The sequence below is a fragment of the Amycolatopsis roodepoortensis genome (assembly GCF_024628825.1).
Taxonomy (GTDB): Bacteria; Actinomycetota; Actinomycetes; order Mycobacteriales; family Pseudonocardiaceae; genus Amycolatopsis; species Amycolatopsis roodepoortensis.
This window is the reverse complement of record NZ_CP102415.1, coordinates 7,068,723-7,124,620: the sequence shown is the minus strand read 5'-3', so window position 1 is coordinate 7,124,620 and position 55,898 is coordinate 7,068,723. Positions and strand designations below refer to the sequence as shown.

Here is a 55,898-nt window from a genome sequence, read left to right as displayed (position 1 = left end):
CAGCACGCCCGTCGCCGCGGCGCGGCCGGCGGCCGCGAGCACGACCTCGCGGCCGGTCCGGTGCCGGATCCGGCCCCAGCCCGCGCCGGTGACCGCGCGGTACTCGGCCAGCAATCGCTCGTCGGTGAAGACGCAGAGCCAGTCGCCGTGCGCGCCGAGCCGGGCCGGGACCGGGGCGCCCGCCTCGTCCGCCGGACCCCACACCGTGCCGTCGAGGAACATCCGCATGACCGAGGGGACGGGCTCGCGCGGGCTTCGTTCCCGCTCGGGGCGGACGTTCTCGGCGATCCACCGCGAAGCGAGCCTGAAGTCTTCGCCGGTGAGGTCCTCCTGGAAACCGTCGAGGCTGTTCTTGACGCTGCCGAGGAAGTCGTAGAACCGCCGGGTGCAGGTGCGCTCGGAGACCGGCACCCGGCCGCGGCCGACCATGGTCCTGATCCGGCCGACCATGCCCGCCCCGCCGTGCACCGGATCCACGCCGAGGTTGTAGGCGGTCCAGACGATCTCGGGCATGAGCGGGTCGGCGAACCGATCGAGAACGCGGTTCAGCCGCAGAAGGACGATTTCCCGCGTCCGGCCGGGATCGGCGTCCTCGGCGATCCCCCAAATGCCCCGCAATTCCGGCCCCAGCGCGTGGCGCAGCCCGTCCTGCCGGATCCCGGCGCGGGCGTGGACATGGTGCAGCCGGTCCTTGGCTCTGCGCGAGGTTTTCGTTTCCTTAGCCGAAGCCACCATTCCTCCGCCATTCGGGAAGGGCCCGGCAAAGTGTATTTCACCAGGCCGTTCCGCATTGTCCGGCGTAAATCGAAGATCAGAGGTTTCCTCTGTTCGCCACCGGCTTGACAAGCGGGGGCATGGACCAGAATCGCCACATGGCGTCACTCAGTCCCTGCGCCCGCCGGTCGAATTCGACCGGATCGGCCAGCAGGAGAGCGGGCACCAGTTCAGTCTGGTCCGGGCCGGTGTCGGGCGTCGGTGAAATCGGCCCAGCGGTAGGCGCGGGCCGGGATTCCTGGACCACGCGCCGGTCGACCTCACCGAGCACCGTCTTCAACGCGGCGAGGTCCCTGCCCACTTCGGTGAGCGTGGCCGCGGCCCGTGCCGCCGCCTCGGTCCGCTGGGCGATCAACCCTCGGATGAGCGCGGGATCCGCGGTGTCCCGCGCGGCCCGGGTCAACTGCTCCAGGACCGCCACGTAATCGTCCAGCGCCCGCGCGGCGCGGGCGTGCTCCTCCGCGACCATCCGGCACCGGGCGGCCAACTCGGTCCGACGGCCCGAATACGCGTCATGTCCAGGGCCGGACCAGCCATGAGGATCGATCTGGCGCACCTCGACGGCTTGGTCCTCCAGCGTCCGGGAAACCGCCCGCAAGCGCTCCGCCTCGCTTCGGAGCACGCTGACCGTCCCGGCCGTCCAGGGCGCGCTCGCCCCGTCCGGGTCTTCCGGCTTCATCGTCCGTCCTGTTCGCTCAGCCGAGAACGGCCCGGATGGTGCCGTCGTCCGAGTCGCCGGTCCGCCGGGCAAGGCTTTCGGCGGCCCCGATCGCAGTGACCTTCTCGATCGCCGCTTCTTCGCCGTTCCGGTAGGCGCGCGCAGCCTCGCCCAGCCGGTCCCCGAGGCGCCGCACATCCTCGGCGAGCACGGCGACGCTGTGCGCGGAAGCCTCCTGGAAGCTCTCCAGCGCCGCGACGAGCACGGGGTCCCCCGCTTCGCTCGCCGTGGCCTTGAACTTCAGCGCCGGTTGCCTGGTGATCATCTCGGTGATGTCGTGGAGCCGGTCGCCCGCCCGGCCGAGCTCGCCGGGAACGGCCTCGAAATCGAACATGTCCGGTGTCCTCGTCTCGGGTCAGCACTCACGGGCGAGCCGGTCGATCTCCGCCGGAGGAAGGGGGAGCGTGGCGTCGGCCCCCGCGCCCAGCACCGGACTCGGATCGATCAGGATCCCGGTCGGGAAGATGCGGCCCGCCGCCGTCCGCACGACCTCACGACCGGTCCACCGGCCGATCCGGGCCCAGCCCGCACCGGTGGACTCGCGATAGGCGGCCAGCAGGCGCTCTCCGGTGAAGACGCACAGCCACTCGCCCCGGGTATCGAGCTTCGCCGCGAGGGGTACACCGTCTCGGTCCGCGGGGCCGTGGACAGGGCCGTCGAGGAACATCTTCAGCACCGGGTCCATGGGGGTCCGCAACCCTCGGATCGCGGCGGACAGTCCGTCGGCGACCACGGCGGGTTCCGGAGGCTCGGGCCGGATGTTCCCGGCCAGCCAGCGCGAAGCCCGGGCGAGGTCCTCGTCGGTGATCGCGCTTTGTTCCGCGCTCAGGCTGTCCACGACGGCAGGCAGGAAAGTGTCGTTGAACCGGCGGGTGCAGGTCCGGACGCTGTACCCGATGCCGTCCTGTTCGACCAGTTTTTCGAGCCGCCGGACGACGCCGCTCTCCTCGTCGGGCGAAGCGGCGCCGAGGTTGTACGCGGTCCAGACGATCAGATGCATTTCGGTTTTCGGGAACTGCCTCAGGACACGGCTCAACCGCAGGAGCGCGATCTCCCGCACGCGCGACGCCTCGGCGTCTTCCGCGATCCCCCAGCGTTCGAGCAGCTCCGGGCCCATCACCCTGGCGAGCCCGTCCTGCCAGATGCCATTGCGCTTGTGGATGCCGAGCACACTGTCCTCGGGCTTTTTTCTTTTCCTCGTCGAAGTCACTATTCCTCCCCTGCGCGACCTCAAGGACGAAGAGCCTAGGCGATCACAATATGCCGCACGAATCGCCCCCACGCGCCCGATAAAGCGCCTTTCACCTGCACTTTTGCCATTTTTTGGACACCATCAGGGCTCGAACCCCCTTTTGTTCGCCACCGAATTGACAACGAACGCCGGTGACCAATCCGTGGCATATGAAAACCGTACGTACGTCTCATGACCACTTACTGGCCAAGGCCCGGCAGAGGGTGCGCGAAGACGATCAATCCGCTTAGCGTCGGAGCGACCGCCGCTGATCGAGCGGCCAGGAATCAGGAGTACGGAATGGAACTCGTCGTGATCGTCGGGCTGGCGATGCTGCTCGGGGCCGCGGCCGGCTGGCTCGTTTCGGCACGGTGGCATCAGCGCCGCCGGGCGGAACTCGTTCAGTTCGCCCAGGCATGGGAATACGCGCGGTACGCCGGATACGTCTCGGCGCACCGGTACCCGCATGGGACCGGTGCGCCTTTCTTGAGGTGATTCAGGCGTGGACGACCCGCGCCAATTCCGCCGGTGTCGCCAGCAGACGGTGTTTCGGCAGCACGCGGACGGTGTAACCGATGGAGCCCGGATGCGGCAGTTTCAGCCGCGCCGCGAACGCGCCGATCCCGTCGCCCGACATGGGGACGGTGACGGGGTCGCTCAGTTCGTCCCCGTCGCCCACCTTCCCGACGACGGCCTGAACGTCCACTTCGGACGGTTCGAGACCGGCGAGGTCGATCCGCGCCCGGATGGTCACCTCGGTCCCGGTGACCATCGGCGCGGAACCCTCGACGAGCAGTTCGGTGTCGAAGATCCGCACCCGCGGCCAGGCGACGTCCAATTTGGTCCGGTAGTCGGCCAGCGACAGCGCGCCGCGGTATCCGTCACCCGTGGCTTCGGCGACCATGCGCGAGGCGGGCAGATAACCCGATTCGACGTACTCCCGCACCATCCGCGCGGCCTGCACGCGCGGCCCGAGGGTCTCCAGCGTGTGCCACACCATCGACATCCAGCCGCCGGGAACGCCGTCGGCGCCGCGGTCGTAGAACAACGGCGCGATCTGGTGACCCAGCAGGTCGTAGAGCGCCGCGGCCTCCAGTTCGTCACGGCGCAGCGGGTCGGTGACGCCGTCCGCGGTCGGGATCGCCCAGCCGTTGCTGCCGTCGTAGCACTCGTCCCACCAGCCGTCGCGGATGGACAGGTTGAGACCGCCGTTGAGCGCGGACTTCATCCCCGAGGTGCCGCACGCCTCCAGCTGCCGCACCGGCGTGTTCAGCCAGACGTCGCAGCCGCGGTAGAGGTAGCGCGCCATGGACATGTCGTAGTCCGGCAGGAAGACGATCCGGCGCCGGACCTCGGGATCGTCGACGAACCGGACGATCTGCTGGATCAGCTGCTTGCCGCCCTCGTCGGCCGGATGCGATTTGCCCGCGACGACGAGCTGGATCGGACGCCGCTCGTCCAGCAGCAGCGCGCGAAGGCGCTCCGGGTCGCGCAGCATCAGCGTGAGCCGCTTGTAGGTCGGCACGCGGCGCGCGAAGCCGACGGTCAGCACGTCCGGGTCGAAGACCGTGTCGGTCCACCCGAGTTCGAGCGCGGACGCGCCGCGCTGCATCCACGCGGCCCGCACCCGGCGCCGCACCTCGGCGACCAGCTTCTCGCGCAGTTCCCGCCGCAGCGCCCACAACTGCTCGTCGCTGACGCCGTCCCGCAGCGGCTTGCCCCGCGCGCCGTCGAGACCCAGCTCCTCGTGATCGCGCCCGAGCAGCGCGCTCAGCTCGCGCGCCACCCAGGTCGGCCCGTGGACGCCGTTGGTGACCGACGAGACGGGCACCTCGTCGAAGTCGAATCCCGGCCACAGCCGCGAGAACATCCGCCGCGACACGCGGCCGTGCAGCGCGGAGACGCCGTTCGCGCGCTGGGCGAGCCGCAGTCCCATATGCGCCATGTTGAACAGGCCGGGGTTGTCCTCCGCGCCGAGCGCGAGCACGCGGCGCGGGTCGACGTCCGGGACCAGCCTGCCGTCGGTGAAGTACCGCTGGACCAGATCGACGGGGAACCGGTCGATCCCGGCGCTGACCGGGGTGTGCGTGGTGAACACGGTGCCGGCGCGGACGGCGGGCAGCGCCTCGTCGAACGCCAGCCCGTCGGCCTGGATGATCTCGCGGGCGCGTTCCAGCCCGAGGAATCCGGCGTGGCCTTCGTTGGTGTGGAACACCTTCGGCTGCGGATGCCCGGTCAGCTCGCAGTAGCGCCGCACCGCGCGGAAGCCGCCGATCCCGGCCAGGATCTCCTGCCGGATGCGATGGTCGGCGTCGCCGCCGTACAGCCGGTCGGTGACCGCGCGCAGGTCTTCGTCGTTGGCCTCGGTGTCGGTGTCCAGGAGCAGCAGCGGGATCCGGCCGACGCGGGCCTTCCAGATCTGGGCGTGCAGCGTGCGCCCGGCGGGCATCGCGACGTCGACCAGCACCGGCTTGCCGCCGTCGGTCACGAGTTCCAGCGGGAAGGCGTTCGGGTCGATCACCGGGTAGTGCTCGACCTGCCAGCCGTCGAGCGACAGCGCCTGCCGGAAGTACCCGGCGCGGTACAGCAGCCCGACACCGACCATCGGCACGCCGAGGTCCGACGCCGCCTTGAGGTGATCCCCGGCGAGCACGCCGAGGCCGCCCGAGTAGTTCGGCAGCGCCTCGGTGACCCCGAACTCCATCGAGAAGTACGCGACGGCGGGCGGGAGGTCGGCGTCGTCCTGCTTCTGGTACCAGCGCGGCTCGGCGAGATAGCGCTCCAGATCGGCGACCGCCTCGCGCGCGTGGGCGAGGAAGGCGTCGTCGACGGCGAGTTCGTCGAGCCGGGCCGGTGGCAGGGCGGTGAGCATCCGCAGCGGGTCGCGGACGCGGTTGAACAGCTCCGCGTCCATCGACGCGAACAGGTCGCGCGTGGGCGGGTGCCAGGTCCAGCGCAGATTCGTGGCGAGGTCACCGAGGCCGGAGAGCGACTCCGGCAGGCTCGCGCGGACGGTGAACCGGCGGACTGCTCTCATGAAGAGCGACCATATCGGCACGGCCCCCGCCCCGCTCAAGACCCACTTCGGGGATTACCTGCACGCGGGCCATAAGCGCTGGGTAGGGTCCCTGCTTGCCGGAGTACGCGGCCCGGTCGGGGCCCTGACGACAAGCGAGTGAACATGATCCAAGGGGGAGCGCGGGGCATACGCCGCCCGGCTCTGATCGCGGTCGTGACGGTGCTGGCCCTCGGGCTGAGCGCTTGCAGCGACAAGGGAAGCTCGACCGGCCAGCAGGGCAGCCAGCCGGGCGCCGGTGACATCGCCGGGCTGCCGGTCACGCATTTCGAGAGCGGGCTGAAGCCGAACGCGCCCAAGCCGGATCTGCAGGTCCGCAACGAGGACGGCTCCGAAGACGACCAGCTCGCCATCGCCGCCATCGCCGACGCGCAGGCCTACTGGACCGAGGTCATGCCGCGCGACTTCGGGCAGCCGTACGAGCCGCTGAAGTCGCTGCTGTCCTACAGCGCGAAGACCGACGACGAAGAGACCGAATGCGGCAGCGTCAAGAAGCTCGTCAACGCGTTCTACTGCCCGCCGGGTGACCTGGTGGCGTGGGACCGCGGCGTGCTGCTGCCGATGCTGCGCGAGCGGTTCGGGAAGATGGCGGGCGCCGTCGTCCTCGCCCACGAACTCGGGCACGCCGTGCAGTACCGGCTCGGCGAGAAGGCCAGCATCAAGAAGAACACCCCGTCGATCGTCAAGGAGCAGCAGGCCGACTGCTTCGCCGGCGGCTACTTCCGCTGGGTCGCCGAGGACAAGAGCAAGTTCTACCGCGTCTCCACGTCCGAGGGCCTCAACCAGGTCATGGCGTCGCTGTTCCTGATCCGCGACCAGGCGGGCACCAGCGCGACCAAACAGGGCGCGCACGGCACGGCGTTCGACCGCACGTACGCGTTCCAGGTCGGGTTCGAGAAGGGCCCGAAGGAATGCGCGGCGATGAACGAGGACAACATCAAGGCGCGGATCACCGAGCGCCCGTTCGACAAGGGTGACAAGGGCAAGGGCGACGCGAAGCTCGACCTGAAGATCATCGGGATCCTGAAGGAGAGCCTGGACAAGGCCTTCGTGGGCGCCGGCGTCCCTGGCCCGGAGATCACCGAGGACGGCAACGGCAGCTGCCCCGGCGGCCCGAGCACCCCGCCCGCGTCGTACTGCCCGTCGAACAACACCGTCAGCATCGACCTGGCCAAGCTGCGCGAGCTCGCCCAGCCGGTCGACCAGCAGGAGGAATGGGAAAGCGGGCACAGCGAGGGCAAGGGCGACTTCGCCGCGTTCTCGGAAATCGCGTCCCGGTACGCGATGGGCATCCAGAAGGGTGTCGGCGCGTCGATCGACAACGCGAACGCGGGTCTGCGCACCGCCTGCCTGGTCGGCGCCTGGGCGAAGGCCAGCACCGTGCCCGGCGCGACGTTGCGGCTCTCTTCCGGTGACCTCGACGAGGCCATCTCGGACCTGCTGAGCCCGGAGAGCCTGGTCTCGGCCGACGTCAACGGCAAGCGCGTGGACAACGGTTTCGAGCGGATCGAGGCGCTGCGGAAGGGCTACCTGGAGAGCTCGGCGGTCTGCTCGACCCAGTACGGCTGATCGGTCCCGCCCAAGTACATGAAGGCCCCCTTCCTTGCGCCTGGCGCAAGGAAGGGGGCCTTCATGTACCGCGAGAAACCTCAGTACAGAGCGCTCGCCAGATCCCGCCGCGCCTTCATGACGCGCTCGTCCGCCGAGTCGAACAGGTCGAACAGCGCCACCAGGTGCTCCCGCACGCGGTTGCGCTCGTCGCCCGCGGTACGCCGCACGACGGCGATCAGCCGCGCGAAGCCCGCCTCGGGCTGCTGCCCCGCGACTTCGAGGTCCGCGGCGGCGAGCTGGGCGTCGAGGTCGGCCGGGTTCGCGTCGGCCTTCGCGATCGCGTCCGGGCCGGCGGCCTCGGCGCGAGCGGTGAACTTGACCTGCGCCAGCGCGGTCTTGGCCTCCTCGTTCGCGGGTTCGACGTCGAGGATGCGCTCGTAGGCCGCCTGCGCCGCCGCGAAGTCGCCGCGCTCGAAGGCCTCCTCGGCCTCGGTGAACCGCGGGTCCTCCGGCACCTCGACACCGCCGCCGTTCTGCTCGGCGGCCTTGATACCGGGCAGCCGGTCGCGCAGCGCGTCGAGCAGCGAACCGAGCCACTTGCGGATCTCGGGTTCGGGCAGCGCGCCGGAGAACGCGTCGACCGGCTGACCGCCGCCGATGGCGATGACCGTCGGGATCGACTGCGCGCCGAACAGCTGCGCGATGCGCGGGTTGGCGTCGACGTCCACCTTCGCGAGCACCCAGGCACCGCCGGACTCGGCGGCGAGGCGCTCCAGCACCGGGCTGAGCTGTTTGCACGGGCCGCACCATTCGGCCCACAGGTCGACGACCACCAGCTGCTGCAAAGAGCGCTCGACGACCTCGGCCTGGAACGTCGCCTCGGTGACGTCGATCACGGCGCCGGCCGTGGCGGGAGCGGCACCGTCCGCCGGACGAGGTGGGGCAGGAGGCTGTTTCTGGGGCGCCTCGGCACGCGCCTTGAGCGCGGAAAGGTCGACCGCGCCGGAAAGCGCGGCGGAGAGGGCCGCCGTCTTCGATGCTGATCCGCGTGGGTGTGTCACGGTTCCATCCTGGCACGCATCCCCGAGCGTTTCACCGCATGCCCCCGGCTGCCCGCTTGGCAGGACGTCGGTGTTCCGGCAGGCTCGCCACGAGGGGGTGATCGACATTCCGACACGCAGGACGGCCACCGTGGCCGTCGCGATCGCCATCGCCGTCACGTGGGTGAGCGTCATCACGGTCCTGATCGCCCATCAACCCGATCCCGGTGTCGCCACTCCCGGGCAACTCCGGGAGGGCCTCACCGCCGCGCTCAACGAACACGACGTCGAGGCCCTCTCCGAACTCATCGACTACCCGCCCGCGTCGGCAGGCGACTTCGCGAAGTCCTATATCGACGCGCTGACCGAACGCGGCGCCCACGACGTGACGGTGAAGTTCGCCCCGGACGAGCTCGCGCCGACGTCGGCGACCGTCAGCGGGAAACTGGGCGACGGCAGTTCCTTCGGCTACCCGGTGGCCATCGCGGTCAAGGACAAGCTGTGGCTGGTCTCGTTCACCCCGCCGCTCCCCTGACTCATTCGCTCAGGTGCTTCTCGACGCGCTCCACCTTCGCGGTCAGCTGCCCCTCGTAACCCGGCCGGATGTCGGCCTTGAGCACCAGCCCGACCCGCGACGAGCCCTCACCCGCGGCCTCGACGGCCCGCTTCACGACGTCCATCACTTCGTCCCACGAACCCTCGATGTTCGTGAACATGGCGTTGGTCGAGTTCGGCAGGCCCGACTCACGGACCACTTTCACCGCGCGGGCGACCGCCTCGCTGACACCGCCGTCCTCCCCGGCCGCGGACGGGCTGACACTGAAGGCCACGATCATCTTCTGCTCCTCGTTCAGACGCTTTTCCCACGCATAACACCCGGTGGTGCGGCATGGCACGGGTACCCGCTGGTAACTTCGAGCGCCATGAGCCGTCCGTTGCCGTTCGACCCGATCGCCCGCGCGGCGCAGCTGTGGGAGGCCCGTATCGGGCCCTCCGAAACCATGGCCGCGGTGACCGGGATCATGCGCGTGCAACAGATCATCCAGTCCGCGGTGGACGGTGCGCTCAAACCGCACGGGCTGACCTTCGCCCGGTACGAGGCGCTGGTGCTGCTGACCTTCGCCCGCGCGTCCCATCTGCCGATGCGCGTGATGGGCGAGCGGCTGCAGCTGCACCCGACGAGCGTCACCAACATCGTCGACCGGCTGGAGAAGGACGGCCTGGTCAAACGCGTGCCGCATCCGACCGATCGCCGGACCACGCTGGTCGAGATCACCGACGAAGGCCGCGTACGCCGCGAAGAGGCCACGAAGGCGGTCACCGAGATCGACTTCGGGCTGACCGGGCTCACCGGCAAGCAGACCGAGCAGCTCACCGAGCTGCTCACCAAGGTCCGCAAGGCCACCGGCGACTTCACCGAATAGCGCGTGAAGGCCCCCTTCCCTCGGCTCAGCCGAGGGAAGGGGGCCTTCACGCGCTTAAAAGAAGATCAGGCGGCAGCGGTTTCCGGGGTCTTGGCGAAGAGGCCGACCCCACCGTGCGACAGCCGCTGCGGGCCGTCCAGCTTGCCGTTGCGCAGCGCCCAGGACTCGAACAGCCACGTGAACAGCGGCGGGATGCTGGAGAGCAGCGCGAGGATCAGGGTCTTCGGGCGCCAGCCGAGCGGCTTCGCCACGGACAGGGAGACCAGCACGTAGAGGACGAAGACGACGCCGTGCACCATGCCGAGGACGGGAACGCCGCCCTCGCCGAGCTTGACGGCGTACTTGAGGAACATCCCGACCAGCAGCCCGGCCCACGAGAGGGCTTCGGCTACCGCGGCCACGCGGAATACTAGAGCGGCCTTGCTGGACACTTTCTCCTCCTGTGGGGTCTCACCACTATGCGTACACACATGACTACGTCCGACGAGCACTGTCCAAGGCGGACTCGCCAAGAACGTCAACAGCGCTGTCGGACGTGGTAATACCAGTGTGAGGCGTGACGACGCTCACCGGAACACCGGGGGCCGTGATGCTCCTCACGACCCCCGGTACGAACCGGTCTAAACCACTCGGATCACCCGGCGCAGGGCGATTTCGGCGCCCCTTCGGGACCGGTCGCCCACGTCGCCTTCGACGGGTCGTCCGTGAGCCTGAAGTCCAAAGTGGTCCCCCGCGTCAACTGTTCCAACCCGACATACGCCCGCTGCGAGCCGGTTCCCAGCCCTTGGACGTACTGGAGCTTCGACCCGTCGGCGCCGTCGGCCTTGATCGTGATGTCACGGCCGTTCTCCAGATGCACCACGGACTTCTCGAACCGCGGCGCGTTGAGCACGAACTGCCCGGTGCCCGGCACCGCCGGGTACAGCCCCAGCGCGCTGAAGACGTACCACGCGGACATGGTCCCGAGGTCGTCGTTCCCGGTGACACCGTTCGGCGCGTTGGTGAACAACGTGTGCGCGGCGCGCACCACGGCCGAGGTCTTCCACGGCTGCCCGGTCAGCGTGTACATCCAGGGCGAGTGCAGATCCGGCTCGTTGTTCGGGTTGTAGCGGAACTGGTTGTAGTAGTTGTACGGGCCGACGACCCATTCCTCGCGCACGGTCTTCGCCGGGTCCTTGACCAGATCCCCGTAGGCGAAGAAGTCGTCGAGCCGCTTGCCGACGTTCTCCTCACCGCCCATCCGCTCGACGAGCCCGGGGACGTCCTGCTGGGTCAGCCACTGGTACTGCCACGACGTGCCCTCGTGGAACCCGTCCTGGCTCTGCGGGGTGTACGGCTTGCCCGCCGGGCTGAACCATTCGCCGCCTTCGACCTTGGGCCGGTAGAACCCGGTGAAGCCGCGGTCGGTCACCGACGAGTCCCACAGCGTGCGGTAGCTGCGTCCCTTCTCCGCCAAGGCCTTCGCGTCGACCTCCTTGCCGAGCCCGGCGGCCATGATGGACAGCGAGCAGTCCGCGAGCGCGTATTCCAGCGTGGCCGAAGCGCCGTGGTTCGGGTCGGTGTCCTGCCCCTTCTTCGGGAAGTCCTTGTCGTACTGGACGAACCCGTCCTTCTGGTAGCTCGCGTTCCCCGAGCGGCCCTGGAACGGCGAGGACGCGGGCGGGATCTCGCGCGAGTTCTGCAACAGTGCCTGGTACGCCTTGAACTCCTGACCCGACAGCGCGCCGAACCGCCACAGGTCGACCAGGAACGGGGTGACCGGATCGCCGGTCATCGTGTTCGTCTCCTGGTTCGCGTACGCCCAGCGCGGCAGCCAGCCACCCTGGTCGTGGATGGCGAGCACGGACTTCGCGACGTCCTTCGCGCGAGCCGGCCGCAAGAGCGCGAGCAACTGGTTCTGCGTGCGATAGGTGTCCCACAACGAGAAGAACTCGTAGTAGGTCCAGCCCAGCGCGCGGTGGATCTTGTCGTCGAACCCGCGGTAGCGGCCGTCGGCGTCGTTGCCGGTCAGCGGCTGCAGCAGCGCGTGGTACAGCGAGGTGTAGAAGACCGTGCGGTCGTCCTTCGTCCCGCCCTTGATGTCCACTGAGGACAGTTCCTTGCGCCAGGCGCGCTGGGCACCGTCGCGGACCGCGTCGAACGAGCGCCCCTTCTCGGCCGCCAGGTTCAGCCGGGCACCGAAAGCGTCCACATGGGAGATCGCCGTCGTCGCGGTGACCTGCCCGCCGCCGAAGGTCAGCCAGGCGCCACGCAGGCCTTCACCGCCCGCCGACTCCTTCGAACCCGGCGTGCCGCCCGTGGGCGACCAGGTGCCGAAGGATTTGAACGGCTTGTCGAACGTCGTGGTGAACCAGGTCTTGTACGGCTTCCCACCGCAGAACGCCTGCGACTCCACCATCCCTTCGACCGTCCGGTCGCCGACGACGCGGACCTGGCTCGCCGTCACCGGTTCCTTGTCGTTGGCCTGGCCGACGTTGACGAAAACGTTTGCGTCGCCCGATTTCGCGAAGGTGTACCGCTCGACGCCGGTCCGCGTGGTCGCGGTGGTCTCCGCGTCGACGCCGCCGTAACCGGTGAGCCGGACCTTGTAGTAGCCGGGCTTGCCGACCTCGCCCTCGTGCGTGTACGGCGAGGCGTACTTCTTGTGGTCGAACGTCTCGGGTTTCGTGGTGTCGAACGCCGCGCCGGGCCCGACCGCGCCGGTGGTGGGCAGGGACGACACGAGGCCGCCCTGCTCCCAGCAGCCCGCGCCGGACAGGAAGAAATGCCCGAAGCCGCGGATCGCGGTGTCGTCGTAGCGATAGCCGGCGTAATGCGAGGAAATCGGGCTGACCTGCGTCATCCCGAACGGCGCCGAGGCGCCGGGGAAGGTGTTGCCGTCGTCCTTGGTGCCGATGAAGGTGTTGACCGCGTCCACGGGGTCGCCACCGGGCGCCGCCGCCGCGACGGGCGTGACCAGCCCGGCGGGGACGACGAGCGCGGTGAGCAACCCGGCGACGCGGATCGAGGTGCGTGCAGGCATGGGAAAGGCCGCCTCCTGACAACGTTGTCGCTGCCCGCTCACCTTCGACAAGAACGGACCACCTGGTCAAGAGGTTCGTCGAACCCTGTCCGATTCGGGACAGCGACCCGGAGGGCCGTAACGGTTCGAACTCGGAAAACGCGCCAAGGACGAATCGGGCATTGACATCGCCGCGCCGCTGGCGTTCAATTCCGGCCACTATGACAACGTTGTCTTCCAGCGGACCGGACAACGGCCACCGCACCACCGGCCGACGGGCCACGATGAGTGACGTGGCCCGGCTCGCGGGCGTGAGCATCAAGACCGTCTCGCGAGTGGTGAACGACGAGCCCGCCGTCCATCCGGACACCGCGGAGCGCGTCATGGCGGCGATCGAGCAGCTCGGGTTCCGGCGCAACCTCGGCGCGCGGAACCTGCGGCGCGGCTCGACGACCGGGACGATCGGCCTGATCGTCGAGGACGTCGGAAACCCCTTCTACTCTGAGCTCAACCGGGCCGTCGAACGCATCGCGACCTCGTTCGGCCGCCAGGTGCTGACCGGTTCGTCGGAGGAGAACTCCGACCGCGAACGCGAACTGGTCCTGGAGTTCTGCTCCCGCCGTGTCGACGGCATCCTCGTCGTCCCGGCCGGGATGCAGCACGGCTACCTGGTCCCCGAGATGCGTGCGGGCACGCCCGTGGTGTTCCTCGACCGCCCCGCCGGCGACATCGTGGCCGACACGGTGCTGGTCGACAACATCGGCGGCACCGTCGAAGCGGTCGCCCAGCTGGCGAAACACGGCCACCGCCGGATCGCGTTCCTCGCCGACAGCCCGGACATCTTCACCGCGGGCGAACGGCTGCGCGGCTTCCGCGAAGGCTGTGTCCGCAACGGGATCCCCTACGACGAGCACCTCGTCGTGATGCGGACGCCGACCGCCGAGAGCGTCGGCGACGCGGTGAAGCGGCTGCTCACCGGGCCGAATCCGGCCACCGCCGTGATCGCGGGCAACAACCGGGTCGCCGTCCACCTGCTGCGCGCGCTGGCGCACGCGGAGCGGCGTCCCGCGATGATCAGTTTCGACGACTTCGAGCTGGCGGATCTGCTGGATCCGCCGGTCTCCGTGATCGCGCACGACGTGAGCGCACTGGGCCGGGCGGCCGCGGAACTGCTGTTCGCCCGGGTCCAGGGAGATCAATCCGCACCGAGAAAGGTAGTTCTGCCCGTGCATCTCGTAGCCCGCGGTTCCGGGGAGGTCGCCCCTTCATGAGCGGCCACCTCGAACCGATCCGCCTGCCGGCGAACCAGCCGCCGCAGTTCTACCGCGGCGGCGACGCCATCGCCGCGTTGCGGGGCGCTTCCTCCGAGTCCAAGTACGGCCCGGAGGACTGGGTCGGCTCGGCCACCACGATGTTCGGCCAGGAGACCAACGGCCTGACCAAGCTGCCCAGCGGGGTCTGGCTGCGCGACGCCGTCCGCGAGAACCCGTCCGCCTGGCTCGGCGCCAAACACGTCGAGGCGCTCGGCGATTCGACCGGCCTGCTGGTGAAGCTGCTCGACGCGGGCCAGCGCCTGCCGGTGCACTTCCACCCGTCGGACTCGTTCGCGAAGCGGCACTTCGACTCGCACTTCGGCAAGACCGAGGCCTGGATCGTGGTCGGCACCTACGGCGACGATCCGCGCGTCTACCCGGGATTCAAGGAGACCGTCGACAAAGCGACGGTCAACGAATGGGCCCGCACCCAGGACGCGCCCGCGATGCTCGGAGCGCTGAACAGCGTCGCGGTCACCCCCGGCGACACGGTCTACATCCCGGCGGGCCTGCCGCACGCGATCGGCGAAGGCGTCTTCGTCGTCGAGCTCCAGCAGCCGACGGACTTCTCGCTGACCCTGGAATGGCGGGACTTCCTGGCGAACCCGGAGAAGGCGCACCTCGGCATCGGCTTCGATACGGCCATCGAAACCCTGGACACCACCGGCTGGGACGAAGAACGGCTCGGCTCGATCGTCAAGCGCACCGCGGGCGACGAAGCGTCCACTGTGGACCTTCTCGCCGACGGCAGCGACGCGTTCTTCCGTGCCGACCGGCTGCGCCCCGGCCTTTCCGGTAGGTCGACAACGTTGTCACTCGATCCGTCGTTCGCGGTGCTGGTCGTCATGGACGGTTCGGGGACACTCCGCACCGAACACGGTGGCGAGTACGCGCTGCGCAAGGGCGAGACGTACGTGGTACCGCACGACGCCGGTCAGTCCACTTTGGATGGCGACGTCACCGTCATCCGCTGCCGGCCGCCCGCACCCGAGAAGAGGGAGCGATCGTGAGCGAACTCCTGCTCGACGCACAGAACCTGGTCAAGCGCTACGGCTCGGTGGAGGCGCTGCGAGGCGCGTCCTTCCAGGCGCGGGCCGGTGAGGTCACCGCGCTGATCGGTGACAACGGCGCCGGGAAGTCCACTTTGGTCAAATGCCTCTCCGGCGCGGAACAGCCGACGTCGGGGAAGATCCTGCTCGACGGCTCCGAGGTGGTGCTGGACTCCCCCACCACCGCACGGCGCATGGGGATCGAGACGGTGTACCAGGATCTCGCGGTCGCACCGGAACTCGACCCGGCCGCGAACCTGTTCCTGGGCAGGGAGATCCACCGCAAGGGGATCCTCGGCAAACTCGGGATGCTGGACAAGAAGGAGATGAAACGCCAGGCCGTGGAGGAGTTCCAGCGGCTCGGCGTGACCCTGCAGAGCACCGACGTCCCGATCGGCTCGCTTTCGGGCGGGCAGCGGCAAAGCGTCGCCGTCGCGCGGTCGGTCGTCTGGGCGTCGAAGGTCGTGTTCATGGACGAGCCGACGGCCGCGCTCGGCGTCGTGCAGCGCGAACGGGTGCTCGACGTGATCAAGAAGGTGCGGGACAAGGGCATCGCCGTCGTGCTGATCAGCCACAACATGCCCGAGGTGCTGTCGGTGGCCGACCGCGTCGAGGTGCTGCGGCTCGGCAAACGCGTCGCCCGGTTCACCGGCGCGGACACGAAACTGGAAGACCTGGTCGCCGCGATGACGGGCGCCCTCGTACAAGAGGAGGCGGCGTGACCGTGTCCACTCCGACGAAGAACGGCCCCGAGATCCAGACCACAGTGGACGGTGGCTTCGGCAAGCGGTCGATCGGGCAGCGGATGATCGGGGCGAACACGTTCTGGATCGCGCTGGTGCTGCTGGCGTTGATCATCGTGTTCACCGCGATCGCGCCCGCCGAGTTCGCGACGCTGTTCACCTTCCAGACCCTGCTCATCGAGACTTCGGTGCTGCTGGTGCTCTCGGTCGGCATGACGTTCGTGATCATCACCTCCGGTATCGACCTCTCGGTCGGTTCCGTGCTGATCTTCGCGGGCATGGTGGCCGGCAAGACGATGGAGGCTCTCAGCCCGGACGGCGACGCGACGAAGGCAGGCTGGGGCGTCATCACCGCCGGGCTCGTGGCGGCGGTCGTCGCGGGCACGATCTGGGGGCTGATCAACGGTTTCCTGATCGCGGTGGCGAACATCCCGCCGCTGATCGTCACGCTCGGCACGATGGGTGCCGCGCTCGGCGCCGCGTACCTGCTGAACAACGGGTCCGACGTGCGCAGCGTCCCGACCGAGCTCAACAAGACGCTCGGCTACGGGACGTCGTTCGGCGGCGTGCCGAACCTGGTGCTGGTGGCCGTGGTGATCACGCTGATCGGCGCGTGGCTGTTGCACACCACCAAATTCGGCCGCTACACCTACGCCGTCGGCTCCAACGCCGAGGGCGCGCGCCGGGCGGGCATCGGGGTGACCGCGCATCTGCTGAAGGTGTACACGCTCACCGGTTTCCTCGCCGGTGTCGCCGGTTTCCTCTCACTGGCGTACTACGCGTCGACCACCATTTCGGCGCACACCACCGACAACCTCAACGCCATCGCCGCCACGGTGATGGGCGGCACGAGTCTCTTCGGCGGGGTCGGTTCGGTGCTGGGCACGGTGATCGGCGTGTTCATCCCGGCCGTGCTGAAGAAGGGCTTCAACATCACGCAGGTCCAGGACTTCTGGCAGATGATCGCGGTCGGCGCGGTGCTGATCGCCGCGGTCTGGTTCGACCAGCGGCGCCGTCGTCGCCGCAACTCTCGCTGATCCCTACGCACAAAGAGGTGCTATCCCCATGAAGAAGACCCTGCTCGCCGCCGGTGCCGCCGTTTCCGCGGCCCTCCTGCTCACCGCGTGCGGCGGTGGCACCGTCGGCCAGGCGCCGTCGGGCGACTCCGGCGCCAAGACCAACAACAAGAAGCTGTCGCTCATCCCGGGCGTGCAGGCCGAGCCGTTCTACATCTCGATGCAGTGCGGCGCCGAGGCCGAGGCCAAGAAGGCAGGCTACGAGCTCACCACGCAGGCGCCGCAGAAGTTCGACGCGGCCATGCAGACCCAGCTCGTCAACGCGCTGGGCTCCAACCCGCCCGCCGCGCTGCTCATCGCGCCGACCGACGCGCAGGCGATGCTCGCGCCGATCCAGCAGGTCAAGAACCGCGGCTCGAAGATCATCGAGGTCGACACCGCGCTGAAGGACACCAGCGTGGCCGAGTCGTCGATCTCCTCGGACAACGCCGAGGGCGGCAAGCTCGCCGCCAAGACCATGGCGGAGCTGGCCGCGGGCAAGACCGGCTCGGTGCTGGTGCTCGACACCATCGCGGGCACCTCGACCACGAACACCCGCGCGAAGGGCTTCGAGGACGAGCTGAAGAACTACCCGAACCTGAAGTCGGCGGGCGTGCAGTTCACCCAGAACGAGCCCGACCAGGCCGCGTCCAAGGTGACCGCCGCGCTGGCGTCGACCCCGGACCTGATCGGCATCTTCGCGACCAACCTCAACACCGGTGAGGGCGCCGCGACCGGCCTGCGGAACGCGGGCAAGATCGGCGCGGTCAACCTGATCGGTTTCGACGCTTCGCCGTCGGAGATCGAGGGGCTGAAGAAGGGCGAGTACCAGGGCCTCATCGCGCAGGACCCGGCCGCCATCGGGCAGCAGGGTGTCCAGCAGGCCATCGCGGCGCTGGAGGGCAAGCCGGTGACCCGGAACCTGACCGCTTCGCTGCACTCGATCACCAAGGCGAACATGGACGCGAACGCGCAGTACTTCTACAAGCAGAGCTGCTGACTCACCTCGTGTCGTGAGTGGCGATTCGGGTTAGAACCCGAATCGCCACTCACGACCCACGGGACCCACTCACTCCCGCAACTCGACCACCCCAGCGGGAGCCAGCCGCTCCAACGCTCCGTACAGCCGGGCGCCACCGCCCAGGTGACCCAGCGCGTACCTGTACTCACCGTCCTCGAGCAGCACTTCGGGCCCCGAGCCGGTCCAGTCGAGCCGGTAGTGCCACCAGTGCATCCACCGCCCCACGCGCCGCTTCTCCCGGTACACCCGCAACCGCGTGACCTCGGTCCACCGGACCTCGAACACCCCCGGTACCGCGATCCCCGCGGCGGAGATCACCAGCGAGCCCGCCGACTTCCGGAGCGCGAGCAGGATCAGCCCCGCGAAGGCCACGCTGAGCAAGCTGAACACCACCCCGGAAACCGAGCCGGAGAACGACGACAGCACGACGGCCACCAGGCCGCCCCCGCCGAACATCACGAACCCCACCCACGCGACCCGGCGCATCACGACGTCCAGCCGGAGCACCACGGCATCCCCAGTGACCATGCCCGGAGCGTAACCGGCGAAACCACTCAGCGACGTTAGGATCTAGGCCCCGACGTCGTGGAGGAGGCCGGATGAGCACCCGTCTGCCCTGGCGTCCCGCCGCGAGCGTCGATCCGGTACCGGTGCTCGTCGCCGCCCAGCGCGTCTCGGACGATCTCATGGACGGCCTGGCGGGACCCCGCGCCCGCCAGGCGGCGCACGGCCTCCGGCGGCTGTTCGGGGTCGCCGGGCTCGGTCTCGCCGACCTGTCCGGCTCGCTCGTCTGGTCCGGCCGTCCGGCGGCGGACGACGTCGTCGCCTCCGCGCTCGACGAGGTCCTCCACTCCGAAACGCCGGTGTCCGAACCCGGGCTGTGGGCGCTGCCGCTCCACGTCCACGACGAGCTGGCCGGGGTCCTCCTGGTCACCGACGGCAAGAACGCCGTCGCCCGCCAGGCCGCCGAACTCGTCGTCCACGCGCTCGAACGCGGCAGGCTGGAGGCCTCCGCCGAGCAGGCCGCGGAAGCCGAGCTGCGCGCGCTGCGGGCCGAGATCTCGCCGCATTTCGTCTACAACGCGCTCACCGTGATCTCCTCGCTGGTCCGCTCCGACCCGGATCGCGCCCGCGACCTGATGCTCGACTTCGCCGAGTACACCCGCTACAGCCTCGCCCGGCACGGCGAGTACACGATGGTCGCCGAGGAGTTCCGCGCCATCGAGACTTATCTGGCCTTGCAGCGCGCGGTGCTCGGCGAGCGGCTGCGGGTGCAGGTGCGCGTCGCGCCGGAGGTGCTGGCCGTCGCGGTGCCGTACCTCGTGCTGGAACCGCTGGTGGAGAACGCGATCCGGCACGGGATCGAGCCACGCGCCGAGGCGGGGTTCATCCAGGTTCAGGGAATGGCGGAAGGGAACGACTGCGTGATCAGCGTCGAGGACGACGGTGTCGGCATGGACCCCGCACGCGCGGCGGCGATCCTGGCCGGTCACGGCGACGACGGCGGCGTCGGACTGGCCAATGTGGACAGAAGGCTGCGCAGCGTCTACGGGCCGTGGTACGGCCTGACGGTCGAGACCGAGACCGGCGCGGGCACCAGGGTCGTGGTGCGCGTGCCCCGATTCCAGCCGGGGGTGCTGCCGTGACGAACGGGCTGCGGGTGCTGGCGGTCGACGACGTCCCGCCCGCCCTCGACGAGCTGTGCAGCCTGCTGCGCGAGGCACCGGAAGTCGCCGAGGTGGTCGCCGCCGGTGACGCGCTGAACGCGCTCAAGCTGTTGCAGGGCAGTCATTTCGACGCCGTCTTCCTCGACATCTCCATGCCGGGCCTCGACGGGCTCGAGCTCGCCTCGCTGCTGGCGCGGCTCAGCGAACCGCCGGTGATCGTGTTCGTCACCGCGCACGACGGGCACGCCGTGGCCGCGTACGGGATCGGCGCGGTCGACTACCTGCTCAAACCGGTCCGGGCGGAGCGGCTGTCCGCCGCACTGTCCAAAGTGGTCCGGATGGCGGGCAACCAGCCCGACGAGCCGAAGCCCGCGCCGGACGCGATGTCCGCGCTGCCGGTGGAATCCGGCGGGCGCACCCGGTACGTCCGCCGCGACGAGGTCCAGTTCGTCGAGGCGCACGGCGACTACGTCCGGCTGCACACGAAATCCGGCGTCCACGTCACGCGCATGCCCATCTCCCGGCTCGAAGAGTACTGGGAGGGAACGGGATTCACCCGCGTGCACCGGGGTTTCCTGCTCGCCGTGGACGCGGTGCTCGAACTGCGCAGCGACACTACCGGCGGCCTGCTGGCGCATACGGAGGCGGGTGACGTGCCGGTGAGCCGCCGCCACGCGCGCGACCTGCGCGACCGGCTGCTCGCCGCCGCGCAACGTGGCGAGCTCGGCCGGGGAAGCCGGCCGTGAGCCGCGTCAAACGAGTGGCCGTCACCAGCCCGCAGACCCGGCTCGCGCATTCGCGGCGCCGTTCGCGCGGGCGCTGGCGGGTCCCCCGTCTCGCCGCGGGCGACGCCGAACGCGCGGACGCGCTGTACCGTGCCCAGCGCCGCCGAGGGATTCCCGCGCTGGCCGGGATGTTCGGGCTGGTGTTCGGGCTACCGCTGGTGTTCGGGGTGTTCCCCGGGCTGGATTCGGTGCGGCTGCTGGGGATCCCGCTGTCCTGGCTGATGATCGCGATCCTCCCGTACCCGGCGATGGCGCTGCTGTCGTGGTGGCAGCTGCGCCGGGCGGAAAAGATCGAGGACGAGTAGTGGTCGCGGCGCTCTCGGTGGCCCCCGTCGTACTGGTCACCCTGCTGATCGGGTTGCGCGGGGTCGCGGCCATGCGCACGACGTCGGATTTCCTCGTCGCCTCGCGCCGGATCTCGCCGCTGGTCAACTCCGCCGCGGTCTCCGGCGAATACCTGTCCGCGGCTTCGTTCCTCGGTGTGGCGGGGCTGGTGGTGAAGGACGGTATCGGCGCGCTCTGGTATCCGGTCGGGTTCACCGCCGGGTACATCGCGATGCTGGTGCTCGTGGCGGCGCCGATGCGGCGCTCCGGCGCGCTCACCGTCCCGGACTTCGCCGAGGCGCGGCTCGCCTCCCCCGCCCTGCGCCGTCTGGCCGCCGTCGTCGTCCTCGTGATCGGAACCCTTTACCTGGTCCCGCAATTCCGCACCGCGGGGCTGGTGCTGACCGCCGTCGGCGGCACGCCGTACTGGGTCGGCGTGGTCATCGCGGGCACCGCCGTCAGCGCGACACTGGCGCTCGGCGGGATGCGCGCGGCGACCTACGTCCAGGCCTTCCAGTTCGTGCTGAAACTGCTGCTGTTCATCATTCCCGCGATCTGGCTGGTCTCCCAGGTCTCCCCGGAGCAGCGATCGGCTTCGGTGCACCCGGTGGAATTCACCCACTTCGCCCGCGACACCCGGCTGTCCTTCGAGATCGATGTGACGCTTACCCTGCGCGAGCCGACCACCTTGCTCACGCCGGAAAAGCACGTGGTGCCACCGGGTGAGCTGGTCGCCAGGAGCGGCGAGACGCTGGTATTCGCCGAGGGCACCCCGGTTCCGGCCGTCCGGGGCGGTGCCCCGCTGGGCGGGCCGGACTGGCAACGGCCGCTGCTCGACCTCGGCGATCAGGGTTATCCGCTGCTCGGCACGTGGGCGATCCTGATCGCCACCATGCTCGGCACCATGGGCCTGCCGCACGTCCTGATGCGCTTCCACACCAGCCCGGACGGCCGCGCCGCGCGGCGCACCGCGGCGATCACGGTCGCCCTGCTCGGCGTCTTCTACCTGTTCCCAGGGGTTTACGGCGTTTTCGGCCGCGTGCTGGTGCCCGAGCTGTACGTCTCCGGCGCGACCGACACGGTCGTCGTCGCGCTGCCTGCACAGATCGACGACGGCTGGGCGGGCTCGTTGTTCACCGGGTTGCTGACGGCGGGCGCGTTCGCCGCGTTCCTGGCGACGTCGCTCGGGCTGCTGCTGGTGATCTCCGGCGCGGTCGCGCACGACCTGGCGCCCGGCGGCCTCCGGAGACTGCGCTGGTCGGTGCTCGGGGCGGCGGCGGTGATGGTCCTGCTCGCGTTGCCGTCGGCCAGATTGGACGCGGGCGTGCTCGTCACCTGGGGCTTCACCGTGGCCGCGTCGACGTTCTGCCCGTTGCTGGTGCTCGGCATCTGGTGGAACCGGCTGACCGCCGCGGGCGCGATCAGCGGTGTCCTCGCCGGGCTCGTCGCGTCTTCGGGCTCGATCCTCGTGGCCCTGTTCGTCCCCAGCCTGAGCGGCCTGCCCGCGATCCTCGTGTCGCAGCCCGCGCCGTGGTCGGTTCCGCTGGCATTCGGAGTAATGATCGTGGTTTCCTTGCGGGGCAGGCCTCCCGCCTGGTCGACGGCCGCCATGCTGCGGCTGCACTTGGACGATCGCACAGCCGAGACCCCTTCGTCGTGGTCGGACCACCGTTCGTCGACCGTTCGTCGTCTCGGCAGACGTTTGAACCGCTGAAGGTTCCGGTCTCCTTGACCTCTCCTTAACGTGTCGCGGAACACATTCGCGGTGCGAGGAGAGCACGATGAGTACCGAAACGAACGCTCCCAGTCCACCGGAAACGGACTGGGACAAAGCCCATGACAGCGCGGAGTTCAAGGAACTGCGGGCTCGGTTGCGCCGGTTCGTCTTCCCCGTCTCGGCGCTGTTCCTCCTCTGGTACCTGCTGTACGTGCTGCTCGCCGACTACGCGCACGGCTTCATGAGCACGAAGCTGGTCGGCAACATCAACGTCGGCCTCGTCTTCGGCCTGCTGCAGTTCGTTTCGACCTTCGTGATCACCGGGCTCTACGTCCGCTACGCGAACAAGAAACTCGACCCCATCGCGGAGAAGATCCGCACGGACATCGAGAGTGAGGCCAAATGAACCTCGCCGCCGGAGTCGAGGGCAGCAGCCCCGTACTCAACATCACCATCTTCGGCCTGTTCGTGGTGGTCACGCTCTTCGTCGTGTTCCGGGCGAGCCGCAACACGAAGACTGCTTCGGACTACTACGCCGCCGGCCGCGCGTTCACCGGTCCGCAGAACGGCGTCGCCATCGCGGGTGACTACCTGTCCGCCGCGTCGTTCCTCGGGATCGCCGGCGCGATCGCCATCTACGGCTACGACGGTTTCCTCTACTCCATCGGCTTCCTGGTCGCGTGGCTGGTCGCGTTGCTGCTGGTCGCGGAACTGCTGCGCAACACCGGCAAGTTCACCATGGGCGACGTGCTGGCGTTCCGGATGAAGCAGCGCCCGGTGCGGGCCGCGGCGGCGACATCCACGCTGGCGGTGTCGTTCTTCTACCTGCTGGCGCAGATGGCGGGTGCCGGTGGCCTCGTCGCGCTGCTGCTCGGGATCGAGAGCAAGGCCGGGCAGGCCGCGATCATCGTGATCGTCGGCATCATCATGATCGCCTACGTGCTCATCGGCGGGATGAAGGGCACCACGTGGGTCCAGATCATCAAGGCGGCGCTGCTCATCGCCGGCGCGCTGGCGATGACGCTGTGGGTGCTGGGCATGTACGGCTTCAACCTTTCCGCGCTGCTGCAGGGCGCCGTGGACAAGGCGGGCCGGGCCGGTGAGGCGCTGCTCGGGCCGGGCAACCAGTACGGCAAGACCGGCACGACGAAACTCGACTTCCTTTCGCTGGGCATCGCGCTGGTGCTCGGCACCGCGGGCCTGCCGCACGTCCTGATGCGGTTCTACACGGTGCCGACGGCGAAGGAAGCCCGTCGTTCCGTGGTGTGGGCGATCGGCCTGATCGGTGTCTTCTACCTGTTCACCCTCGTGCTCGGCTACGGCGCCGGCGCGCTCGTCGGCGCGGACAAGATCAAGGCCGCGCCCGGTGGCGTGAACTCGGCGGCTCCGTTGCTGGCACTCGAACTCGGCGGCCCGATCCTGCTCGGCCTGATCGCGGCGATCGCGTTCGCGACGATCCTCGCCGTGGTCGCGGGGCTCACGATCACCGCGTCGGCGTCGTTCGCGCACGACGTCTACGCCAACGTGATCAAGAAGGGCAAGGCGTCCCCGGCTTCGGAGGTGAAGGTCGCCCGGATCACCGCGCTGGTGATCGGCGCGGTCGCGATCCTCGGCGGCATCCTCGCCAACGGGCAGAACATCGCGTTCCTGGTGGCGCTGGCCTTCGCGGTGGCGGCGTCGGCGAACCTGCCGACCATCCTCTACTCGCTGTTCTGGAAGCGGTTCAACACCCAGGGCGCGCTGTGGAGCATCTACGGCGGTCTCGCGGTCTGCATCGTGCTGATCGTGTTCTCGCCGGCGGTCTCGGGTAAGCCGGTGGACCCGAAGACCGGGAAGAGCGCCTCGATGATCCAGGGCGTCGACTTCCACTGGTTCCCGCTGGACAACCCGGGTCTCGTCTCGATCCCTGTGGCGTTCTTCCTCGGCTGGCTCGGGACCGTGCTGTCCAAGGAGCACAACCAGAAGAAGTACGCCGAGATGGAGGTCCGGTCCCTCACCGGGGCGGGCGCCGAAAAGGCCGTCGCCCACTAGTCGCCGGGACGGTGCGGCCGGCACCAACGCCCCCGGCCGCACCGCCCCGGTTCCCATTTCCCCTAGTAAGGCAGCTTCCCCGCAGTCAGTTCCGCCAGCTTCGCGCGGAGATCGGCGCGGACCGACTTCCACAGCCCGGTACCCAGCGAGATCCGCGCCACCCCCAGTGCCGTGAGCGCGGAGAGATCGGGGCCTCCGGGCATCGGGGCGGCGTTGACCGCTCCCGGCGCCACCGCCTTCACGAACTCGCCGAGCACCTCCGGCGACTTCACCATGATCGGGTAGACGCAATCCGCCCCGGCCTCGAAGTACGCCTTCGCCCGCAAGATCGCGTCGTCCAGTACCGCTCGTTCGTCGGACGCGCCGAGGAAGACGTCGACGCGGGCGTTGATCACCAGCGCGTCCCCGGCGGCCTCGCGCAACTCCGCGACCCGTTTCGCCTGCGCCTCGAGCGGGCGTACTCGACCTGAAGCGTGATCGGTGTCTTCGTAGTTGCAGCCGACTGCGCCCGCTTCGGCCAGCCTCGCCGCGAGCTCTCCCGCTTCGAGGCCGTACCCGCCTTCCACGTCGACGGTCACCGGAACCGAGACCGCCCGCGCGATCCGCGCCGCCGCCGCGAACATCTCGGCGGCGGGCGCGTCCTCCCCGTCGTCGTACCCGAGGACCTTGGCCACGGCGAAGGAACTCGTCGCCACGACCGGGAACCCGGCGGCTTCCACGAGACGCGCGCTGTCAGCGTCCCACGCGTTCGGCAGGAGCAGCGGGCTACCCGCGACGTGCAGTTCCCGCAGCCGGGCCGCCGTCATTCGGCGCGCTCGGGCAGCGGCGCGTGGCTGGTCACGCACATCCGGTTCCAGCTGTTGATCGCGATGGCCTCCCAGACGATCGCGCGGTACTGCTCCTCGGTGAAGACGCGGGTGGCCTCTTCGTAGACGTCGTCCGGGACGTCGTGCAGGGTCGCGACGTTCGTGATCGCCTCGGTGAGCGCGAGGGCGGCGCGCTCCTGCTCGGTGAACAGTTCGGTCTCGCGCCACCCCTGCAGCACGAACAGCCGCCGCGGCGACTCGCCCATCTGCAGCGCGTCGTGGGAGTGCATGTCGAGGCAGAACGCGCAGTGGTTGATCTGCGACGACCGCATCTTCACCAGTTCGAGGATCTTCTGGTCGACCCCGGCGTTGGCGGCGGCCTTCTCGACTTCGGCCTGCAGTTTGGCCATGGCCTGGTAGATCTCGGGCACTCGCTTGCCCACATGGATTCGCTCGGTCATGCCGTCGAATCTAGCGACGACTGGCCCACGAGTATGGTCCAGTGTCATGGCAGATTCGTGGTCCAGTTCGGGAATAGACGTCCACCTGGACTGGCGTCCCGAAAGCGGCCGGAGCGGGCTCGCGACTGCGATCCGCGCGGCCATCCGCGAGGGACGCTGGCAGGCAGGCGCCGCGGTGCCCTCGACCAGGGCGCTGGCACAGGACCTCGGCGTGGCCAGGGGAACGGTCACGCGGGTCTACGCCGACCTCGCCGCCGAGGGATACCTGCGGACCACACAGGGCGCGCCGACCCGTGTCGCGACGGCGGGAGCGCTGCCCGCGTCGCCGCCGCGGCCCGTCCCCCGCAATCCGGCGCCACGCTGGGACCTGCGCCCCGGCAGGCCGAACCTGTCCGCGTTCCCCCGCGCGGCCTGGCTCGCCGCGACCCGGCGGGCGCTGCACCAGGCGCCGATGTCGGCGTTCGACTACACGGCCGAGTCCGGCGCGGCGGAACTGAGGGAAACGCTCGCCGCGTATCTGGCCCGCAGCCGCGGCGTGCTCGCCGACCCCGCCCGCATCCTGGTGTGCTCCGGGTTCTCGCACGCGATCGCGGTACTGGCGCGGGTCCTGCACGCGCGCGGCGCGGACGAGATCGCGTTCGAGAACCCGTCGCTGCACATCTACCGGAACATCGCCGCCGCCAACGGTCCCCGCGTGGTCGGCGTCCCCGTCGACGATCACGGGATCACCGTGTCCTCTTTGGACAGTCCGGCGGTGGTGGTCACCCCGGCGCACCAGTATCCGCTCGGCGTCACCCTCGCGCCCGGGCGGCGGGCCGAACTCACCCGCTGGGCGGAGGAGACCGGCGCAGTCGTCATCGAGGACGATTACGACGGCGAGTTCCGGTTCGACCATCAGCAGGTCGGCGCGTTGCAGGCGCTGGCACCCGAACGGGTCGTCTACGTGGGCACGACGAGCAAGACGCTCGCGCCGTCGCTGCGCCTGGGCTGGATGGTGCTGCCGCGGTTCCTGGTCGAACCGGTGCGCGCGGCGCTGGCCGAGAGCGGGGCGCGACCGGCGTTGCTGGACCAGCTGGCGTTGGCCGAGCTGATCGAGTCGGGCGCCTACGACCGGCACATCCGCCGCTGCCGCGTCGAATACCGGTCCCGGCGCGACAAACTGCTCGCGGCCCTGCCGGATTCCGTGCTGCCACAAGGGATCTCCGCCGGGCTGCACTTGGTGCTCCAGTTCCCCGGCGACCTCCCCCGGGAGATGGAGGTACTGGCCGCCTGCCGCCGTCGCGCCATCGGGCTCGAAGGCCTCAGCGGCTACTGGATCGGCGAACCGCAGCGCGAAGGGCTCATCATCGGGTATGGCGCCGCCGCGAAACACGCTTTCGGCGGCGCCACCCAGGCCTTGCGCGAGGCCATCTTCGAGGTCACCTAGCTCCCTCCCGCATTTCGTCCTGTGAATGCGGTGGTTGGGAGTACGCACTACCGCATCCAGAGGACGAAATGCGACGGTCTCCTCGTCACCGCGCTCTCAGCGCAGGTCCCAGAACTCGCTGAGAATGCCGACCAGGTTCTGCTGACGCTGCTCCAACACCTCGGGGGTCCAGCTCTCGGTTGCCAGCACCTGCGTGGTGAGGGGGAAGTTCGAAACCGACTTGGCGGTGAAGTACTTCGTCTTCTTGGTGCCGAAATCGAAGTTCTTCGCCTGGGCGTTCTTCGTCCGGCTCAACAGCACCAGATTCGCCAGCCGGTGGGTCCAGTACGCCCGTTCCGCCAACGTGAACAGCCGGGTCCAGTCACTGCCGCGCTGGGGATTCTGCGGGAGAACGTGTTCGACGGTGATCATCTTGGGCTCATACCGGAGCGCCTCCGGATCCGACAGCAGCTCGTCGAGCCGGATCAGCACGTACTTCCGCACGATCCACTGGTTGTAGATCTCACCGCCCAGCCGGTCGATCACCTCGGCGCATTCGTCCGACGTCAACTCGAGCGCCGGGGCGTCCAGCCCCAGACCCTCGTCGAGTTCGCGAAGAAGCTGTCCGATGCGCTGACCACGTTGATGGGTGTTGAAGCGCCGAAGGAGCATGGACGCTCCGAGACGGTCGAGCTTGCGAAGAAACTCCGTCAGCCATTCAGGTTCGAAACGGTGGTGAGTGAACGCCCATAGCGCGGGCGGCTGCCAGTCGAAGTCATCGAGCCGATGCAAACGCCGCAACCAGCGATTGATCTCCGTCGGGTCGTCCACCGGCTGGTAGTCACTGGCGAGGAGGTCCCGGTAGGCCTGCCCGTAGGGTTCCAGCACCTCGTCGACGAACGCCGCCGGACGGTCGGGCAGGAACCCGCTGAGCACGCTGGCGTCGAATTCCTGAAGCAGTTCCCTCCTTGCCCGCACCTTCATGTAGACCATCCGGATATGGGAAAAGAGATCCGCGAACGCGTCCCGGCCTAGATCGACCTCGAGATCTTCCCACTTGGCCGCGTACTTCTCCTTCAACTCTTCGGGTAGTGCGCCGACGACCCTGGACTTGAAGATGTCGGCTGGCGAAAGCTCCACCCCACGAGAGTTCATCACCGAAAAGATCCGGTAGGCGCTGGCCAGGTCCGGCGTACTGACGATCACCAGAAACGTTCGTTGAACGATTGTTCTCGCCAGGGCGAAGCGTTCCTCCGGACTCTTCTGCTCCAAGAGCCTGCGCAGCGCGTTGACGTTTTCAGCGATCCGGTCCTGTGCGTCGTTTGCCGGTGCTGCACCATTCTCCAGGACGGCCATGCCGCCACGGTCCTGCACATGCTTGCGGAAGAACTCTTCATCGCGACGCCGAAGCTTGAGCCGAGGGCGTGACGCCAGGTCTTGGATGGGGTCGCCAGGCTCCCAGATCAGCTTGTCCAGGTGATCCTTCTCGTCGTCGCTCAGCTCGCGAAGTACGGACAAGAGGATCGTCAGAGTGGTCAGCCGCTGTTGACCGTCGATCACCTCGGCCCTCGGCACGCTCGCATCCTTGACCAGGACGACCGAACCGAGGAAATACGGCTCGTCCGGGTTGCGGTCGACCGCGTCGTAAAGGTCGTGGAACAACTGAGTCGCCTGCTCGGTGCCCCAGGTGTACGGCCGCTGGTAGTCGGGGATGGTGAACTCGTAGTCACTCGAGAACACTTTCGACAGCGGGACTTCGTGCGCTTCGAGCTTCTTCATACGACCAATCCACTCCGGAACGTGCGGGCTCCCTACGAGTCGTACGAGTGCCGGATCACGTTACGCGGAGGCCTGGCCTCCCCGTTTCGTCCTCTGAATGCGGTGGTTGGGAGTACGCACTACCGCATCCAGAGGACGAAATGCACCTAGCAGAACCAGGCACGCGCCCGGAGGATGTCGGTCTTCAGGGCGGGAGCGCCGTCGACCGGGGCGGGGTTCTCCGGGGTCGGCTTGATGCCGCCGGCGGCGACGTCGTCGAGGGTTTCGAGACCTTCGTGACCGACGGTGCCGAAGATCGTGTAGTTCGGGCGCAGCGCGGAGTCGCCATACACGACGAAGAACTGGCTCCCGTTCGTCGCCGGGCCCGCGTTGGCCATCGCGAGGACGCCACGCGCGTACACCTTGCGCTCGCCGGTCGGGTCGGTCGGCGCGGGCGGCAGGCCGACGGGCAGCTCGTCCTTGTACTTGTAGCCGGGGCCGCCCTCGCCGGTACCGCTCGGGTCACCGCACTGCAGCACCTTCAAGGTCGGGTACGCGGTCAGCCGGTGACACGTCGTGCGGTCGTAGAAGCGGTGCTTCGCCAGGTGCAGGAAGCTCTGCACCGTGCACGGCGCCTTCGCCCGATCGAGGGTCAGGTCGATCTTGCCCTGGTTGGTCTTCAGCTGCACCGGGACCTTGCCCCGGTCGGGCGTGTGCCGCGGGTCCGGCGGCAGCGGGACCGGCCGCGCGGCCGGCTCGTCCGACGTCTCCGTGTACTGGCACGGCCCCTTCGTCACCTTCGGCGGCGCACCCTCCGCCGACGCCGTTCCGGTGCCGGCCGCGAGCATCAGCCCGGCTCCCAGCACTGCCACAAAGACCTTCGCGATCCTCTGCACGGTTCCTGCCTCCCAGCCGTGGACGAAGAGCAGAGCATAGGGTGAATCCCCGGCGCTCACACAGGTCCGGAAGTAGGTCCGCGGTTAGGGTCGGAGCCGTGGAGATCGCCGAACGACACCAATGGCAGCTGAACGCCCTGACCTTCCTGTACGCGTACACGCAGTACGTCCTCGTGCACGAGCGGGTCATGGCCGGGCTGCCGCCGGAGAAACCGGCCGAACTCGACAAGCCGCGCATGCTCAGGCTCGCCAAGGTCGTCGACGACATGATCCTCGACTTCCGCAAGGAGGACGGGCTGAGCGATCTCGAACGGCGCCGCGTCATCCGCCTCGCCAGGGAGATCAAGTCGCACGTACGGGAGAAGTGGCCGCCTCGCGACGCGTCGCTGACCGAGTGGATCGCCTCGGCCGCGGCGCACTTCTACTGCGAGGAGCACATCAACAACGGTTACGTCCGGATGGGCCGCGTCTTCGATCCCGACATGGCCGACCGGTTCCTGGAACGTGTGGAGTTCTGCCGGGGCCAGACCGTCACCATCACGAACTACGCCCACAAGGTGGCAGACGGCGAGCAGCTCACCTACGGCGAGACGAACCAGCTCGAAGTCTGGAAAGAGGACGCGATCGCCCATCTGGACAATCTCGACAGCGATTTCGGCGACATCAAGATGTACGTTGAATTCTGACGGCTGCCCGATGGACCAGAGTCGGTTACCCGGACGCACCGGTAAATTGACATTCACCGCCGGTGATCGAGATGCTCGGAGCACGCTCCTTTCCACGACCGAAGGAGAATTCCGTGATTTCGGCCAAGAAGCGCGTCCTGGCCGTGGCGGCCGCCGCTGCCGCCACGTTCAGCCTGCTCGTCCCGACCGGCATCTCGTTCGCCATCGACCACATCCCCTGCCGCGACGGGGAGAACTACCTGAAGATCTGGTCCCACCTCGGCGGGAGCAGCAGCGTCGACTGCTACGCCAACCGCGGGCGGATCAGCTTCGGCGGCTGGTGGATCGACCGGATCTACACCGGCAACAACGACCTGATGTATTACGACAGCAATGGCGCCGACGTGCGAATCGACCGGTGGACCGATATCAGTTTCCCGAATCGGCCACCGAAGGTCCGCGTCATCGAAATCCTCTGACCGAAACCTCGTGAGTGGTAAGGACGGTTAGTGCCGAAGGTGTCTTGTGTACCTATTGCGGGTGCACGGGCACTGGGCTTGGCCGGGGGTTGCGAAAGCCACTTTCGGGACATCAGACGTCTCGAAAGTGGCTTTCGCGACACCCCTCCCCGGCTTGAAGCGCAGCAGACATCCAAGACACCCTTGGCTAGAACCGCCCTTACCACTCACGAGCCGCGAAGGTCCGCGATGAGTTCTTCGGCAGCCGCGAACGGGTCGAGTTTCCGCGCGACCACGCGTTCGGCCAATTCGGTGAGCCGGTCCCCGGAGCGCAGGTCGACGATTTCCGCGCGCAACCGCTGCACGGCGATCGCCTCGACCTCGTCACGGGCCCGCGCCGCACGACGGCGGGGCAGTTCGTCGCGCCGGACCAGCCAATCGTGGTGTTCGTCCAACGCCCGGACGACGTCCTCGACACCTTCGCCCCGCGAAGCCACCGTTCGCACGATCGGCTGACGCCAGCTCGGACCGCGGATCTCCCGGCGCACCAAGGAGATCATCTGCTTGAGGTCGTGCACGGTCGCGTCCGCGCCCTCGCGGTCGGCCTTGTTGACCACGAACACGTCCGCGATCTCCAGCACGCCCGCCTTGGCCGCCTGGATCCCGTCGCCCATTCCCGGCGCGAGCAGGACCACCGTGGTGTCGGCCAGTTTCACGACGTCCACTTCGGACTGACCGACACCGACGGTCTCGATCAGCACGACGTCGAACCCGGCCGCGTCGAGCACCCGGACCGCCTGCGTCGTCGCCCACGACAGCCCACCGAGATGACCGCGCGTGGCCATCGACCGGATGAAGACACCCGGATCGGTGGCGTGTTCGGTCATCCGGATCCGGTCGCCGAGCAGCGCGCCGCCGGAAAACGGCGACGACGGGTCGATCGCCAGCACCCCGACCCGCAGGCCCCGCGCCCGCAGGGCGGTGAGCAGCGCGGACGTCGATGTCGACTTGCCGACACCCGGCGGGCCGGTCAGGCCGACGACCCGCGCGTTGCCGGTGTGCGGCGTCAGCTTCGCCGAGACCTCGGGCAACCGTGGATGAGCGTCCTCGACCAGCGACAGCAACCGGGCGATCGCGCGGGGGACGCCGTCCCGCGCGCGACCGACCAGTTCGTCGATGTCCAGCTGTACCGGCAAGGGCTTTACGGAACGCGGATCAGCAGCGCGTCGCCCTGGCCGCCACCACCGCAGAGGGCGGCCGCACCGAGGCCGCCGCCGCGACGGCGGAGTTCGTGGACCAGGTGCACGGCGAGCCGCGCGCCGGACGCGCCGATCGGGTGACCGAGCGCGATGGCGCCACCGTCGACGTTGACCTTCTCCGGGTCGAGCCCGAGCTTGTCGGCCGAAACCAGGCCGACGGCGGCGAACGCCTCGTTGATCTCGACGAGGTCGAGCGCGTCCGCGGTCAGGTTCGCCTTGGCCAGCGCGGCCAGGATCGCGTTCGACGGCTGCTCGTGCAGGCTGGCGTCCGGACCGGCGACCACGCCGTGCGCGCCGATCTCGGCGAGCGGGGTCAGGCCCAGTTCCTCGGCCTTGGCCTTGCTCGCGACGATGACCGCGGCCGCGCCGTCGGAGATCTGCGAAGCCGAGCCGGCGGTGATGGTGCCGTCGGAGGCGAAGGCGGGACGCAGCTTCGCGAGGCCTTCGGCGGTGGTGTCGGCGCGGACGCCTTCGTCCTGCGAGAAGACGACCGGGTCGCCCTTGCGCTGCGGGATCGACACCGGCGCGATCTCGGCGTCGAAGCGGCCCTCGGCGATCGCGGCGGCGGCACGCTGGTGCGACCGCGCGGAGAACTCGTCCTGCTGCTCACGGGTGATCCCGTAGCGGCTGTTGTACTTCTCCGTCGACGAGCCCATGGCGACCTGGTCGAAGGCGCAGAACAGACCGTCGTAGGCCATGTGGTCGACGAGCGTGGTGTCGCCGTACTTGAAGCCCGCGCGGGACTTCGGCAGCAGATGCGGCGACTGGGTCATCGACTCCTGGCCGCCCGCCACGATCAGGTCGAACTCACCCGCGCGGATGAGCTGATCGGCCAGCGCGATGGCGTCGAGACCGGAGAGGCAGACCTTGTTGATGGTCAGCGCCGGGACGCTCATCGGGATACCGGCGGCGACCGCGGCCTGCCGGGCCGGGATCTGGCCCGCGCCGGCGGTGAGCACCTGTCCCATGATCGTGTACTGGACCGCGTCCGGCGAGACACCGGCCTGTTCCAGCGCCGCCTTGATGGCGAATCCGCCGAGTTGCGCGCCCGAGAAATCCTTCAGGGAACCGAGCAATCGCCCGATCGGTGTACGGGCGGCACCCAGGATCACGGAACCGGACACGGCGTCCTCCAAGCATCGGCGCAAGGGCAAAGGGGGTCTTCGCGACCATACCCGGGTCGCGGGTCTCTTGATGGAGCCAGTGTGAGGCGGCGCACGCCGGTCCGCCGGTCCGCGCACCTATCCTGCTCTGCATGAACCAGGCGCTGAAACCGTTCGTGACCGCCATCGACCACGTCGGCATCGCGGTACCCGACCTCGACGCCGCGATCGCCTTCCACGCCGAGCATTTCGGCCTGGAGGTCGCGCACGAGGAGGTCAACGAGGAGCAGGGCGTCCGCGAGGCGATGCTGCGCGCGCCGGGCACCGCGGGGACCGAGACCGCGATCCAGCTCCTCGCGCCGCTGCGTGACGACTCCGCGATCGGCAAGTTCCTCGCGAAGAGCGGCCCCGGGCTGCAGCAGCTGGCGTACCGAGTGTCCGATGTGGACGCGGCCGCCGCGGCGCTGCGCGCGCAGGGACTGCGGCTGCTCTACGACGAGGCGAAGCGCGGTACGTCCAACAGCCGGGTGAACTTCGTGCACCCCAAGGACGCCGGCGGCGTGCTCGTCGAGTTGGTCGAGCCCGCGAAGGACGGTCACTGACCCCGCGTCAACGCCGAGGCGATGAACAGGACCTCGCGGTCGATCTCGGCGGGGTCCCCGTCTTCGCTGTGCCGTGCCGTCGCGTGACGATGGCTGACCGCCCGCGCGAGTAGTCCCGACGCCGAATCGACGTCGGCGATCGCGACCTTGCCGCCCGTCGCGGCGACGATCACGGCCTTCACCTGCCGGACCAGTTGCTGGAAGCGTTCGGCCAGCGCGTCGCGGACCGCGCGGTGCGTGTCGGCCTCGCGCCACAACAGGTGTGACAGCGCCAAGGACCGGTTGAACCGCCTGTCGAGTTCGACGACGAGGCCGCGAAGACTGCCCGCGAGATCGCCGGGGACGACCACGACGGCCGGTTCGATCCGGGCGTCGGGCAGTTCGGCGACCAGCGCGGCCAGCAGATCCGACTTACGCCGGAAGTAGTAGTGCACCAGGCCTTTCGGCACGCCCGCCCGCTCCGCGATCCGCGAAGTGGGCGTGGCGTCGAAACCGGATTCGGCGAAGAGCGCCTCCGCGGCCCGCAGGATGCGCTGTTTCGCCGAATCCTCTTTCACGCCGTTTCCTCCTGGGTCAGTGCTGTCCCGCCGTCCGGTGCGTCGCCTGGGCGATCGGCATCGCCGCCGCCCCGGCCACCACGGTCAGGACGCCACCGATCCAAGCGGTCCAGGACGCGCCCATGAAGTCGGCGTATCCCATCACCCATGGCGAAATGAACAGCAGCGCGCCCAGGACGATCTGAATGCCTTCGCCATAGACCATGCCAGGCATCGCGAGCGACGCGAGACCGTCGAGGGCGACCAGCGCGCCGAGGATGACGAGCGTCCACATGGCGGTGTTGTCCGTGGTCATCCAGAGGGGTGAAAGAGCGACCACGACACCGATGACCACCTCCGCCCAGTCATGGGGACGGGTCCAAGGGCGCGTCGTGGGTTCGTTCATGCGTGCTCACCTCCGAATATCGGCTGAACCTGCAGGTCGGAGAGATCTCCACCGCCCATGGTGCGCTTGGTTGGCCGGCCGGTCAAGACCGGTCGATAACGCTTCGGGATGTGTACGTGCTCCACGTCTCGTACAGTTGTGAACCTGGTTACCCATGAGTAATTTAGGGCGCCACACGCCGTCCCCCCATTCGCGGAGGTTCCGATGTCGCAGCTCGGCGAGATCCAGCAGGCCATTCTGAACGATGACCTCGGCGCCGTGGCGTCGCTCGACGTGCCGGAGTCCTATCGCGGGGTGACCGTGCACAAGGACGAGGCCGGCATGTTCGAAGGCCTCGAAAGCCGGGACAAGGACCCGCGCAAGTCGCTGCACGTCGACGAGGTCCCGACGCCGGAACTCGGCCCGGGCGAGGCGCTGGTCGCGGTCATGGCGAGCGCGATCAACTACAACACCGTCTGGACCTCGATCTTCGAACCGGTCTCGACGTTCAAGTTCCTGGAGCGCTACGGGCGGCTTTCGCCGCTGTCGAAGCGCCACGACCTGCCCTATCACGTCGTCGGCTCGGACTTGTCCGGCGTCGTGCTGCGCACCGGGCCCGGCGTGCACAACTGGAAGCCGGGCGACGAGGTCGTCGCGCACTGCCTCAACGTCGAACTCGAGGGCCCGGACGGGCACAACGACACGATGCTCGACACCGAGCAGCGGATCTGGGGTTTCGAGACGAACTTCGGCGGGCTCGCGGAGATCGCGCTGGTGAAGGCGAACCAGCTGATGCCGAAGCCGGGACACCTCACCTGGGAGGAGGCCGCCTCCCCCGGTCTGGTGAACTCCACGGCCTACCGCCAGCTCGTCTCGCGCAACGGCGCCGACATGAAGCAGGGCGACGTCGTGCTGATCTGGGGCGCTTCGGGCGGCCTCGGCTCCTACGCGACGCAGTACGCGCTCAACGGCGGCGCGATCCCGGTGTGCGTGGTCTCCAGCCCCGAAAAGGCGGAGATCTGCCGGAAGCTGGGCGCGGAGCTGATCATCGACCGCAGCAGCGCCACTGGTGAGGGCTACAAGTTCTGGAAGGACGAGAACAACCAGGACCCGAAGGAGTGGCAGCGGTTCGGCAAGAAGATCCGCGAGCTGACCGGTGGCGAAGACCCGGACATCGTCTTCGAGCACCCGGGCCGGGAAACCTTCGGCGCGTCCGTCTACGCCGCGCGCAAGGGCGGCACGATCGTCACGTGCGCGTCGACTTCCGGCTACATGCACCAGTACGACAACCGTTACCTGTGGATGAACCTGAAGCGGATCATCGGCAGCCACTTCGCCAACTACCGCGAATCGTGGGAAGCGAACCGGCTCATCGCGAAAGGTCTGATCCACCCGACGCTGTCGAAGACCTACTCGCTCGAAGAGACCGGGCAGGCCGCGCTGGACGTCCACCGCAACGCACATCAGGGCAAGGTCGGCGTGCTCGCCCTTGCGCCGGAAGAAGGTCTGGGTGTCCGGAACCACGAGCTGCGCGAAAAGCACATCGACGGGATCAACGCCTTCCGGAACGTTTAGCGCGCCGGAACGTGCTTTCGCCGCGCGTTGCGTGGGTGCTCACCCTTCCGTGACTCCAGCTCGACTACGGTAGAAGAATGAGCCTTGGCGAGGAACGGGAGCTAGTGCCGCTGGGAGCCGGCTTCGACGTGGCGAAGCGCGGTTACAGCCGTGCGCAGGTCGACGAACATCTCGAACGGCTGGACGCCGATCTGAAGATGCTCACCGCCGATCGCGATGCCGCCATCGGACAGGCGGGCGACCTGGCACGGCAGCTGGAGATCGCACGCGGCGAGATCGCGGACCTGCGCGGGCAGGTCGACCGGCTCGCCCAGCCGCCGACCAGCGTCGAAGGCCTTTCCGAGCGCCTGCAGCGCATGTTGCGGCTCGCGCAGGACGAAGCCGCCGACACCAAGGCGCGCGCGGAGGCCGAAGCCGGGCACATCCGCGCGAAGGCGGAGACCGACGCGAGCGCGATGCGGGCCCGCTACGAGCAGCTGCTCAACGAGCTCGACCTCCGTCGCAAGGAGATGGAGGCCGAGCACCGCGGCGTGCTCGAGAAGGCCCGCGCCGAGGCGAAGGACATCATCGACAAGGCGAAGGCCGAGCGCGACAAGCTCGACGCCGAGTCGCAGCAGCGCCGCACGCAGGTCGAAGAGGACTTCGAGATCGCGATGGCGTCGCGGCGCACCGAGGCCATGCACGCGCTGGCCGAGCAGGAGGCCGCGAGCAAGGCCGAGGCCGCCCGCCGCGTCCGCGAGGCCACCGAGGACGCCGCCGCCATCCGCGCGAAGGTGCTCGAAGAGGAGACGGCGGCCAAGGCCGACATCGAACGCCGTCAGCGCGAGTCCGTCGCCGACGCCAACAAGCGCAAGCAGAACTCGATCACCGAGGCCAACGCCCGGCTCGCCGAGGCGGCCGACGAGGCACGCCGCCGCGTCCGGCAGGCCACCGAAGAGTCCAACCGGCGGATCACGCAGGCCACCGAACGGGTCGAAGCGCTCCGCAAGGTGCGCTCCAGCCTCGCCGAGCAGGTCCGCTCCGCGCGGACCGCGCTCGCCGAGGCGACGCACGTGCTCGGCGACGAACCGCATGTCCCGGCGGACCTGAAGGCGAAGCCCTCGCCCGACTCGGAAGCCACCGTGCAGCTCCGGACGGCCGATGTGCCGAAGGCCACATCCGGCGCGAAGCCTTCACCGCGACCTGCGGCAGCGCAGAAACCGACTGGCGAGTAACCTTTTCACCCGACCGTGCTCACGGCGGCCTGCGAGGCCGCCGACGAGCGGTTATCGTCGCTGCTCGCGCGCAGGTGCGGGCTGTCAGATCGGTGGAGGTTGCGGATGGCTGCATATCGGACCGTGGTCGTGGGCACGGACGGATCGGATTCCTCGTTCGCCGCGGTCGACCGGGCGGCGGGTGTCGCCGGGGACTCCGGAGCGACCCTGGTCATCGTGTGCGCCTACTACCCCGCCAACAAGGGCGACGTGGAGAAGGCGCAGGACGTCCTCGGTGACGAGGCGTACCAGGTTGTCGGCTCGGCGCCCGCCGAGGACACCCTCCTGTCCGCCCGCGACCGGGCGGCGAAGGCCGGCGCGAAGACCATCGAGACCGCCGCGGTCGTGGGCGACCCGGTCGACTCGCTGCGCAAGGTCGTCGCCGAGCGCTCCGCGGACCTGCTGGTGGTCGGCAACCGCGGGCTGAACACGCTCGCGGGCCGCATCCTGGGCTCCGTGCCGTCCGAGGTCGCGCGGAAGTCCGGGGTGGACGTGCTCATCGTCCACACCACCTGATGCCCGAACCCGGCGAGATCTCGCCCGACGCGCTGCAACAGCGCCTCGAACGGATCCTGCTCGGTGGAAGGCGCAAGTACACCCGGCTCGAAGTCGCCGAGAAGGCAGGCGTTCCCGAGGAACGCTCTCGGCGGCTTTGGCGTGCGCTGGGCTTCGCGACGGTCGAGGACGACGAGGTCGTCTTCACCGACGCCGACATCGAAGCCATCCGCACGGCCGATCAACTGATGAACTCGGGGCTGATCGACCCGAGCATCGAACTGGCCGTGACGCGCGCGCTGGGCCAGCACCTTTCGCGGCTCGCGGAATGGCAGGTCCACATGCTGTGGACGATGATCACCGAGAACAAGGAGATCGGCACCAGCGAACGTCAGATCGGGCGGCTCGTCGAGCGGCTGCTGCCCGAGCTCGAGAAAGTGCAGGAATTCGTCTGGCGCCGCCACCTGGCCGCCTACGCCGGCCGGGCGCTGGCCATGCCGGAGGAAGACCTCCAAGCTCGGACCGAAGTGGTCGGCTTCGTCGACATGGTCGGCTACACCCGGCTGACCAGGCAGGTCGGCGAAGAAGAGCTGACCGACATCCTCGACCGGTTCGAATCCGTCGCCACCGAGGTCGTCGCCGATCACCACGGGCGGATCGTGAAGATGATCGGCGACGAGGTCCTGTTCGTGGCCGATTCCGCCGTCGACGGTGCCGAGATCGCCCTCGCCCTGTCCGAACGCGCCGACGCCGACGAGACCCTGCCCTCCGTGCGCGCCGGGCTGGCTTCCGGCCGGATCCTCAGCCGGTTCGGCGACGTCTACGGCTCGGTCGTGAACCTCGCCGCCCGTCTCACCTCGACCGCGCGGCCGGGCACCATCCTGGTCGACAAGGAACTCGCGGCCGAGCTATCGGGCTTCCCGCAGTACGAGGTCCGCTCGCGGCGGCCCGTTTCGGTGCGGGGCTACAACCGGCTGCGGCCTTCGTCCCTACGCCGGGCGCGGGACCGGCCTTCGGGCATGTTCGCGTCTTCGCAGCAGCTCGCCGCGGAGATGCTGGGGCTGGCCGACGCCACTCCTCCCCCCGCGCCCGCTCCGGAGGAAGTCGAGGACGCCACCGCGGACTCGTTGCCGCCCCGGCCTCGGTCGAAGCGGCGGCGGCGCTGATCCCCTGCCGGGGAGAGCAAGGGACCTTTGCTACCACTTCCGCGAGCGAGCCCGGTCGTGAGTGGCGTTTCGTGTTCTAACCCGAATCGCCACTCACGACCAACGTGAGGTCAGGCGGGCAGCACGGCGTACTGCCGCACGTAGAGATCGGTGTAGGTGACCGGGCCGCGCGGGCCGGGGACCTTGTCCAGGTTGATGCCGGTCTCGGGGACGGCGAGGAGCTTGAAACCGTCGAGCAGCCGGGTCGGGGCGTTCCAGAAGACACCGGTGCCGGTGTACGCGTCGAAGAACGCGTCGGCCGCTTCGCTGCTTTCGGTCGCGATGCCGGCGGCCAGGCCCGAGGTCCGTTCGTTGGCGATCTCCGCCGCTTCGGGCAGGCTGGAGACCTTCGCGACGGTGACGGTCGCTTCGCGGTCGGAGTCGAGCGCCCATTCGTAGCCGATGGCGTGCTCGTGCGGCGCGAGCGACGGGGTGACGCCCCGCTCGGCCAGCGCGCCGGAGATGCCGGGCCAGACGCGGTCGTGCGCGCTCTCGTGGATCAGCAGCAGGTTCAGCCGGTTGCAGACGCCGAGCCGGTCGAGGCTGTTGAAGACCAGGTCGCGCACCTTGTCGGTGTCGGCAGCCTCGTCGACGTACAGCACGCCGCCGCCATCGGCGTGCGCCAGCGTGCGGACGCCGTGGACGGCCGCCTCGGTGGCCAGCGCCCGGGTGCTGTCACCGCTGCCGCGCAGGATGACCAGCGGCACGAGCGCGGGGAACCGGACCAGCGCGGAAGCTGCTTCGCGTTCGGCGCGCGGCACCAGCTGGATGACGTCCGGGTCGATACCCGCCTCGGAGAGCGCGGGCGCGATCACGGTCTCGCGCAGGCGCTGCGCCGAGCCGAGCGCGGCGGAACCCGTGCGGAGCACGCCACCGTTGCGCGACTTCACCAGCTGCGAGGCGACGTCCACCGTGACGTTCGGGCGCGCCTCGTAGTTCGCGCCGATCACGCCGACCGGGCGGCGGCGTTCCACCAGCCGCAGGCCTCCGTCCAAAGTGGACACGTCGACGGACCGCTCCTGATGCGGCGCACCCGCCAGGAGACGGAGCTGTTCGGCCATCCCGGTCAGCCGCTCGGGCGTGATGGTGAGCCTGTCGAGCAGGCCCGCGCTCATGCCGTCCTCGCGCGCCTTGGCGATGTCGGCCTGGTTCGCTTCGAGCACGACGTCGGCGTGCTCGACCAGCTTGTCCGCCATGGCGTTCAGCGCGGCGTCGATCGCCTCCGCGGTCGCGGCGGCCAGTGACGGCGCGGCCCGTTTCGCCGATCGAGCGCATTCCTCGACGGCCTTGGCGACCTCATCCATCTGCTGACTCCTTCCGCGCGGAACGAGCCATCAGTCTGCCGTACCGCCCCGGTCAGGCGACGGTCGGCTCCAGCAGCCACAACCCGCCCGCGAAGAGACAGCTCACCGTCAGCACGGCCATCACCAGTACCCACAGCACCGCGGGCATCCCGGTGAGCCTGCCGAGCTGATCGGCGTCGGAATCCCGTGCCGCTCCCCGGCGCCGCTTGATCTGCAGCTCGACCACCGGCCGGACACCGCCGAACAGCAGGAACCAGGTCAGCAGGTAGACGAAGATCGCCTGGAACCACGAGGGCGCCACCAGCGCGACCAGCCCGAGCACCACCGAGCTGGCGACCACGGTGAACACGCCGTAGGTGTTGCGCACCATCACCAGCACGCCCAGCAGCATCAGCGCCATCGTGATCAGCACGACGGTGATCAGGTCCGACGAGAGCAGCCCCGCGAACACCAGCCCGAGCACCGCCGCCGCCGGGTACCCGGCGAGCGCGGTGAACGCCATCCCCGGGCCCTCCGGTTTGCCACGGGAGACCGTGACGCCGGAGGTGTCCGAGTGCAGCTTGATGCCCTGCAGCCGACGCCCGACCAGCACCGCCGCCAGCGCGTGACCCGCCTCGTGGACGAGCGTGATCAGGTTGCGGGCGATCCGCCAAGGCCTGCCCGAGAGCACCACGAGCAGCGCGAGACCACCGGTGACCAGGGTGATCGTGCCGGGAGGGGTGGACTGGGCGATGTCGGAAACCGTTTCGGCGGGAGACGAGCTCACCTCCTCAGCTCACCACAAGCCGGATATGTCCCGTGTCAGGCGGTCATCGAACCTCCGATCCCGCGCGTGCGAAACTCCCCGTCGTTGCGCAGGGCGAAAGCCACCCAACTGCGGAAGGGCCGCCACACCGCGGACAGCTCCTCCAGCTCTTCGGGTGGCGCCTCAAGCAGGTCGTACGCGGCCCGCATGGCCTCCTGCAACCGGGGTTCGCCACTGGGGAAGACGTCCGGGTGCCCGGCGCCCCGGATCAGGATCAGCTGCGCCGAGAACGGGCCGATCCCCGGCAAGCGCTGCAACCAGCGCAACGCGTCCGGCACCGGCATCGCACGCAGATACGCGGCGTCGAGCAGACCGTCCTTGGCGGCGTTGGCCACCGCGCGCAACCGCTCGGCCTTCACCTCCGGCAGCGCCCGCCCGGCCTCCGGCCCGGCCAGGACGTCCGGCGCGGGGAACGACCTGAGGACCTTCCCGCCGACGTCCACGGGCCTGCCGAACTCCTCGGCGAGCCGTCGTTTCACCGTGGCCGCCTGGGACATCCCCGCCCGGTGGCTCAGGATCGCCCAGCAGGCCGCTTCATAGGGCGAATGGAACAGCACCGGCCTCAGCCCGGGGTGCGCCTGCTGGAGGCGGCGCACCACGGGATCCGCCGTGCCGACCTTGGCGAAGCCGACGCCGTCGACGTCCACCGACAGGATCCGCCGGACCTGGGCGCCGACTTCGACGGCGAGGCCTTCTTCAGCGAAGACCTCCACCTCGATCGAACCGGGCGATCTCTGTCTGACGGCCGCACCGACGTGCTCCCAGCCCGCCTCGGCGGGGAAGGCGAAGCGCAGGGTGCCGGGATCGGCGGCGGCGTCCGCGCGGCACGCGGGCGGGAAATCGGTCAGGAAACGGATGGACTTGTCGAGGTCGAACGGGCCGCGCACCGGGATGCGAAGCGTGGTCGAGGCGGTGTGCTGCAGGATCGAGCCGGTCATTTCGGGCTCCTTCGGCTGGGGAACGGCGACTCCCTCCGACGTTAGAGAGGGCCACCGACAGTTTCGGGTCGTGGCGGCGGGAATGTCGCGAACGGGCCGGTCATGGCAGATTCTCCGGTGAGGACCGTGAAGGGAGCAGCCATGCCGGACCATCGCGAACGTCTGAGGAGCCTCCTGCGGCCGGGCACCACACCCGCCGCCGACCGCAAGGATTTCCTTGACCTGCTGGGGGAAATCCCGCAAGCGGGGCCACCGACCGGACTCGCTCAGCGGCTGATGCGCACCTCCGCCGTGCCGATGATCTACGAGCGGTACTGGCGGCCGGCATTGGGCAGGGTCGCGAAAGGACTGAACGGCCCGAGCATGGCAGGCGAGGTCCGGATCGCGCTCGAAGCGCTCGGCCTCCGGCCCGGCAAGGTCGCGCTGGACGTCGCCTGCGGCACCGGCAGGTTCACCCGCGCTTTCGGCGAAGCGGTCGGTCCGGACGGGTTGTCCATCGGGCTCGACGGTTCGGTCTCCATGCTGGAGAAGGCCCTCGCCGCGCCCAATCCCCCTTCGGTGACCTATCTGCGCGCCGACGCCGTCGACCTGCCGCTCGACGATTCCACTGTGGACGGCGTCTGCTGCTTCGCCGCGCTGCACATGTTCGCCGATCCGGACGCGGCACTGGATTCGTTCGCCCGGGTGCTGAAACCCGGCGGCTCGCTGGTGGTGCTGACCAGCGCCCGGCACGGCGAGCAGCCGATGCGGCTGGCGGACACCGTCCTCGGCAGGCTGAGCGGGCAGCGGATGTTCGACCGCGGCGAGATCGCGGCGAAGCTGTTCCGGCGGGGCTTCGACCACGTCGGCGAGCGGTACTCCGGTGTCACGCAGATCGTCACCGGCGAGCTAGGAGTTAACATCCGGAAATGATCCGCTCTGAGCACGCTTCGCCGATCCCGCCCGACGACAGCTATCTCCGCTCGCTGGTCGACGCGACCGCGGACGCCGTCGCCGCGGCCGAACCCCTCGGTTCGCCCCACGACGGCGCGGACGCCGCCACGCGAGACGCCGTCAGCGCCGAGATCCGCGCGCTGGAAGCGGAATTGGTGGGGCTGAGCCAGGACCTGCACGCTCATCCGGAAGAGGGTTTCGCCGAGCACCGCTCGGTCCGCGCGCTCGGTGACCTGCTCGAGCGGCACGGCCACGAGGTGACGATCGGCGCGGGCGGGCTCGACACCGCCTTGGTCGCGACCACCCCCGGCAGCGGCCCGCATATCGCGGTCCTCTCCGAATACGACGCGCTTCCCGGGCTCGGCCACGGCTGCGGGCACAACGTCATCTGCACCGCGGGCGCGGGCGGCTTCCTCGGCGCGGCGGCGGTCGCCGAACGCCTCGGCGGCCGGGTCTCGCTGATCGGCACACCGGCGGAGGAAGGCGGTGGCGGCAAGGAGACCATGGCCCGCGCCGGCGTTTTCGACGACGTCGACGCGGTGGTCATGCTGCATCCGTTCAGCCACGACATCGCCATGCACCCGTTCCTCGGCAGGCGGCAGCTGGAAATGGTGTTCCACGGGGTCGGCGCGCACGCCTCGGCTCAGCCGTTCATGGGACGCAACGCGCTCGACGCCGCCGTCGCCGCGTACCAGGGAGTCGCGGCGCTCCGGCAGCATCTGCCGTCGGGCGACCGCGTCCACGGGGTCTTCACCGACGGCGGCGCGCGGCCGAACGTCGTCCCCGAACGCGCGGCCCTGCTGTTCTACCTCCGCTCCGCGCAGCCGGACACGCTGCGCGACCTCGCCGAGCGGGTTTCGGCGATCGCGCGTGGTGCGGCGGAAATGACCGGCTGCGGAGTCGAACTGAAATGGGACGCCCAGCCCGCGTATCTCCCGATCCGGTTCAACACCACCCTCGCCGGACGCTGGTCCGTGCACCAGGTCGACGCCGGCCGCAAACCGCTGCCGCCGGGGATCGTGCCCGAATTCCTCACCGGTTCGACGGATCTCGGCAACCTCTCCTACCGGATGCCCGCGATCCACCCGATGATCGCCATCGCCGGACCGACGACCGCCTTGCACACCAAGGAGTTCGCGGCCGCGGCCGGTTCGCCGGACGGCGATCGCGCGGTCGTCGACGGCGCGCTGGGACTGGCGCTGACCGCCGTCGACTACCTGGCCGACGCGAAACTCCGCGCCGCGGTGCACGAAGAGTTCGAGGCGTCGGGCGGAGCGCTGGACGTACCGGCGTTCTTCGACTGACCGCTCGAAGTGCTCTTTCCCGCTGAGAGCGCATGGGGCGGAGTCTCAGCTGATTCTTCTCAGGAAAGCACAGGGGGATTCCACAGGCGGTTCACAAGTACGGGCGCGAATCTTGTTCCATGACCGAGAACGAGAGTCGGCCAGGCCCCGCCTCAACCGGTGGGCACCAGCCGCCGCATCAGCAGCAGTACCCCGGTTACCCCACTTGGCAGGCCGCGCCGAATCCGCTCGTCGCCCCGCCACCACGCAAGAAGGGCGGCCGGGTCGCCGTCCTCGTCAGCGCGACGGCGCTCGCCGCCGCACTCGTCGGTGGTGTCGGCGGAGCGGCGATCTCAGGGCTCGGCTCCACGTCGACGGCGTCGGGCACGGGTTCGTCCGCGGTCGCCAACGGGCAACTGGTCGGGAACAACACTTCGGGTGACGTCAGCGGGGTCGCCGCGAAGGTGACGCCGAGTGTCGTCCAGGTGAACGTGACCACCGCGCAGGGTGAGGCGGTCGGCTCCGGCGTCATCCTGACGGCGGACGGGCGCATCCTCACCAACGCCCACGTGGTCGCCGACGCCGAGGGCGACGTGACCGTCACGTTGTCGGACGGCAAGCAGTACAAGGCCAGCGTGGTCGGCGCCGACACGAAGGCCGACATCGCCGTGCTCCAGGCGAAGGACGCGAGCGGCCTGACGCCGGCTTCGCTCGGCGACTCCAGCAAGCTCGCCGTCGGCCAGCAGGTCGTCGCGATCGGCTCGCCCGGCGGGCTGCAGAACACCGTGACCACCGGGATCGTGAGCGCGCTGAACCGCAAGCTCGACGAGCTGGGCAGTGGTCAGGAGCGGCGCTCGCCCTACAGCAGGACCACGAACGAAGCCGGTCCGAGCTACACCGCGATCCAGACCGACGCCCCGATCAACCAGGGCAACTCGGGCGGGGCGCTGGTGGACGCGCAGGGGAACGTCATCGGCATCAACTCCGCGCTGTACAACCCGGCCTCGACCGGCAGCATCGGCATCGGTTTCGCGATCCCCATCAACGACGCGAAGAAGATCGTCGAGCAGATCGTCGGCTGATCCGGCCGTCTGGACCGCTGTCAGGGGGCGGCCCAGCAGGCACTGTCCGTGAAGGCCTCCTTCGACAGGAGGCCTTCACGGACTTTCAGAGTTCGTAGGTGAGCGTGAAGGTGTGGTTGCCTTCGTCGTCCTTGACGATCTCCGCCGTTCCGGTGATACCCGCCAGCTCACCGTGACCGGAGCCCGGCAAGACGATCAGGTGATGCCCGTTCTCCCCCGCCGAGTGATGCAAGACGAAGCCACCCTTGCGCCCGTCGACGGTGACGGCCAGCCGCTCGAAGGCGACGTACGCCGACGACGTCTCGTTCACCGCCGTCAGCATCTCCACGGCGCTGGTCCCTTCGACGTCACCGGTGAACGTCTTGGTCAGCAGCACCCGGGAGAACTCGGTGCCTTCGGCCTTCTCGGTGGCTTGCGGATCCCAGCCGTCCACGGTGAACGACGCTGTCGCGGTGTTGGTCATGCGCCGAGCCTGCCCGACATACCTGACAGATCGCGTCAGGTATTCCTCACCGCCTCCGGTTCCCGAACAGGCCGCGGGTGATTTCCCTCCCCAGCGCGCTCGCCGCCGAGCGGAGGAACGACTTGACCGCCGGGTTCTTCATCGCCTGCTCGACCATGCCGGGGCCTTCCTTCTCCGGCTTCGGAACGGGAGCCTCGGGCGGCGGCGCCTCACCAGCCGGCGGCGCAGCCACCTTCGCGGCGAGCTTCTCGTAAGCCGACTCACGGTCGATCGTCTCGGAGTACTTCGCGTGCAGGTCCGAAGACGTCGTCGCCGCGGAAATGGCTTCGGCGCCGATGGAACCCATCTTCGAACGCGGCGCGCGAAGGCGTGTCCACGCGACCGGTGTCGGCGCGCCCCGCTCGGAAAGGACGGTGACGATCGCTTCGCCGATACCGAGCGACGTCAGCGCCGAGTCCAGCTCGTAGTGCTTCGTCTTCGGATACGTCTTCACCGTCTTCGTCAGCGCCGCCTGATCCTCGGGCGTGAACGCGCGCAACGCGTGCTGCACCCGCGCACCCAGCTGGGACAGGACGTTGTTCGGGATGTCCGTCGGGAGCTGTGTGCAGAAGAAGACGCCGACACCCTTCGACCGGATCAGCTTCACGGTCTGTTCGATGCGCTCCAGGAACGCCTTCGACGCGTCGTTGAACAGCAGGTGCGCCTCGTCGAAGAAGAACACCAGCTTCGGCTTGTCGAGGTCTCCCTCTTCGGGCAGCTCCTCGAACAACTCGGCCAGGAGCCACATGAGGAAGGTCGAGAACAGCGCCGGCTTCGACTGGAGGTTGTCCAGCTCCAGCAAGGTCACCATCGCCTTGCCGTCGACCTCGCGCATCAGATCGTGGACGTCCAGCTCGGGCTCGCCGAAGAAGTCCTCGCCGCCCTGAGCCTCCAGATTGGACAACGCGCGGAGGATCACGCCTGCCGTCGCGGCCGAGACGCCGCCGATGCCCTTGAGGTCCTCCTTGCCTTCGTCACTCGTCAGGTGCGTGATGACCGAGCGGAGGTCCTTCGTGTCCAGCAGCGCCAGCCCGCGCTGATCGGCCCAGTGGAAGATCAGGCCGAGCGTCGACTCCTGGGTTTCGTTGAGCCCCAGCACCTTCGACAGCAGGATCGGGCCGAAACTGGTGATCGTCGCGCGGATCGGCGACCCCTTGCCGCCCGTGCCCAGCGACAGGAACTGCACGGGGAACGCGGCGGGCTCCCAAGAGTCACCCAGTTCTTCCGCGCGTTTGGCGATCTTGTCGTTGCTCTCGCCCTGCGCGGCGAGCCCGGACAGGTCGCCCTTCACATCCGCCAGCACCACGGGCACCCCCGCGGCCGACAGCTGTTCGGCGATCAGCTGCAGGGTCTTCGTCTTGCCGGTACCGGTCGCGCCCGCGACCAGCCCGTGCCGGTTCAGCGTCGCGAGCGGCAGGCGGACCGCCGCGCCGGCGTCGGCCTTGCCGTCGATCACGACGGCGCCGAGCTCGACCGCCGCCCCCTCGCTCACGTATCCCTGCGCGATCTCCTGGGCTGGACCCTGTTCGGCCACTGTCGCTCCCCGATCTGTGACATGACTCACCTGAGGATGCACACGGTGCCAGCAACGCGCCGAACCCGCACGTCGCGCGCCACGAATCCCCGGGTCGGGTTAGGGTTTCGGGGTGAACGACCGCCTAGTCTGGATCGACTGCGAGATGACGGGGCTCGACCTCGGCAAGGACGCGTTGATCGAAATAGCCGCGCTGGTGACCGACGCCGAGCTCAACGTCCTCGGCGAAGGCGTCGACATCGTCATCCACGCCGACGACGAAGCCCTCGACGGCATGCCGGAGGTCGTCCGCGAAATGCACGCCCGCTCCGGCCTCACCGAAGAGGTCCGGCGCTCCACCGTGACCATGGAAGAGGCCGAGCAGCGCGTGCTCGAGTACGTCCGCGCGCACGTTCCCGAGGCCAACGTCGCCCCGCTCGCCGGCAACTCCATCGCCACCGACCGCGGCTTCATCACCCGCGACATGCCGTTGCTCGACGCGCACCTGCACTACCGCATGGTCGACGTCTCGTCGGTGAAGGAACTCGTCCGGCGCTGGTACCCGCGGATCTACTACGCCAAGCCCGAGAAAGGCCTCGCGCACCGCGCGCTCGCCGACATCAAGGAATCCATCGGGGAGCTCGACTACTACCGTCGCGCCGCCTTCGTCCCGCAGCCCGGCCCGACCACCGAACAGGCCAAGGCGGCGGCCGCTGAAGTGCAGGAACGCCACCAAGGGTAACCCGTTGCGAGCCCCCGAAACGGGCACGCTAATATAGTGCGGCCGAGGTGATGGGGAGTTCCCCGAGCCCGGCGATGGTGGGCGTAGCTCAGCTGGTAGAGCACCTGGTTGTGGTCCAGGAGGTCGCGGGTTCGAAACCCGTCGCTCACCCCATCAACCCCAGTTCGGCCGGTTCTTCCGGCAGGCTGGGGTTTCGCTTTTCCGGGTATCGGTAACGCGGCGTGGCGCTCGCGCGAGTTCAGGAAGTAACTCGCGCGGAGGATGCCATGAGACGCTGGCCGATGTTGGTGATCTCGGGACTCTTCGCGCTGATTTCCGCCTGCACGGCCCACCCGCCGAACCCGACACCGGCGATGACGTCGACACCGGTCACGACCGTGACCGCGACGCCGTCGACTTCGGTACCGCCGCCGGTGACCGTGACGGTGAGCCCGACCACTTCGTCGGTCAAGAAGTCACCGTGGCGATGCGAACCGGGGTACCCGAACTGCACCAAGGCCCAGTCGCAGAAGTACCTCGCCGAACTCGAGTACCAGCGGTGTCTACGCGATCCAGCGAAGATCTGGGACACCGGCACCCAGAAGTGCCGCTACAAGACCAGCGGCGAAGTGCAGTGGGAGCACCACTACGGGCCCCTGGAAACGCCATGAGGGGTCCCGTTAGGACGTCCTAACGGGACCCCTCATGGCCATAGGTCAGTTCCGGTCGCCGCCGGTCTTCCAGTCGTCCCACGACATCTGCCACACCGACCAGCCGTCGGTGGGCTCCAGCACCTGCGGGCCCGAGTTGGTGACCGTGATGATGTCACCCTTCTTCGAGGTGTCCATCAGCCACTTCGCGTTCTCGGTCGACAGGTTGATGCAGCCGTGGCTCACGTTCCGCTTGCCCTGGGAGCCGACCGACCACGGCGCCGAGTGGTAGAAGATGCCGCTGTTGGACATCCGCACCGCGTACTTCACGAACGTGCGGTAGCCGGCCTTGCTGTCCGTCGGGACGCCGTACGTGCTGGAGTCCATCGTGTACCCGGTGTGCTCGCTCATCACCGTGTAGGTCCCGGCCGGGGTGCTGCTCGACGGCTTGCCCATCGAGATCGGCATCTGCTTGACCTCTTGGTCGTTCACCACGACCTTCATCTGGTGCGTGCCGCCGTCCGCGGTCGCGACCAGCTTGTCGCCGACGACCACCTTGGCGGGCTTGTCCTCGCGGCCGAAGGTGTTGTTGCCGAGGTTCTTGCCGTAGATCGCCGCGTTGACCGAGATCTTCGTGCCCGGCTTGAAGTACTCCTTGGGCCGCCACATCACGGTCTTCTCGCCGAACCAGTGGAACGCGCCCTCGGCCTGCGGCTCGGTGACGATCTTCAGCATCTTCTCGGTCGCCGCCTTGTCCGGCACGTTGCCGGTGAAGGTGAAGATCAACGGCAGGCCGACGCCGACCGTCTCCCCTTCGACCAGGTTGATCGAGACGCCGATCTGACGGCCGGGCTTGGCCGTGGAGAACGTCGAGGTCGAGGTGACCGGCTTGCCGTCGGTGCCGGTCGCGGCCGCGGTGACGGTGTAGGTCTTGCCGTAACCGAGCGGCTCCGCCGACTCCCAGCCCGAACCGTCTTCCTTCGGCTTGCCCGCGACGACCTTGCCGTCGGCACCGGTCAGCTTGACCTCGCCCACCTTGCCGTCGGCCACGGCCACCGTGACCGGCTCGCCGGGCGCCACGTTCGCCGCACCCTGCGCCGGGGTCAGCGTCACCACGGCCGGCTTCGGCTCCGGCGCGGGCGCGGCGCTCGGCTGCGAACCCCCAGGAGCACCACCCTGCGACGGCGATTCACCCGACGGTGTACTGCTGCACGCGGCCAGTGTGAACCCAGCCACCAACGCCACCACAGCCACCCGCGACCGCCCCGTCGCTCCCCAGACCCTCATGCACACCGCCCGTTTCGCGTGGTACCAACCCCAACGTCTGGCTATAGTCTGCCTGACCGGCCGCAACGCTCGCGGCCGGATGGCCGAATACGTCCCGGCCCGTCGTTAGGGGACCCCCCTGAAACGGGCCCCAGCAACCCTGTGTTAATGTTTTCCACGTCGCCGAGGGGAACACCAAAGCGGCGGAACAAGCAGGCGCCATTAGCTCAATTGGCAGAGCAGCTGGCTCTTAACCAGCGGGTTCGGGGTTCGAGTCCCTGATGGCGCACAGTAGTGAACCAAAGCCCATCCACGGTCCGTCCCGGTTTTCCGGGATTCCGTCGGTGGGCTTTGATCGTTTTCACGGCCGACGTGCCACCCCGATTTCAGTCACCGATCAGCTCCCCCGTGCCACGACGGGAACGGCGTTCTCGCTGTCCACATCGGACAGCCGGCGGTAGAGCACGAAAACCAGGGCGAGCGCCGCGATCAGGTAGGCGTTGCCGACGACGGCTTGGCCGAGGTTCCAGGTGCGTTCGGCTCCGCCACCACCAGGGACCACGGCGACCGTCCAGCCGGTGAACACGACGGCGGCGATCGCCACCACCGACTGCCGGACCTTGGTGCACAGGTAGCCGAGGGCCGGTACCGCCCACACCCAGTGGTGCGTCCACGAGATCGGGCTGACCAGCAACGCACAGCTCGCGGTCACCAGCAGGGCGGCGGGATCGTCGCCCACGCGGTGGAGACGTCGGACGAGCCACATCATCACCACCGCGCAAAGGACGCCGAAGCAGCCGATCAACATTGTCGCGACGCGGCCGTCCGGCAGCGTCCGTGCGATGAATCCTTGCCATGACTGGTTTCCCACCCAGCCCTTCATCTCCGCGAAGTGGCTGTTGAAGATCGCGGACGTCCAGTAGCGCAAGGAATCCTTCGGCAGGAGGACGAACGCGAGCGCCGTCGCGCCGACGAAGGCGGCCGAGGCGCGGGCCGCGTCCGCGATCCGCCGGACGAGCAGGAGGTGGACGATGAAGATGAGCGGGATCAGTTTGACCGCCGCCGCGAGTCCGATCCCGATTCCGCGGAAGCGCGATTCGCGCAGCAGCAGCACATCCGCGACCACGACGGCCATCAGGAGAAGATTGACCTGGCCGAGCCCGATCGTCTGCCACACCGGTTGCAGGGCGAAGGCGGCGAGCAGCAGGAGCGGGACGTAGGCGCGCTCGGTGAAGGGCCGGAGCGCTACATAGAGCGAAGGCGCCGCCGCGACCGCCAGCAGCCCCCAGCACACGTGCGCCGGCAGCGCGGTCAGCGGGACGAAGAGCAATGCGGCGAACGGCGGATAGGTGAACGGGAGTTCCGGCACCCAGCCAGGTAGCGCGGTCAGGTGCTCGTACAGCGGCTCCCCGTGGAGCACGGCGGACCCACCGGCGCGGTAGACGGCCGAGTCGACCCCCAGCGGGATATCCGAAAGCCACCAGGCGAACGCGATCGCGACGAGCACGGTGACCGCGGTGCCGACCGCGATCGGGGCGTTGATCCGAACCATGGGTGAAACGATCTCCGTTTCGAGGCCGCGGCACATCGCCCGGCGGAACCGTCTTGTCACCGCTACCCGGGTAGCGCGGGGCGGCGAACCCGTACCCCGGTACTAGGTGTCGCTGCCCGGCACGATGAGCCCGGCCTCGTAGGCGACCACGACGGCTTGGGCGCGGTCACGGACGCCGAGTTTGGTGAACACCCTGCTGACATGGGATTTCGCGGTCTGCTCCGCGATCACCAGCGCTCCGGCGATCTCGGCGTTGGACAGGCCGCGCGCGATCAGGCGGAGCACGTCGGTTTCCCGCGCGGTCAGGTCCGCCACCCTGGTGTTACCCGTCTGCGCGGCGGCGTGGGTCCGGGTGAACTCACCGACCAGCCGTTTGGTGATCGCCGGCGCGAAGAGCGCGTTGCCCGCGGCGACCACCCTGACGGCGGTGACCAGGTCGTCCAGCGGGGCGTCCTTCAGCAGGAAGCCGCTGGCGCCCGCCCGCAGCCCGCCGAACACGTACTCGTCGATGTCGAAGGTGGTGAGCATCAGCACGCGGACGTCGTGCCACCTCTCCACGATGCGCCTGGTCGCCTCGAGCCCGTCCAGCCCTGGCATGCGGACGTCCATCAGCACCACGTCCGGTGCCAGTTCGGCGCAGAGGGCGACGGCCGCGGCCCCGTCGGGTGCCTCGCCGACCACCCGGATGTCCTCCTGCGCGTCGAGGACGGCGCGGAAACTCTGCCGGACCATGGTCTGGTCGTCGGCGATGACCACCGTGATCACGGTTCCGAACGCCCCCCGTCGTCGAGTGGAACCGTCAGCGCGACCCGGAAACCACCGTCCGGTCTCACCCGCGCTTCCAGATCCGCCGCGAGCATAGCGGCCCGCTCCCGCATTCCCAGCAGCCCGTGACCGGGGCCGGTCTGCCCGGTTCGCAGCGGCCTCTCCCCCTGCCCGTTCTCGATCACCAGCCGGATCGAACGCGGACCGGTCACGAGTTCGACGGACACTGGTGCGCCGGGAGCGTGCCGGATGGCGTTGCTGAGCGCCTCCTGCACGATCCGGCAGACCGACAGCGCGACCCCGGCGGGGACGGCGTCCAGGTCGCCGCCCACGTCGAGCTCGCACGGGGTGCCGACGGCCCGGACCCGCTCGACGAGTTCGGAAATCATCGCCAGTCCCGGCTGCGGGGCGATCAGGACCTCGCGGTCCTCCGAACGGAGGACGCCGAGCAGTCTGCGCAGTTCGGTCAGCCCTTCGCGGGCCGTCCCGGCGAGGTCTGCGAACTCGCGCCAGACGCCGTCGTCGACGTCGGCCTTGCCGGGACCGGCGAAGCGGAATCGTGCCGAATCCGCCCGCAACGCGAGAACGGACATGTGATGGGCGACCACGTCGTGCAGTTCGCGCGCGATGACGGCGCGTTCCTCCAGTACCGCCGCCCGTCTTTCCTCGGCGATCCGGCGGTCCTGCTGGGCGACCCGGGCTTCGTCGGCGAGACGGCGCTGGCGGACCGTGTTGCCGAGGAAGAACAGCGCGCCGGCCAGGACCACGAGCAACGCCGCGTCCCGCCAATCGCGCAGGAAGGGCACCATGACGGCGAAGGAGATCAGCACCACGCAGGTCAGTTCCCGCTGATCGTTGCCCGCCCCGACGAGGTAGAAGACGACGGCGGCGGCGAGCGCGAGGCCGGGAGACCACGGCCAGCTCCAGAACTGGACCATCTGCGGCAGCGTCGGCGGCGTCAGCACGATGCCCACGAGCAGCACTCGCCAGCCCCACAGCGGCGAACGGATCGCCAGCAGGCAGGGCAGCACGCTGACGACGACGTTGAACGTCTTCACCGCGGGCGACGCGGAAACGATCGCGAAGGTGAGGAAACCCGCCCACAGGCCGAATCCGGTGAGAGCGACGTTGCGCAGCGTGCGCAACCCCGCCGTGCGCGTCGGCGGGGTGTCCGTGCCGGTGAACGCGACGTAGCGGAGGACTTCCCACCACTCACGCGGACGCTGTCGGTCGACCATCGGTGATCACTCTACACTCAGCTTGTCTCACTCTGCGTAGTCGCACGCTCTTCGTATCCGGCCGCCTGCAGGCGGAACAGCTTCGCGTAGATCCCGCCCGCGGCGAGCAGGCTCCCGTGGTCGCCCGATTCGACGATCCGGCCGCGGTCCAAGGTGTAGATCCGGTCGGCCCCGCGCACGTTGGACATCCGATGCGAGACGAAGAGGACGGTGCGGCCCTTGAAGAGGTCGCGCAGCCTGTCGAACAGTTCCGCTTCCGCCTGGGCGTCGAGTGAAGCCGTCGGCTCGTCGAGGATGACGAACGGCGAATCGCGGTAGAACGCGCGCGCCAGCGCCAGCCGCTGCCATTGCCCGAGCGAAAGGTCGGTTCCGCCCGAGAACTCCGCGCCGAGCACCGTCTCGTATCCCTGGTCGAGACGTTCGGCGATCGTGTCGACGGCGGCGCTGCGCGCGGCTTCGGCCCGCCGCCGCGCCGGATCTTCCGCACCCGGCCTTCCGAACTCGATGTTGTCGGTGACCGTCAGCCGGTACTTGACGAAGTCCTGGAACAACACCGCCGCGCGATCACGAAGCACCTCGAGTTCACGAACGGGCTCCCCGTCGATCGAAATCGTGCCCGTGCTCGGCGGGTACAGTCCCGCGAGCACCTTCGCGAGCGTCGTCTTCCCCGATCCGTTGGTGCCCACCAAGGCGACTATCCCGCCGGCAGGCAGGTCGAGGTCCACCCCATGCAGGGTCGGCTCCGACGCGCCGGGATAGCGGAACCCGATGCCGCGGGCGGTGAGCGATCCCGACGCCCGCGGAGGTGTTTCGAAGGTCTCCGCCGGTCGCGAAGCCGCGAAAAGCCGGAGATCCGCCAGATAGAGCAGAACGTCGCCCAGCGCGGTGAACAGGAACGTGATCGACTGCACCCGCGTGTTGAGCAGGAAAAGCCCCAGCAGGGCGGCGATCGCGGTGGGGACGTCGATCCCGCCGGAATCGACGTAGAGCCAGACGCCGCCGATGATCGCCACGGTGATCAGATCCCCGGCAAGCCTGGCGGCGATCTTGCGCTTGGCATGCCGCCGCTGCACATCCGTCGTGTCCGCGATCTCCTTTTCGTAGCAGGAATCCCAGCGGTCGAACAACGTCTGGCCGATACCGAACGCGCGGATCTCCTTCGCCTCTTCACGGCCGGTCAGCAGTCGTTCGAGGTAGTCGCGGACACGGCGGTTTTCGGCGAGTGTCTCGTTGAGTCCGTAGCGCGCGTCGCGCTCTTGTTTGGCCGCACGGATCAGCGGGATCGGGGCGAGCAGGCACAACGGGAGCAGGATCCAGGTCATGGCCACGAAAGTGGCCCCGACCGCGATCAGGCTGAACAACGTCTGGATGATCGCGACAGCGGAGGAGACCAGCGTGATCGGTTGCACGCGAGACGCGAAGACGGCGCGCTGGAGCCGGTCGTAGAAGGCCGGGTCTTCGAAGGTCAGCAGGTCCGTTTTCATCGTCGACCGCAACACCAGGGACAGGATGTGGCGATCCGTCTTGACCGCGAGAACGCGCTGCCACGACTGGGCGAGGCCGCGGAAGGCACCGTTGACCGAAGTCAGCACCATGGCGGCCATCAGCAGCGGGATCAGGTTCGACCAGAGATCGGCGCGCGCGTCGCCGCCGAGACCGCTCAGCAATTCCTTCGTGAACAGCATCACGACGCTGAGCGTGGCGGCGGAGAACACCTGGTGGACCAGGATCGCGGTGAATCGTCGCCGATCGGCCGCCCAGATCAGGCGCAGCGCGAAGACGGTCGTGCCGGCGAGGCTTCTGGTCGAGAGCCCCTTCGTAGCGGTCACCGTCCGGCCGGGGTTCGTTCGAGCACCTTCGCCAGCCATTCGGTCTGGACGCGGCGCAGCCGGTCATGGCTTTCGCGGTACCGGAAAGTGTGGCCCTCGCCGGGGAACAAGGCCAGGCGGGCCGCTCCACCGGCG

General features: G+C 68.9%; 57 protein-coding genes and 2 tRNA genes (2 of these 59 cut by a window edge). 29 read left to right on the top strand and 30 right to left on the bottom strand.

The features are described from left to right. The 4 genes from NQK81_RS34145 to NQK81_RS34130 all read right to left on the bottom strand — a co-directional run. On the bottom strand, window positions 1–735 hold the 5' portion of the coding sequence (locus NQK81_RS34145) for a hypothetical protein (RefSeq protein WP_257484740.1). 90 nt of this gene lie to the left of the window's left edge; the window shows 735 of its 825 coding nt (coding positions 1–735); its start codon is at window positions 733–735; its stop codon lies off the left edge, out of view. Window positions 736–811: 76 nt separating this feature from the next. After that, window positions 812–1,453, bottom strand: a complete 642-nt coding sequence (locus tag NQK81_RS34140; RefSeq protein WP_257484739.1) for a putative T7SS-secreted protein — start codon at window positions 1,451–1,453, stop codon at window positions 812–814. A 16-nt stretch (window positions 1,454–1,469) separates the two neighbouring features. Then, on the bottom strand, window positions 1,470–1,826 hold the full coding sequence (locus tag NQK81_RS34135; RefSeq protein WP_257484738.1) for a DUF6317 family protein: 357 nt from the start codon (window positions 1,824–1,826) through the stop codon (window positions 1,470–1,472). 21 nt (window positions 1,827–1,847) lie between these two features. Continuing rightward, window positions 1,848–2,702, bottom strand: a complete 855-nt coding sequence (locus NQK81_RS34130) for a hypothetical protein (protein ID WP_257484737.1) — start codon at window positions 2,700–2,702, stop codon at window positions 1,848–1,850. 321 nt (window positions 2,703–3,023) lie between these two features. On the opposite strand from NQK81_RS34130, the gene NQK81_RS34125 reads away from it, so the two are divergent. Further along, entirely contained in the window at window positions 3,024–3,218 is a 195-nt protein-coding gene (locus tag NQK81_RS34125) for a LapA family protein (protein WP_192743073.1), read from the top strand. A gap of 1 nt (window position 3,219) precedes the next feature. On the opposite strand, the gene glgP is transcribed toward NQK81_RS34125, so the two are convergent. Then, window positions 3,220–5,760: an alpha-glucan family phosphorylase gene (gene glgP / locus NQK81_RS34120; RefSeq protein WP_257484736.1), complete on the bottom strand. Its 2,541-nt coding sequence runs from the start codon at window positions 5,758–5,760 to the stop codon at window positions 3,220–3,222. A gap of 138 nt (window positions 5,761–5,898) precedes the next feature. Between glgP and NQK81_RS34115 the strand changes: the two genes are divergently transcribed. Further along, the gene (locus tag NQK81_RS34115; protein ID WP_257484735.1) at window positions 5,899–7,368 is read left to right on the top strand and encodes a neutral zinc metallopeptidase; all 1,470 of its coding nucleotides are present in this window, start codon (window positions 5,899–5,901) and stop codon (window positions 7,366–7,368) included. A gap of 80 nt (window positions 7,369–7,448) precedes the next feature. Here the strand turns inward: NQK81_RS34115 and NQK81_RS34110 are convergent, their stop codons facing one another. After that, window positions 7,449–8,411 (bottom strand): tetratricopeptide repeat protein, encoded by a 963-nt coding sequence (locus NQK81_RS34110; RefSeq protein ID WP_257484734.1) that lies wholly within the window; start codon window positions 8,409–8,411, stop codon window positions 7,449–7,451. 97 nt (window positions 8,412–8,508) lie between these two features. On the opposite strand from NQK81_RS34110, the gene NQK81_RS34105 reads away from it, so the two are divergent. Then, entirely contained in the window at window positions 8,509–8,925 is a 417-nt protein-coding gene (locus NQK81_RS34105) for a hypothetical protein (RefSeq protein ID WP_257489907.1), read from the top strand. Between the two features lies 1 nt (window position 8,926). Here the strand turns inward: NQK81_RS34105 and NQK81_RS34100 are convergent, their stop codons facing one another. Continuing rightward, the gene (locus NQK81_RS34100; protein WP_257484733.1) at window positions 8,927–9,226 is read right to left on the bottom strand and encodes a thiamine-binding protein; all 300 of its coding nucleotides are present in this window, start codon (window positions 9,224–9,226) and stop codon (window positions 8,927–8,929) included. Window positions 9,227–9,313: 87 nt separating this feature from the next. On the opposite strand from NQK81_RS34100, the gene NQK81_RS34095 reads away from it, so the two are divergent. Continuing rightward, window positions 9,314–9,814 carry a MarR family winged helix-turn-helix transcriptional regulator gene (locus NQK81_RS34095; RefSeq protein WP_126732839.1) on the top strand — a complete coding sequence of 167 codons (501 nt, stop codon included), beginning with the start codon at window positions 9,314–9,316 and terminating at the stop codon, window positions 9,812–9,814. A 65-nt stretch (window positions 9,815–9,879) separates the two neighbouring features. On the opposite strand, the gene NQK81_RS34090 is transcribed toward NQK81_RS34095, so the two are convergent. Both NQK81_RS34090 and NQK81_RS34085 read right to left on the bottom strand, forming a co-directional pair. Further along, complete coding sequence (locus tag NQK81_RS34090) at window positions 9,880–10,245, bottom strand: DUF3817 domain-containing protein (RefSeq protein WP_034315490.1); 366 nt, start codon at window positions 10,243–10,245, stop codon at window positions 9,880–9,882. 203 nt (window positions 10,246–10,448) lie between these two features. Beyond that, window positions 10,449–12,836, bottom strand: coding sequence for a GH92 family glycosyl hydrolase (locus NQK81_RS34085; protein WP_257484732.1), 2,388 nt, complete (start codon window positions 12,834–12,836; stop codon window positions 10,449–10,451). A gap of 263 nt (window positions 12,837–13,099) precedes the next feature. On the opposite strand from NQK81_RS34085, the gene NQK81_RS34080 reads away from it, so the two are divergent. The 5 genes from NQK81_RS34080 to NQK81_RS34060 are packed head-to-tail and all read left to right on the top strand — an operon-like array spanning window position 13,100 to window position 17,975. After that, window positions 13,100–14,086 (top strand): LacI family DNA-binding transcriptional regulator, encoded by a 987-nt coding sequence (locus NQK81_RS34080; RefSeq protein ID WP_034315485.1) that lies wholly within the window; start codon window positions 13,100–13,102, stop codon window positions 14,084–14,086. After that, the gene (locus tag NQK81_RS34075; protein WP_257484731.1) at window positions 14,083–15,138 is read left to right on the top strand and encodes a class I mannose-6-phosphate isomerase; all 1,056 of its coding nucleotides are present in this window, start codon (window positions 14,083–14,085) and stop codon (window positions 15,136–15,138) included. Before NQK81_RS34080 ends, NQK81_RS34075 begins: the two co-directional genes overlap by 4 nt. Beyond that, window positions 15,135–15,899: an ATP-binding cassette domain-containing protein gene (locus tag NQK81_RS34070; protein WP_126732836.1), complete on the top strand. Its 765-nt coding sequence runs from the start codon at window positions 15,135–15,137 to the stop codon at window positions 15,897–15,899. Before NQK81_RS34075 ends, NQK81_RS34070 begins: the two co-directional genes overlap by 4 nt. After that, a complete protein-coding gene (locus NQK81_RS34065) occupies window positions 15,896–16,957 on the top strand; it encodes an ABC transporter permease (RefSeq protein WP_240600417.1) in 1,062 nt (353 codons plus the stop codon). Before NQK81_RS34070 ends, NQK81_RS34065 begins: the two co-directional genes overlap by 4 nt. A gap of 28 nt (window positions 16,958–16,985) precedes the next feature. Beyond that, on the top strand, window positions 16,986–17,975 hold the full coding sequence (locus NQK81_RS34060; RefSeq protein ID WP_257484730.1) for an ABC transporter substrate-binding protein: 990 nt from the start codon (window positions 16,986–16,988) through the stop codon (window positions 17,973–17,975). A gap of 69 nt (window positions 17,976–18,044) precedes the next feature. Here NQK81_RS34060 and NQK81_RS34055 read toward each other — a convergent pair whose 3' ends face one another. Further along, window positions 18,045–18,524 (bottom strand): hypothetical protein, encoded by a 480-nt coding sequence (locus tag NQK81_RS34055; RefSeq protein ID WP_257484729.1) that lies wholly within the window; start codon window positions 18,522–18,524, stop codon window positions 18,045–18,047. 71 nt (window positions 18,525–18,595) lie between these two features. On the opposite strand from NQK81_RS34055, the gene NQK81_RS34050 reads away from it, so the two are divergent. The 6 genes from NQK81_RS34050 to NQK81_RS34025 all read left to right on the top strand — a co-directional run bounded on the left by NQK81_RS34050 (window position 18,596) and on the right by NQK81_RS34025 (window position 24,520). After that, window positions 18,596–19,642: a sensor histidine kinase gene (locus NQK81_RS34050; RefSeq protein ID WP_257484728.1), complete on the top strand. Its 1,047-nt coding sequence runs from the start codon at window positions 18,596–18,598 to the stop codon at window positions 19,640–19,642. Next, window positions 19,639–20,409: a LytR/AlgR family response regulator transcription factor gene (locus tag NQK81_RS34045; RefSeq protein ID WP_257484727.1), complete on the top strand. Its 771-nt coding sequence runs from the start codon at window positions 19,639–19,641 to the stop codon at window positions 20,407–20,409. The genes NQK81_RS34050 and NQK81_RS34045 overlap by 4 nt, the downstream gene beginning before the upstream one ends. Next, window positions 20,406–20,753 carry a hypothetical protein gene (locus NQK81_RS34040; RefSeq protein ID WP_257484726.1) on the top strand — a complete coding sequence of 116 codons (348 nt, stop codon included), beginning with the start codon at window positions 20,406–20,408 and terminating at the stop codon, window positions 20,751–20,753. The genes NQK81_RS34045 and NQK81_RS34040 overlap by 4 nt, the downstream gene beginning before the upstream one ends. Continuing rightward, complete coding sequence (locus tag NQK81_RS34035; protein ID WP_257484725.1) at window positions 20,753–22,486, top strand: sodium/solute symporter; 1,734 nt, start codon at window positions 20,753–20,755, stop codon at window positions 22,484–22,486. Before NQK81_RS34040 ends, NQK81_RS34035 begins: the two co-directional genes overlap by 1 nt. A 67-nt stretch (window positions 22,487–22,553) precedes the next feature. Continuing rightward, window positions 22,554–22,895: a DUF485 domain-containing protein gene (locus tag NQK81_RS34030; protein WP_063272717.1), complete on the top strand. Its 342-nt coding sequence runs from the start codon at window positions 22,554–22,556 to the stop codon at window positions 22,893–22,895. Further along, window positions 22,892–24,520 (top strand): monocarboxylic acid transporter, encoded by a 1,629-nt coding sequence (locus tag NQK81_RS34025; protein WP_257484724.1) that lies wholly within the window; start codon window positions 22,892–22,894, stop codon window positions 24,518–24,520. The genes NQK81_RS34030 and NQK81_RS34025 overlap by 4 nt, the downstream gene beginning before the upstream one ends. 62 nt (window positions 24,521–24,582) lie before the next feature. On the opposite strand, the gene NQK81_RS34020 is transcribed toward NQK81_RS34025, so the two are convergent. Further along, a complete protein-coding gene (locus tag NQK81_RS34020) occupies window positions 24,583–25,326 on the bottom strand; it encodes an isocitrate lyase/PEP mutase family protein (RefSeq protein WP_257484723.1) in 744 nt (247 codons plus the stop codon). Next, a complete protein-coding gene (locus NQK81_RS34015; RefSeq protein WP_016336647.1) occupies window positions 25,323–25,787 on the bottom strand; it encodes a carboxymuconolactone decarboxylase family protein in 465 nt (154 codons plus the stop codon). Before NQK81_RS34015 ends, NQK81_RS34020 begins: the two co-directional genes overlap by 4 nt. 46 nt (window positions 25,788–25,833) lie before the next feature. Here NQK81_RS34015 and pdxR point away from each other — a divergent pair, with 46 nt between their 5' ends. Then, a complete protein-coding gene (pdxR, locus tag NQK81_RS34010; RefSeq protein ID WP_257484722.1) occupies window positions 25,834–27,213 on the top strand; it encodes a MocR-like pyridoxine biosynthesis transcription factor PdxR in 1,380 nt (459 codons plus the stop codon). A gap of 96 nt (window positions 27,214–27,309) precedes the next feature. On the opposite strand, the gene NQK81_RS34005 is transcribed toward pdxR, so the two are convergent. Together NQK81_RS34005 and NQK81_RS34000 are read right to left on the bottom strand one after the other, a co-directional pair. Continuing rightward, window positions 27,310–28,971, bottom strand: coding sequence for a DUF262 domain-containing protein (locus NQK81_RS34005; protein ID WP_257484721.1), 1,662 nt, complete (start codon window positions 28,969–28,971; stop codon window positions 27,310–27,312). 146 nt (window positions 28,972–29,117) lie between these two features. Beyond that, a complete protein-coding gene (locus NQK81_RS34000) occupies window positions 29,118–29,798 on the bottom strand; it encodes a peptidylprolyl isomerase (protein WP_257489906.1) in 681 nt (226 codons plus the stop codon). Between the two features lie 146 nt (window positions 29,799–29,944). Between NQK81_RS34000 and NQK81_RS33995 the strand changes: the two genes are divergently transcribed. Further along, entirely contained in the window at window positions 29,945–30,532 is a 588-nt protein-coding gene (locus tag NQK81_RS33995) for a hypothetical protein (RefSeq protein WP_126732827.1), read from the top strand. Between the two features lie 113 nt (window positions 30,533–30,645). Next, a complete protein-coding gene (locus NQK81_RS33990) occupies window positions 30,646–30,990 on the top strand; it encodes a beta/gamma crystallin domain-containing protein (RefSeq protein WP_257484720.1) in 345 nt (114 codons plus the stop codon). A 206-nt stretch (window positions 30,991–31,196) separates the two neighbouring features. Here the strand turns inward: NQK81_RS33990 and meaB are convergent, their stop codons facing one another. After that, a complete protein-coding gene (gene meaB, locus NQK81_RS33985) occupies window positions 31,197–32,165 on the bottom strand; it encodes a methylmalonyl Co-A mutase-associated GTPase MeaB (RefSeq protein WP_257484719.1) in 969 nt (322 codons plus the stop codon). A 5-nt stretch (window positions 32,166–32,170) separates the two neighbouring features. Beyond that, window positions 32,171–33,352 (bottom strand): acetyl-CoA C-acetyltransferase, encoded by a 1,182-nt coding sequence (locus NQK81_RS33980; RefSeq protein WP_126732825.1) that lies wholly within the window; start codon window positions 33,350–33,352, stop codon window positions 32,171–32,173. Between the two features lie 131 nt (window positions 33,353–33,483). On the opposite strand from NQK81_RS33980, the gene mce reads away from it, so the two are divergent. Next, window positions 33,484–33,933, top strand: coding sequence for a methylmalonyl-CoA epimerase (mce, locus tag NQK81_RS33975; protein ID WP_093937501.1), 450 nt, complete (start codon window positions 33,484–33,486; stop codon window positions 33,931–33,933). Here mce and NQK81_RS33970 read toward each other — a convergent pair. Together NQK81_RS33970 and NQK81_RS33965 are read right to left on the bottom strand one after the other, a co-directional pair. Continuing rightward, window positions 33,927–34,490, bottom strand: coding sequence for a TetR/AcrR family transcriptional regulator (locus tag NQK81_RS33970; RefSeq protein WP_126732824.1), 564 nt, complete (start codon window positions 34,488–34,490; stop codon window positions 33,927–33,929). The genes mce and NQK81_RS33970 overlap by 7 nt on opposite strands. A gap of 16 nt (window positions 34,491–34,506) precedes the next feature. Then, complete coding sequence (locus NQK81_RS33965; protein ID WP_125673593.1) at window positions 34,507–34,875, bottom strand: SPW repeat protein; 369 nt, start codon at window positions 34,873–34,875, stop codon at window positions 34,507–34,509. A gap of 204 nt (window positions 34,876–35,079) precedes the next feature. Between NQK81_RS33965 and ccrA the strand changes: the two genes are divergently transcribed. From ccrA to NQK81_RS33945, 4 genes are all read left to right on the top strand, one after another. Further along, window positions 35,080–36,429, top strand: a complete 1,350-nt coding sequence (ccrA, locus tag NQK81_RS33960) for a crotonyl-CoA carboxylase/reductase (protein ID WP_126732823.1) — start codon at window positions 35,080–35,082, stop codon at window positions 36,427–36,429. Window positions 36,430–36,533: 104 nt separating this feature from the next. Then, on the top strand, window positions 36,534–37,643 hold the full coding sequence (locus NQK81_RS33955; RefSeq protein WP_443092902.1) for a coiled-coil domain-containing protein: 1,110 nt from the start codon (window positions 36,534–36,536) through the stop codon (window positions 37,641–37,643). Between the two features lie 105 nt (window positions 37,644–37,748). Beyond that, entirely contained in the window at window positions 37,749–38,198 is a 450-nt protein-coding gene (locus NQK81_RS33950; protein WP_007031721.1) for a universal stress protein, read from the top strand. Further along, complete coding sequence (locus tag NQK81_RS33945; protein WP_257484717.1) at window positions 38,198–39,343, top strand: adenylate/guanylate cyclase domain-containing protein; 1,146 nt, start codon at window positions 38,198–38,200, stop codon at window positions 39,341–39,343. The genes NQK81_RS33950 and NQK81_RS33945 overlap by 1 nt, the downstream gene beginning before the upstream one ends. A gap of 110 nt (window positions 39,344–39,453) precedes the next feature. Here NQK81_RS33945 and NQK81_RS33940 read toward each other — a convergent pair whose 3' ends face one another. From NQK81_RS33940 to NQK81_RS33930, 3 genes are read right to left on the bottom strand one after another with little or no spacing between them, the layout of a single operon-like run. Beyond that, a complete protein-coding gene (locus NQK81_RS33940) occupies window positions 39,454–40,686 on the bottom strand; it encodes an aldehyde dehydrogenase family protein (protein WP_257484716.1) in 1,233 nt (410 codons plus the stop codon). A gap of 52 nt (window positions 40,687–40,738) precedes the next feature. Beyond that, window positions 40,739–41,452, bottom strand: a complete 714-nt coding sequence (locus NQK81_RS33935; RefSeq protein ID WP_126732820.1) for a M50 family metallopeptidase — start codon at window positions 41,450–41,452, stop codon at window positions 40,739–40,741. Window positions 41,453–41,487: 35 nt separating this feature from the next. After that, window positions 41,488–42,429 carry a DNA-3-methyladenine glycosylase family protein gene (locus NQK81_RS33930; RefSeq protein WP_257484715.1) on the bottom strand — a complete coding sequence of 314 codons (942 nt, stop codon included), beginning with the start codon at window positions 42,427–42,429 and terminating at the stop codon, window positions 41,488–41,490. Window positions 42,430–42,570: 141 nt separating this feature from the next. Here NQK81_RS33930 and NQK81_RS33925 point away from each other — a divergent pair, with 141 nt between their 5' ends. The 3 genes from NQK81_RS33925 to NQK81_RS33915 all read left to right on the top strand — a co-directional run bounded on the left by NQK81_RS33925 (window position 42,571) and on the right by NQK81_RS33915 (window position 45,727). Continuing rightward, window positions 42,571–43,341, top strand: a complete 771-nt coding sequence (locus NQK81_RS33925; protein WP_257484714.1) for a class I SAM-dependent methyltransferase — start codon at window positions 42,571–42,573, stop codon at window positions 43,339–43,341. Then, the gene (locus tag NQK81_RS33920; RefSeq protein WP_257484713.1) at window positions 43,338–44,666 is read left to right on the top strand and encodes a M20 family metallopeptidase; all 1,329 of its coding nucleotides are present in this window, start codon (window positions 43,338–43,340) and stop codon (window positions 44,664–44,666) included. The genes NQK81_RS33925 and NQK81_RS33920 overlap by 4 nt, the downstream gene beginning before the upstream one ends. Window positions 44,667–44,785: 119 nt before the next feature. Continuing rightward, window positions 44,786–45,727 (top strand): S1C family serine protease, encoded by a 942-nt coding sequence (locus tag NQK81_RS33915; protein ID WP_257484712.1) that lies wholly within the window; start codon window positions 44,786–44,788, stop codon window positions 45,725–45,727. An 85-nt stretch (window positions 45,728–45,812) separates the two neighbouring features. Here NQK81_RS33915 and NQK81_RS33910 read toward each other — a convergent pair whose 3' ends face one another. Further along, window positions 45,813–46,190 (bottom strand): DUF3224 domain-containing protein, encoded by a 378-nt coding sequence (locus NQK81_RS33910; RefSeq protein WP_257484711.1) that lies wholly within the window; start codon window positions 46,188–46,190, stop codon window positions 45,813–45,815. 46 nt (window positions 46,191–46,236) lie between these two features. Continuing rightward, a complete protein-coding gene (locus tag NQK81_RS33905; protein ID WP_257484710.1) occupies window positions 46,237–47,763 on the bottom strand; it encodes a helicase HerA-like domain-containing protein in 1,527 nt (508 codons plus the stop codon). Window positions 47,764–47,875: 112 nt separating this feature from the next. Here NQK81_RS33905 and orn point away from each other — a divergent pair, with 112 nt between their 5' ends. Beyond that, a complete protein-coding gene (orn, locus tag NQK81_RS33900) occupies window positions 47,876–48,484 on the top strand; it encodes an oligoribonuclease (RefSeq protein ID WP_126732813.1) in 609 nt (202 codons plus the stop codon). A gap of 77 nt (window positions 48,485–48,561) precedes the next feature. Beyond that, window positions 48,562–48,637, top strand: a tRNA-His gene (locus NQK81_RS33895). Between the two features lie 85 nt (window positions 48,638–48,722). Here NQK81_RS33895 and NQK81_RS33890 read toward each other — a convergent pair. Together NQK81_RS33890 and NQK81_RS33885 are read right to left on the bottom strand one after the other, a co-directional pair. Then, entirely contained in the window at window positions 48,723–48,935 is a 213-nt protein-coding gene (locus NQK81_RS33890) for a hypothetical protein (protein ID WP_257484709.1), read from the bottom strand. A 244-nt stretch (window positions 48,936–49,179) separates the two neighbouring features. Next, window positions 49,180–50,400, bottom strand: coding sequence for a L,D-transpeptidase (locus NQK81_RS33885; protein ID WP_371878824.1), 1,221 nt, complete (start codon window positions 50,398–50,400; stop codon window positions 49,180–49,182). 195 nt (window positions 50,401–50,595) lie between these two features. On the opposite strand from NQK81_RS33885, the gene NQK81_RS33880 reads away from it, so the two are divergent. Then, window positions 50,596–50,668, top strand: a tRNA-Lys gene (locus NQK81_RS33880). 108 nt (window positions 50,669–50,776) lie between these two features. Here the strand turns inward: NQK81_RS33880 and NQK81_RS33875 are convergent. The 5 genes from NQK81_RS33875 to NQK81_RS33855 all read right to left on the bottom strand — a co-directional run. Beyond that, entirely contained in the window at window positions 50,777–51,931 is a 1,155-nt protein-coding gene (locus NQK81_RS33875; RefSeq protein ID WP_257484707.1) for a glycosyltransferase 87 family protein, read from the bottom strand. 102 nt (window positions 51,932–52,033) lie between these two features. Beyond that, on the bottom strand, window positions 52,034–52,696 hold the full coding sequence (locus tag NQK81_RS33870) for a response regulator (RefSeq protein WP_257484706.1): 663 nt from the start codon (window positions 52,694–52,696) through the stop codon (window positions 52,034–52,036). Further along, the gene (locus tag NQK81_RS33865; RefSeq protein WP_257484705.1) at window positions 52,693–53,934 is read right to left on the bottom strand and encodes a sensor histidine kinase; all 1,242 of its coding nucleotides are present in this window, start codon (window positions 53,932–53,934) and stop codon (window positions 52,693–52,695) included. Before NQK81_RS33865 ends, NQK81_RS33870 begins: the two co-directional genes overlap by 4 nt. 17 nt (window positions 53,935–53,951) lie before the next feature. After that, a complete protein-coding gene (locus NQK81_RS33860; protein ID WP_257484704.1) occupies window positions 53,952–55,763 on the bottom strand; it encodes an ABC transporter ATP-binding protein in 1,812 nt (603 codons plus the stop codon). Beyond that, on the bottom strand, window positions 55,760–55,898 hold the 3' end of the coding sequence (locus NQK81_RS33855; RefSeq protein WP_257484703.1) for an alpha/beta hydrolase family protein. Its footprint extends 1,415 nt past the window's final position; the window shows 139 of its 1,554 coding nt (coding positions 1,416–1,554); the start codon falls outside the window, past its right edge; the stop codon is at window positions 55,760–55,762. Before NQK81_RS33855 ends, NQK81_RS33860 begins: the two co-directional genes overlap by 4 nt.

Excerpts from the sequence above, each read along its gene's own strand:
- NQK81_RS34140 (WP_257484739.1), bottom strand. The coding sequence starts at position 1,453 with ATGAAGCCGGAAGACCCGGACGGGGCGAGCGCGCCCTGGACGGCCGGG.
- NQK81_RS34135 (WP_257484738.1), bottom strand. The coding sequence starts at position 1,826 with ATGTTCGATTTCGAGGCCGTTCCCGGCGAGCTCGGCCGGGCGGGCGAC.
- NQK81_RS34125 (WP_192743073.1), top strand. The coding sequence starts at position 3,024 with ATGGAACTCGTCGTGATCGTCGGGCTGGCGATGCTGCTCGGGGCCGCG.
- glgP (WP_257484736.1), bottom strand. The coding sequence starts at position 5,760 with ATGAGAGCAGTCCGCCGGTTCACCGTCCGCGCGAGCCTGCCGGAGTCG.
- NQK81_RS34100 (WP_257484733.1), bottom strand. The coding sequence starts at position 9,226 with ATGATCGTGGCCTTCAGTGTCAGCCCGTCCGCGGCCGGGGAGGACGGC.
- NQK81_RS34095 (WP_126732839.1), top strand. The coding sequence starts at position 9,314 with ATGAGCCGTCCGTTGCCGTTCGACCCGATCGCCCGCGCGGCGCAGCTG.
- NQK81_RS34085 (WP_257484732.1), bottom strand. The coding sequence starts at position 12,836 with ATGCCTGCACGCACCTCGATCCGCGTCGCCGGGTTGCTCACCGCGCTC.
- NQK81_RS34080 (WP_034315485.1), top strand. The coding sequence starts at position 13,100 with ATGAGTGACGTGGCCCGGCTCGCGGGCGTGAGCATCAAGACCGTCTCG.
- NQK81_RS34075 (WP_257484731.1), top strand. The coding sequence starts at position 14,083 with ATGAGCGGCCACCTCGAACCGATCCGCCTGCCGGCGAACCAGCCGCCG.
- NQK81_RS34060 (WP_257484730.1), top strand. The coding sequence starts at position 16,986 with ATGAAGAAGACCCTGCTCGCCGCCGGTGCCGCCGTTTCCGCGGCCCTC.
- NQK81_RS34055 (WP_257484729.1), bottom strand. The coding sequence starts at position 18,524 with ATGGTCACTGGGGATGCCGTGGTGCTCCGGCTGGACGTCGTGATGCGC.
- NQK81_RS34050 (WP_257484728.1), top strand. The coding sequence starts at position 18,596 with ATGAGCACCCGTCTGCCCTGGCGTCCCGCCGCGAGCGTCGATCCGGTA.
- NQK81_RS34030 (WP_063272717.1), top strand. The coding sequence starts at position 22,554 with ATGAGTACCGAAACGAACGCTCCCAGTCCACCGGAAACGGACTGGGAC.
- NQK81_RS34025 (WP_257484724.1), top strand. The coding sequence starts at position 22,892 with ATGAACCTCGCCGCCGGAGTCGAGGGCAGCAGCCCCGTACTCAACATC.
- NQK81_RS34020 (WP_257484723.1), bottom strand. The coding sequence starts at position 25,326 with ATGACGGCGGCCCGGCTGCGGGAACTGCACGTCGCGGGTAGCCCGCTG.
- NQK81_RS34015 (WP_016336647.1), bottom strand. The coding sequence starts at position 25,787 with ATGACCGAGCGAATCCATGTGGGCAAGCGAGTGCCCGAGATCTACCAG.
- pdxR (WP_257484722.1), top strand. The coding sequence starts at position 25,834 with ATGGCAGATTCGTGGTCCAGTTCGGGAATAGACGTCCACCTGGACTGG.
- NQK81_RS34005 (WP_257484721.1), bottom strand. The coding sequence starts at position 28,971 with ATGAAGAAGCTCGAAGCGCACGAAGTCCCGCTGTCGAAAGTGTTCTCG.
- NQK81_RS34000 (WP_257489906.1), bottom strand. The coding sequence starts at position 29,798 with ATGCTCGCGGCCGGCACCGGAACGGCGTCGGCGGAGGGTGCGCCGCCG.
- mce (WP_093937501.1), top strand. The coding sequence starts at position 33,484 with ATGAACCAGGCGCTGAAACCGTTCGTGACCGCCATCGACCACGTCGGC.
- NQK81_RS33965 (WP_125673593.1), bottom strand. The coding sequence starts at position 34,875 with ATGAACGAACCCACGACGCGCCCTTGGACCCGTCCCCATGACTGGGCG.
- ccrA (WP_126732823.1), top strand. The coding sequence starts at position 35,080 with ATGTCGCAGCTCGGCGAGATCCAGCAGGCCATTCTGAACGATGACCTC.
- NQK81_RS33950 (WP_007031721.1), top strand. The coding sequence starts at position 37,749 with ATGGCTGCATATCGGACCGTGGTCGTGGGCACGGACGGATCGGATTCC.
- NQK81_RS33945 (WP_257484717.1), top strand. The coding sequence starts at position 38,198 with ATGCCCGAACCCGGCGAGATCTCGCCCGACGCGCTGCAACAGCGCCTC.
- NQK81_RS33940 (WP_257484716.1), bottom strand. The coding sequence starts at position 40,686 with ATGGATGAGGTCGCCAAGGCCGTCGAGGAATGCGCTCGATCGGCGAAA.
- NQK81_RS33930 (WP_257484715.1), bottom strand. The coding sequence starts at position 42,429 with ATGACCGGCTCGATCCTGCAGCACACCGCCTCGACCACGCTTCGCATC.
- NQK81_RS33925 (WP_257484714.1), top strand. The coding sequence starts at position 42,571 with ATGCCGGACCATCGCGAACGTCTGAGGAGCCTCCTGCGGCCGGGCACC.
- NQK81_RS33920 (WP_257484713.1), top strand. The coding sequence starts at position 43,338 with ATGATCCGCTCTGAGCACGCTTCGCCGATCCCGCCCGACGACAGCTAT.
- NQK81_RS33915 (WP_257484712.1), top strand. The coding sequence starts at position 44,786 with ATGACCGAGAACGAGAGTCGGCCAGGCCCCGCCTCAACCGGTGGGCAC.
- NQK81_RS33910 (WP_257484711.1), bottom strand. The coding sequence starts at position 46,190 with ATGACCAACACCGCGACAGCGTCGTTCACCGTGGACGGCTGGGATCCG.
- NQK81_RS33885 (WP_371878824.1), bottom strand. The coding sequence starts at position 50,400 with ATGAGGGTCTGGGGAGCGACGGGGCGGTCGCGGGTGGCTGTGGTGGCG.
- NQK81_RS33875 (WP_257484707.1), bottom strand. The coding sequence starts at position 51,931 with ATGGTTCGGATCAACGCCCCGATCGCGGTCGGCACCGCGGTCACCGTG.
- NQK81_RS33865 (WP_257484705.1), bottom strand. The coding sequence starts at position 53,934 with ATGGTCGACCGACAGCGTCCGCGTGAGTGGTGGGAAGTCCTCCGCTAC.